This window comes from Levilactobacillus tongjiangensis (genome assembly GCF_003946345.1).
Taxonomy (GTDB): domain Bacteria; phylum Bacillota; class Bacilli; order Lactobacillales; family Lactobacillaceae; genus Levilactobacillus; species Levilactobacillus tongjiangensis.
In genome coordinates this window covers 57,672-106,165 of sequence record NZ_RHNY01000010.1, presented here as the reverse complement: position 1 = coordinate 106,165, position 48,494 = coordinate 57,672, and the positions used below count along the sequence as shown (strand labels likewise).

At 46.5% G+C, this 48,494-nt stretch carries 32 protein-coding genes and 1 pseudogene (1 of these 33 only partly in view); 6 read left to right on the top strand and 27 right to left on the bottom strand.

All coding sequences use genetic code 11. The features are described 5' to 3' along the window. The 11 genes from EKM75_RS07730 to EKM75_RS12750 all read right to left on the bottom strand — a co-directional run. The coding region (locus EKM75_RS07730; protein ID WP_225426678.1) for a KxYKxGKxW signal peptide domain-containing protein at positions 1 to 6,113 on the bottom strand (6,113 nt) is incomplete at its 3' end. A 1,015-nt stretch (positions 6,114 to 7,128) separates the two neighbouring features. After that, the gene (locus tag EKM75_RS07725) at positions 7,129 to 8,016 is read right to left on the bottom strand and encodes a zinc metalloprotease (protein WP_125693472.1); all 888 of its coding nucleotides are present in this window, start codon (positions 8,014 to 8,016) and stop codon (positions 7,129 to 7,131) included. Between the two features lie 72 nt (positions 8,017 to 8,088). Then, positions 8,089 to 9,621: a glycosyltransferase gene (locus EKM75_RS07720; protein WP_125693471.1), complete on the bottom strand. Its 1,533-nt coding sequence runs from the start codon at positions 9,619 to 9,621 to the stop codon at positions 8,089 to 8,091. A 27-nt stretch (positions 9,622 to 9,648) separates the two neighbouring features. Further along, positions 9,649 to 11,163, bottom strand: a complete 1,515-nt coding sequence (asp1, locus tag EKM75_RS07715; protein WP_125693467.1) for an accessory Sec system glycosyltransferase Asp1 — start codon at positions 11,161 to 11,163, stop codon at positions 9,649 to 9,651. 176 nt (positions 11,164 to 11,339) lie between these two features. Next, positions 11,340 to 12,239 (bottom strand): hypothetical protein, encoded by a 900-nt coding sequence (locus tag EKM75_RS07710; RefSeq protein ID WP_225426677.1) that lies wholly within the window; start codon positions 12,237 to 12,239, stop codon positions 11,340 to 11,342. Between the two features lie 89 nt (positions 12,240 to 12,328). Further along, the gene (locus EKM75_RS07705) at positions 12,329 to 13,864 is read right to left on the bottom strand and encodes a glycosyltransferase (protein WP_125693465.1); all 1,536 of its coding nucleotides are present in this window, start codon (positions 13,862 to 13,864) and stop codon (positions 12,329 to 12,331) included. A gap of 379 nt (positions 13,865 to 14,243) precedes the next feature. Next, positions 14,244 to 14,648, bottom strand: coding sequence for a glycosyltransferase (locus tag EKM75_RS07695; RefSeq protein WP_164508763.1), 405 nt, complete (start codon positions 14,646 to 14,648; stop codon positions 14,244 to 14,246). After that, positions 14,618 to 15,778 (bottom strand): glycosyltransferase family protein, encoded by a 1,161-nt coding sequence (locus EKM75_RS12760; protein WP_164508762.1) that lies wholly within the window; start codon positions 15,776 to 15,778, stop codon positions 14,618 to 14,620. Before EKM75_RS12760 ends, EKM75_RS07695 begins: the two co-directional genes overlap by 31 nt. 56 nt (positions 15,779 to 15,834) lie before the next feature. Beyond that, positions 15,835 to 17,334, bottom strand: coding sequence for a glycosyltransferase (locus EKM75_RS07690; protein WP_125693459.1), 1,500 nt, complete (start codon positions 17,332 to 17,334; stop codon positions 15,835 to 15,837). Between the two features lie 370 nt (positions 17,335 to 17,704). Beyond that, positions 17,705 to 19,444 (bottom strand): hypothetical protein, encoded by a 1,740-nt coding sequence (locus EKM75_RS13020; RefSeq protein ID WP_164508761.1) that lies wholly within the window; start codon positions 19,442 to 19,444, stop codon positions 17,705 to 17,707. Positions 19,445 to 19,477: 33 nt separating this feature from the next. Then, positions 19,478 to 25,579, bottom strand: coding sequence for an immunoglobulin domain-containing protein (locus EKM75_RS12750; RefSeq protein WP_225426680.1), 6,102 nt, complete (start codon positions 25,577 to 25,579; stop codon positions 19,478 to 19,480). Here EKM75_RS12750 and EKM75_RS12910 point away from each other — a divergent pair. After that, complete coding sequence (locus EKM75_RS12910; RefSeq protein ID WP_225426679.1) at positions 25,542 to 25,946, top strand: hypothetical protein; 405 nt, start codon at positions 25,542 to 25,544, stop codon at positions 25,944 to 25,946. The genes EKM75_RS12750 and EKM75_RS12910 overlap by 38 nt on opposite strands. An 11-nt stretch (positions 25,947 to 25,957) precedes the next feature. On the opposite strand, the pseudogene EKM75_RS13110 reads toward EKM75_RS12910, so the two are convergent. The 4 genes and pseudogenes from EKM75_RS13110 to EKM75_RS07665 form a co-directional block, all read right to left on the bottom strand. Beyond that, positions 25,958 to 26,089: pseudogene (locus EKM75_RS13110) on the bottom strand (KxYKxGKxW signal peptide domain-containing protein); the annotation flags it as partial. 664 nt (positions 26,090 to 26,753) lie between these two features. Further along, positions 26,754 to 27,650, bottom strand: a complete 897-nt coding sequence (locus EKM75_RS07675) for an RluA family pseudouridine synthase (protein WP_125693457.1) — start codon at positions 27,648 to 27,650, stop codon at positions 26,754 to 26,756. Beyond that, positions 27,647 to 28,537 carry an NAD kinase gene (locus EKM75_RS07670; RefSeq protein ID WP_382338520.1) on the bottom strand — a complete coding sequence of 297 codons (891 nt, stop codon included), beginning with the start codon at positions 28,535 to 28,537 and terminating at the stop codon, positions 27,647 to 27,649. The genes EKM75_RS07675 and EKM75_RS07670 overlap by 4 nt, the downstream gene beginning before the upstream one ends. Beyond that, on the bottom strand, positions 28,452 to 29,108 hold the full coding sequence (locus tag EKM75_RS07665) for a GTP pyrophosphokinase (RefSeq protein ID WP_125693455.1): 657 nt from the start codon (positions 29,106 to 29,108) through the stop codon (positions 28,452 to 28,454). Before EKM75_RS07665 ends, EKM75_RS07670 begins: the two co-directional genes overlap by 86 nt. Before the next feature lie 325 nt (positions 29,109 to 29,433). On the opposite strand from EKM75_RS07665, the gene EKM75_RS07660 reads away from it, so the two are divergent. Further along, positions 29,434 to 30,084, top strand: a complete 651-nt coding sequence (locus EKM75_RS07660; protein WP_125693453.1) for a DsbA family protein — start codon at positions 29,434 to 29,436, stop codon at positions 30,082 to 30,084. Positions 30,085 to 30,239: 155 nt separating this feature from the next. After that, complete coding sequence (locus EKM75_RS07655; protein WP_125693451.1) at positions 30,240 to 31,100, top strand: DegV family protein; 861 nt, start codon at positions 30,240 to 30,242, stop codon at positions 31,098 to 31,100. 77 nt (positions 31,101 to 31,177) lie between these two features. On the opposite strand, the gene pepF is transcribed toward EKM75_RS07655, so the two are convergent. The 6 genes from pepF to EKM75_RS07625 all read right to left on the bottom strand — a co-directional run bounded on the left by pepF (position 31,178) and on the right by EKM75_RS07625 (position 38,450). Further along, complete coding sequence (pepF, locus tag EKM75_RS07650) at positions 31,178 to 32,986, bottom strand: oligoendopeptidase F (RefSeq protein WP_125693449.1); 1,809 nt, start codon at positions 32,984 to 32,986, stop codon at positions 31,178 to 31,180. A 36-nt stretch (positions 32,987 to 33,022) separates the two neighbouring features. Next, positions 33,023 to 34,129 carry a competence protein CoiA gene (locus tag EKM75_RS07645; RefSeq protein WP_125693447.1) on the bottom strand — a complete coding sequence of 369 codons (1,107 nt, stop codon included), beginning with the start codon at positions 34,127 to 34,129 and terminating at the stop codon, positions 33,023 to 33,025. A gap of 802 nt (positions 34,130 to 34,931) precedes the next feature. Further along, positions 34,932 to 35,579 carry a tRNA (guanosine(46)-N7)-methyltransferase TrmB gene (gene trmB, locus EKM75_RS07640; protein WP_125693445.1) on the bottom strand — a complete coding sequence of 216 codons (648 nt, stop codon included), beginning with the start codon at positions 35,577 to 35,579 and terminating at the stop codon, positions 34,932 to 34,934. 60 nt (positions 35,580 to 35,639) lie between these two features. After that, complete coding sequence (locus tag EKM75_RS07635; RefSeq protein WP_125683883.1) at positions 35,640 to 36,431, bottom strand: phosphotransferase family protein; 792 nt, start codon at positions 36,429 to 36,431, stop codon at positions 35,640 to 35,642. 61 nt (positions 36,432 to 36,492) lie between these two features. Next, positions 36,493 to 37,719, bottom strand: a complete 1,227-nt coding sequence (locus tag EKM75_RS07630; protein ID WP_125693443.1) for an ABC transporter permease — start codon at positions 37,717 to 37,719, stop codon at positions 36,493 to 36,495. After that, complete coding sequence (locus tag EKM75_RS07625; RefSeq protein ID WP_125693441.1) at positions 37,716 to 38,450, bottom strand: ABC transporter ATP-binding protein; 735 nt, start codon at positions 38,448 to 38,450, stop codon at positions 37,716 to 37,718. The genes EKM75_RS07630 and EKM75_RS07625 overlap by 4 nt, the downstream gene beginning before the upstream one ends. A gap of 135 nt (positions 38,451 to 38,585) precedes the next feature. Here EKM75_RS07625 and EKM75_RS07620 point away from each other — a divergent pair, with 135 nt between their 5' ends. From EKM75_RS07620 to EKM75_RS07610, 3 genes are all read left to right on the top strand, one after another. Then, complete coding sequence (locus tag EKM75_RS07620) at positions 38,586 to 39,044, top strand: HIT family protein (RefSeq protein WP_382338515.1); 459 nt, start codon at positions 38,586 to 38,588, stop codon at positions 39,042 to 39,044. 3 nt (positions 39,045 to 39,047) lie between these two features. Further along, on the top strand, positions 39,048 to 39,368 hold the full coding sequence (locus tag EKM75_RS07615; RefSeq protein WP_125693439.1) for a hypothetical protein: 321 nt from the start codon (positions 39,048 to 39,050) through the stop codon (positions 39,366 to 39,368). A gap of 112 nt (positions 39,369 to 39,480) precedes the next feature. Further along, the gene (locus EKM75_RS07610) at positions 39,481 to 40,404 is read left to right on the top strand and encodes a peptidylprolyl isomerase PrsA (protein WP_125693437.1); all 924 of its coding nucleotides are present in this window, start codon (positions 39,481 to 39,483) and stop codon (positions 40,402 to 40,404) included. Between the two features lie 542 nt (positions 40,405 to 40,946). On the opposite strand, the gene EKM75_RS07605 is transcribed toward EKM75_RS07610, so the two are convergent. The 6 genes from EKM75_RS07605 to EKM75_RS07580 all read right to left on the bottom strand — a co-directional run. Further along, entirely contained in the window at positions 40,947 to 41,312 is a 366-nt protein-coding gene (locus EKM75_RS07605) for a hypothetical protein (RefSeq protein ID WP_125693436.1), read from the bottom strand. Positions 41,313 to 41,528: 216 nt separating this feature from the next. Next, entirely contained in the window at positions 41,529 to 42,515 is a 987-nt protein-coding gene (locus EKM75_RS07600; protein WP_125693434.1) for a 3'-5' exoribonuclease YhaM family protein, read from the bottom strand. 11 nt (positions 42,516 to 42,526) lie between these two features. After that, positions 42,527 to 45,151, bottom strand: a complete 2,625-nt coding sequence (locus EKM75_RS07595) for an ATP-binding protein (protein WP_125693432.1) — start codon at positions 45,149 to 45,151, stop codon at positions 42,527 to 42,529. Next, complete coding sequence (locus EKM75_RS07590; protein ID WP_125693430.1) at positions 45,141 to 46,352, bottom strand: metallophosphoesterase family protein; 1,212 nt, start codon at positions 46,350 to 46,352, stop codon at positions 45,141 to 45,143. Before EKM75_RS07590 ends, EKM75_RS07595 begins: the two co-directional genes overlap by 11 nt. Before the next feature lie 99 nt (positions 46,353 to 46,451). Beyond that, positions 46,452 to 46,796, bottom strand: coding sequence for a YlbF family regulator (locus tag EKM75_RS07585; RefSeq protein WP_125693428.1), 345 nt, complete (start codon positions 46,794 to 46,796; stop codon positions 46,452 to 46,454). A gap of 89 nt (positions 46,797 to 46,885) precedes the next feature. Continuing rightward, positions 46,886 to 48,494, bottom strand: the 3' portion of a protein-coding gene (locus tag EKM75_RS07580) for a PBP1A family penicillin-binding protein (protein WP_125693426.1). It continues 479 nt past the right edge of the window; the window shows 1,609 of its 2,088 coding nt (coding positions 480-2,088); its start codon lies beyond the right edge, outside the window; it ends in the stop codon at positions 46,886 to 46,888.

Below are 48,494 nucleotides of genomic sequence, written 5' to 3'. Positions count from 1 at the left end.
TCGGAGTCTGAGTCACTGTCGGAATCGGAATCACTGTCAGAGTCTGAGTCACTGTCGGAATCAGAATCACTGTCGGAGTCTGAGTCGCTGTCGCTATCTGAGTCACTGTCAGAGTCTGAGTCGCTGTCGCTATCTGAGTCACTGTCGGAATCTGAGTCGCTGTCGCTATCGGAATCACTGTCGGAGTCTGAGTCGCTGTCGCTATCTGAGTCGCTGTCAGAGTCTGAATCACTGTCGGAATCAGAATCACTGTCGGAGTCCGAATCACTGTCGCTATCGGAATCACTGTCGGAGTCTGAGTCACTGTCAGAGTCGGAATCGCTGTCGGAATCAGAATCGCTGTCGCTATCGGAGTCGCTGTCGCTGTCGGAGTCTGAATCGCTGTCGCTATCGGAATCACTGTCGGAGTCTGAGTCACTGTCAGAGTCGGAATCGCTGTCGGAATCAGAATCACTGTCGCTATCGGAATCGCTGTCAGAGTCTGAGTCGCTGTCGCTATCGGAATCACTGTCGGAATCGGAGTCGCTGTCGGAGTCTGAATCACTGTCGCTATCTGAGTCGCTGTCGCTATCGGAATCACTGTCGGAGTCTGAGTCACTGTCGGAATCGGAATCACTGTCAGAGTCTGAGTCACTGTCGGAATCAGAATCACTGTCGGAGTCTGAGTCGCTGTCGCTATCTGAGTCACTGTCAGAGTCTGAGTCGCTGTCGCTATCTGAGTCACTGTCGGAATCTGAGTCGCTGTCGCTATCGGAATCACTGTCGGAGTCTGAGTCGCTGTCGCTATCGGAGTCACTGTCGGAGTCTGAATCGCTGTCGCTATCGGAGTCGCTGTCGGAGTCCGAATCACTGTCGCTATCGGAGTCGCTGTCGGAATCAGAATCACTGTCGGAGTCTGAATCGCTGTCGCTATCGGAGTCGCTGTCGGAGTCCGAGTCACTGTCGCTATCGGAATCACTGTCGGAGTCCGAGTCACTGTCGCTATCGGAATCACTGTCGGAGTCTGAGTCGCTGTCGGAGTCTGAATCGCTGTCAGAGTCTGAGTCACTGTCGGAATCGGAGTCGCTGTCGCTATCGGAATCGCTGTCGCTATCGGAGTCGCTGTCGGAATCAGAATCACTGTCGGAGTCTGAATCGCTGTCGGAATCGGAGTCGCTGTCAGAGTCTGAATCGCTGTCGCTATCGGAGTCTGAGTCACTGTCGGAATCGGAATCGCTGTCAGAGTCTGAATCGCTGTCGGAATCAGAGTCGCTGTCGCTATCGGAATCACTGTCGGAGTCTGAGTCACTGTCAGAGTCTGAATCGCTGTCGCTATCAGAATCACTGTCGGAGTCCGAATCACTGTCGCTATCATCAGTTGCTACAATTGCCTGGTTTGCATAAGAATGTGCATCTGAGGCTGCACTAGATGCATGATCCTTAGATTCCTTGGCGGCTGAAGCAGCTGCGGAAGCTTGTTTTGCATAGCTAGAAGCGGCAGAGTTGTCAGCTTCAGCTTCAGCTGATGACGCCGCTGAGTATGCTGCGGACGCTGCATCTGCTGCGGATTGCGCTGCAGACGCTGCAGAAGTAGCAGTTGACGCTGCAGTTGAGGCTTGCGCTGCGTATGAACTAGCATTTGATCCGTTTTCAGCGTATTGCTGTGCCACGTTCCCATAAGAGTTGGCAACACTAGCATAGTCAGCTGCTTCGTTGGCCGCATCAGTTGCGAGACTTGCTGATGAAGAAGAACCATTCGTGTAGCTAGAATCAACCGTTAAGTGAGCTTGGCCTAACGTACTGATTGACGTCTTACCATCAACAGTGGCCGTTACAACTAACGTGTAGTAGCCCTGATGAGCTGCCGTAATTTCGTCAATGTTCAGGTTGGCATTCGTTTGACCATCAATTGCTGTGCCTTGACTACCTGCAGTTGCAGAGTAGTACCACTGGTAAGTCAAATTGCTACTAGTTTCATCAGTTTCCATTTCTGGTGACCAGGTGAATTTATCACCGGTATTAGCATTCTTATCTGCCAAACCGTTACCAACCGTAACTACTTTACTTGCGGTGTAGGTCGTTTGATCAGCGTTTGTGATGGTTACAGTAATTGTTACCTTTCCCGCTGACGATGCAGAGGTTGGTGTAACAACCCCATCAGAGTTAACCGTCGCAATTGATTCATCACTGCTGGACCACGTAATGTCACCAGTAGCGTTACCAGGGTTAGTCGTTGCCGTGTAATTACCAGAGGTATGCGTATCTGAACTGTTCAGGATGTAATCATCCCCATCAATGCTAATACCAGTAGCAGGAATGTCACTGTCATAAACATCGATCGCAGATAATTGGCTCCAGAAGGAACCGGTAATCGTACTTGTCCCCGTGTAGCTAGCGGATGATTGAAAGGCCAGTGATCCAGTGAAGTCATCTGCAATTGTTACGGACATAGTACTTGCAGCCGTGGCTGCACCTGAATACCATGGCGTAGTATCAGTCAGTGTGTAGCTAGCAACGACTTTACCGCTGGCGTCTTTAATATCGCCTGACTCGGTAGTTGAGTTGAACAGTCCGCTACCAACTGCGTTAACCTTCTGCCAAACCCCGTTAATCTGAACATACCAGGTTGCAGTATGGGTTGCGTTGATGGCTCCCAATCCAGTGGTAGCACTGTTACTAAGCGTAATCGTCTTCCCCGAAGTAGTGGAAGTCGTCTTCGTTGCTTGCTGGGTGAACCCACCAGAAATAATTACCCCCAGCAGAGACCATGCATCAGCAGATGGCTTTCCTTTGTAAGAACCCAAGTTGTTAGAATACATCACAGCATATTTAGCATTCTCCGTTGCAGCTGAAGCCGCTACCGTAGCAGTTGAAGCTAACTGTGCTGAGGCAACTAATTCTGCGTCAGCTGCCGTGGAGTATTCACTAGCCATAGCGAAGTTACCAGCGGCAACTGCTGAAGAAGCCATTGACATGTAGTTGTTAGCTTCGTTGTTAGCGGCATCAGCCGTAGCTGCAGCAAACTGGGCGTCTTGAGCGTAGCTTGCGGCGGCAGTGACATAGGAAGCTCCTAAACTGGTGTTTTGCGTCATAGCTGCGGCTAAGGAAGCTGCCGTTGAGCCAGCGGTTTGTGCAGACGCCGTAGCTGCTGAATCAATCGCAGCAGTTGAAGCAGCGGCCGTGCTCGTTGCAGATGACTGTGCTTCTACAATCGTCTTAGTAGCTAAACTAGCGGAACTAGCAGCCGCATTAGCGGAGTTTGTCGCCCATTCCAACAGTGTCAACGAGTTGTTGGCTTGTGCCTTGGCATTAACTAAATCACCATCCGCGGCAAATGAAGCTGCCTTCTTTGAAACTTCAACAGCAGAGCTTGCATACATGGAAGCTTCTGCGTTGGCAGCGATTGCTGCGGCATTGGCTGCAGAAGCCAGGTCTTGATAATTTGGTGCCGAGGCAAAGGCGTTCGCCGCATCGGCTGCATTTGAGTTCGCAATTTCTGCTTGAGCACCCGTTTTAATGGCTGCAGATGATGCCGTTGCTGCGTAACTGGATGCCAAGTATTTGTTAGCATTTTCTTGTGCAGTTGCTGCGTTGTATGCTTGATCCAAGTGACCAGCCGCCGTCGAGGCCGCTGAACTGGTCAACACACCGTAGGAACTAGCAGCATTTTGTGCCACGAGAGCTGCAGCCGCATAAGAAGAAGCATCTGTATAATTGTGAGCAGCTTCGTTAACAGCCGCCAGACTACTTGCTTCAGTAGCCGCGCTCGCAGCTGCAACTGCTAAGGCACTGTATGATGAAGCACCTGAGGTAGCCTGCTGAGCAAGTTGAGCGTAGGAGTAGATTGAGATATCATTGTTCAAACTGATGTCGATCGTACTTGCTAATAAATCATAACTAGAGTTGGCTGCGCTCGCCATGGATGAGGCTAAAGCGGCGGCCGTATTAGCAGCAGCAGCAGCACTCGATGCCTGGTTCGTGTAGTTGCCGTCAGCGTGTGAAACCACAACGGTAATGACGTTTGAAGGAGTTGAGAATGTTGCTCTATTTTTGACGGATCCTAGAGTCGACTTGGCAACCTTAGAACCGCTTACGACTAGTTGATAGTAGTATGTTCCCGCAGCCGTGTACGCTGGTGTATAGGTTGTAGTCGTTTTGTTTCCAGTAGTGGTGGAATCTACCGTCCAGTTCTTACCGTCGGTGGAAACGTACCAGGTGAACGTTGCGTTACCATCTAATTTGTAATCGTAAGTTCCGCCTAGTAGGCCACTTTCTTTGTATGACCCAAGTGTCATACTGTTAGATAAAGTAATTGAGCCATCTTGACCTGTACCAATCGTCACGGCATCATTCGTCGTCACAATTGCGTTTGTCGTCCCACCAATGGCACTTGTATCTGAATCTTCACCAGTCTGGGTGTTTTCAGTATTAGTGTTGTAAGCGGCAGCCAATGAGGCAGCACTAGAAGCACCTTGCAACGAAAGACTAGCGTCAGCAGCGGCTGAACTGGCAACCCGCGCTAATGAAGCAGCATCGGCAGCACTCGTCGCAACTACAGCAGCCGAAGCGGCTGAACTAGCCAACGAGGAGCTAGAGTTTGCTAACGTCGCGTGCGAAGCTGCACTACTTGCATACTGTTCTGACTGATTCCCGTGGTAACTCGATGCTGCAGTTGCCAATGAACTGGCTGCACTAGCCGAGCTAGCAGCTAACACTGCACTGGAATTAGCCTTCACAGCTGCATCATTTACAGCGATTGACGTGGCCATTTCGGCTGCCGATTGTGCATTCGAGTTAGCAGTACTTGCAGCTGAGTATGCATCTAAGCCTTGAGATGCCAAACTATTAGCGGCAACTAAAGCATTGCTAGCAGCCTCGTAGTCACCACTCAATGCAGCGCTGGTGGCCAAATTGTACTGTGCCTGAGCGTCACCTGCTATCGAAGCGGCCAAGGATGAAGCGTTGGCTGCATCCGCAGCGGCACTGTTGGCAGTGGCATAAGCAGCAACGGCCGCAGCATTACTGGTATCGTATTGCGTTGCATTGTATGCGCTGCTGGCTGCGGCTGATGCTGAAGCAGCAGCTTCACTAGCTGCAGTAGCTGCTGAGAACGTTGGCTCGTTAGCACTGCTTACTAAATCTTTCAATCCAGTAGCTGCGGCTGATTTAGCAACTGCTGCAGCACTGGAAGCAAGATCAGCGTAAGACACTGCGTTTTGCGCTGCAGAGCTAGCATACGAGAGAGCAGTGGTGTATTTTTCGATGTTAGTATCGGAATCACCCTTACCATCTGCGACAGCCTGCTTGAACGCAGAGGCCAAACTGTTGTAATACTGTGCCAAGTCAGCAGCAGTCGTCGTCTTAGCGGCGTAACTACTGGTTGCAGCGTAAGCATTTTCAGTGTCAGAGGTTGGCACTAAACCTGCATAGCTACTTGCGTTGCTGGCACTTTCCTGAGCAGCAGCTGCGGCGCTTGACGCTGTGCTAGCTGCTGTACTGTCTGCCCCACTTCCAGCATTGGCGCTGGAGCTAGCAGCTGAAACCATTGCGGTCTCAACCACTGGGGTCGTCGTAACAGCTTTTTTAGTAGTTGCTACCTTAGTAACCGTCTTAGTCACGTTCTCACTCAACGTCACATCGGTGTGAACAGACTGAGCTGCCGTAGCAGCAGCACTAGCTGCGTCGACCGTTGACGCACTCGTAGCTTCGGCACTAGTGACAACTGCACTGGTAGTATCACTTGTCTCATTGCTTAAAGATGAATTCGATGAACTACTAGGCGTAGACACACCAGTTGATTCGGCAACTGGAGCTACGGTAGTATCTGACGGATTTTCTGAATTTGCTACTGAATTGGCGGCACTGGATGAAACAGCTGAAGAAGCTGCCACACTGCTGGCTGCAGTACTGGTAGCTGGCTGACTTGCATCAGAACCTGATGAACTATTTGCACTTGAAGCGACCGCTGAGCTACTAGTGGCACTATCTGCTTTGCTGGTAGAATCAGCACTTGCAGAAAGAGTCCCAGCGCCCAATAACGAAAAAGAAGCCAATGCAGCGAAGACCCAGGTCTTCCCTACCTTGTACATCTTGTAACGTAACTTGGGATCGCCATTAAAAGCTTTGTTCCGCATGAATTTCACTTTTAATCGTCCTCCTTGAAGTTGACAATGATAGATATAATTGCAAGCGCTACGTTAAAAATTAATTTCGCACTCAATGTTAGGCCGCAATAACAATTGGCCTATACACGTTTCTAATATGAAGCGTACCGTCTATAAACAAACATTCCCTGTAAACGAACGCCTCAACACGGTAATCTTATCATAAATTTACTATACATACTATTCTAAAAAGGTATTTGTAATTGGTATATCTGAGAAAATGGCGAAAAAGTTTCTTTCGTTAAAATTATCACATAAATTCTGTTCTAGTCCGATTTCGTTGTGGGGCTTTAATAAAAGTAATAAATCAGGTGTTTGACTGCTATAATCAGTTTACAAGCGCCGGTATTAAAGGATTCGTAAGATGTATGTAGATGTTAATCACTAATACCATCTGGTCGTGCACGCCCGAGACGATTAACAATTCTGGAACTATTTTTTTGCTTTTTTGGTTCGTTAAATTAGAATTCAATTAAATTATCTGTCTGTTCGTAAAAATGGTACCGATTTCACTGGCCATATTAAGCTGCATAAATCAAGCACTTTGTCCCATTAGTTTGTTTACTACAAGATCAAATTAAAATGCCAATTTGAATTTACACTCCATAGTGCCGCATGTGTAACATCATATTGTTAGTCCGTTTAGCTATCAATTCGAGCTTTGACGCTTATCTTGCCTTCCGCTAAAGCTTTCAATAATTGCTGAACTTTTAGAAAGCTTTACATCAGCGAACATATTTAAGCCCACTACAGGGACTTTTTAAATTCAAGCTGACTCACAACGCTCATTGATTTGGGTATTTTTGGTTACTTAACTTTCATTTACTCGCTAAAAATCAGCTACGTTGTCACCAACTTCATCTGAAATCGGCGGTTTCTTAATTTAACAAACCATAGTTAACAAAAAAAGCTTCCTAGAAAGTGGTCTATCATACTTTGATCCAGCATGACGCCCTCTTCTAAGAAGCAATTTTGAGCTTATCTATCATTTAATTGTGGAAACAATCTTACCATTATCATAGTTCACATAACTCCCAGGCGTCTTTAACACCCAGCTGGCCAGGCGTTGGGGCTTCTCCCAGCTAAGACCCGCCAAGGCTAAAGCCGCGGCATCAACGTTCGTACTTCGAACGCCTGAATTATTCTGCTTCGGCGATTTCGGTTGTGCAACCGTCCATGTCGCCATCAGCTCAGTGGTTGAAATCCCATCGGTATTGGCATTCGTACCTAAAATCCCCCCACCCAGATGGGGAATCCCCAGTGCGTGGCCAATCTCATGAATAAGTGCCGCTTCTTTCCAATTATTTTGGTTTCGCTTAGACAAGCTACCAAGACTACGCCAGTTACCGGGATAGAATCGAATCCCCTGGCCATTATACGTCTGTCCGCCCAAAACAGCCTGGCTCTTCTGCCCATCGTGGATTACCTCATCACTCTGATACTGTTTTGACACAACTTCAACAATCTTTTTTCCGGCAATCTTATTCCAATACTTGGCAGCAGCCACGACCATCTGACTGGTCATGAAGCCAGATTGATTATATAGCTGGAGCACCCCGTCAGGCCCAACGATATTAGGTAACGGTTGCCCATTGAGCTGATAATCGTGATCAGTCGATGCAGTATCCAAACTTGTATTGCCTGAATATTGGCTGCCATGGGTAACCAACGTTAGCTGACTTAGCTCAGACTGTGAGTAGATGTGCTGTTGTATTTTTCCTTTGTTAAACGTCTTCGTTCGCTGATAATAATGGTTATTCGGTCCTTTGACGAGATTTTGATGATAACTTTTCCCTAAGTACGTCATTCCACCAAATAAGATAACCACCAAAATCACAGCAGCTAAAACTTTAAACCGACTCTTAGATTTCATTGTGTCCCTTCCTTACAAAAAGACCGCCAAAAACTTTACTCGTTCTTGGCGGTCTTAACAATGATGATTGGACTAAACTGCTGCCTTTTCATGAATCAAACTATCAAAGTAGTCGATTAATTCCTGCCACTTTTCAAAAACGGCATCTTCTGAATACCGCTTGGCGTTCTCATAGGCAGCATCACTGTACTGTTCTAAGAGTTCCTGATCACCTAACAACTTAATCAACCCCGCTGCCAATTGTTCTGGATGACCATCTTCGGTCAACATACCAGTTTGACCATCCTGAATAATATCGCTAGGGCCATACTTAACGTCGTTAGCAATCATTGGGACACCATGTGATTGAGCTTCTAATAACGTCAGAGAAAAACCTTCAGCCCGACTTGGAAGAACCCCAATTTCGGCGCGATCATAGACAGCTGCGATATTGTTCGTGTATCCCTTGAACAAGACCACATCTGTTAAACCAGCATCCATCACCTGTTGCTTAAACTTCTTTTCAATGTCACCGTTAGCATAACCCCACAGTTCAAGCCGAGCGTCAGGAAATTGCTTGTGAATTTCAGCAAAGGCTTCAATTGAATGGTTTTGTTGCTTTTCTGGTGCTAGCCGGGCAACGTGGACCACTAGCCCTTTTTGTCGACTGGCAAAGTCCTGATGTTTCTCAGCAATTTCATCATCCGTCACGTAACCAACGGGAATCGTAAATGCCGGAATATCCGTTCCAAAACGGTCTTCAACGTCCTTAGACTGCTCAGGCGTTGATGAAATGACGGCATCCCATTGTGCCCAGTTATTCAATGCATTTGTGTAATTGTTGTTCAAGGGTGAATTGATCATATCACTTGGGTCAGACACGTGATCATTGTGAAGGTGCAAAACCTTAAACGCTGGGGTATGCATGTGAAAGAGTGCCCAGTCACATTCAACAGTCCGGTCACAGATATAAACGTTGTGATCATCAAGTGCGTTCAATTCATCATAAAAGAACCGTGTCAGCTCATTCATCCCAGCGAAGACCCAATCACTTTTTTTATAGTTTAGTACTCGCCAAGATAAACTTTCTTTACCGGCACGATTGAGGTAATGATTCTTTTCAATGTGCACACGACCATCGGGGCCAGAATACAGTTCTTGTGAGATTTTTCCGTCCCAATCGAAGAACTGTTCAAGACACTTGAACCCACGAACGTCCCACCAAACCATTGAAACGGTCCGACCATTGATGTCAAAGTACTGCACGTTACTAATTTCCTCAGTGTTCCCTCGGAAGTAGATAATCATTAGCATTTTTCCTTGTGCGAAAACTTGTAATTGATTATCCTTACGCGTCGTTGTCGTGTTCGCAGGTAATGGGAAATCATTCAGCATGAACGGCCGACTCTCTACGTCGCTGCTGCCACAGAAGTATTCAAATAAATTCACGAAATTTTTACGATCAATCTTAGCGTCCTTTAAGACGTTCGTTAAATCCATGGCGAAAACTCGTGTCACAATTTTAGCTGAGATTTGGTGTTTTTCAAATAAATGAAGTCGATTTATTTCAGATTGTTCAATCCCAGATTTTGAGAATTGCATGTTGTCGTTTAAGAAATAGTACATTCCCGGATCATCCTTTCTTCATCAACCTTAGAGGCCTAGCTCTTTTTGCCAACGATTCCAGACTTTCCGTCGTGTCCAACGGGTATGTGCTGAAGTATAGGCGGCATTACTAAATTCGGCTAATTGCTTATCATCGTTGAACAGCTTGACAACATCCTCAGCCATAGCTAACGTTTGACCAGAATCAACAAGGAAACCATCCTTGCCGTCCTTGATATACTCAGCTGGACCATAGTTGAACTTGTAACTAATTACAGGAACCCCATGAATCATCGCTTCTTGCATTGCCAGTGGACCACCATCAGCCATCGACATGTTCGTCATAACTTGATACTGGTCGTAAAGCTTGTCCAACCCAGGAACGTAATCCATAAACGTCACACTGCCATCAAGCTTCAGCTCAGTGACTAACTTCTTCATTTCTTCAACATATTTAGGGTCACCATAACCAAATAAGGTCATTGTCGCATCGGTCACCCGATCCTTAACCAACGCAAACATCCGTAATTGTTGATCAATCTGCTTGTCCGGTGCAATCCGACCAACATAGATCAAACTGTGTGGCTTCCGGTCGGTAACAGCCACATTACCTGTCCCTTCTTTGGAGACTGGTAACGTCGATGTCCCTGAGATTGAGAAGATGTGCGCCTTAGGATAGCGTGTCTGCAAGTGCTCCGCCTGTTGCGGTGTGGCCGTGATAAACCCATCAAATTGATTAAAGTGTTCAAAGGCCGGCTGCAAGAACCCATCCATATCTGTAAAGACAGGATCATTAGGATTTACCCCATGATTAATTGGAATGTACAAGTATTTCTTTGATGCATCATTCAAGGCCAACATTGGTTGAACCCCAGTACCTGGACGGTCGACCATAAACGTTGTGTCAGCATCTTGCTTGCTCAGCTCATTTAGGAAGAAAACGAATAAGTCATCCACGTTCTGGAAGAACAAATCACCCTTATCCCGATAGTTCTTCAAAATCAAACGGGAAGAAAGCGGCTTCCCTTCTGTATCAGGCGCAAAGTATTCTTCTAATACAGTTGCCCCTGAAACATTGTAATACCGCTGAGAAATCAGCTGACCGTTCTGTCCAAAATATTGTGTCGCTGACTTAAACCCACGCCAGTCCCAAAGATCAGTGCCAACTCGGTTACCTTGCTGGTCGAAAAACTCCTGATAAAAGACACGACCAATCGTGCCAGGAATAAACCCGACGTTCTCCACCAACCGGTCACCGTTAAAAATTCCACTGAAGTTGGCACCAACATTGATTTCGTATTCAATTGGAATATTCATGTCTTCAGTTGTTAAGAATTTATCGGCGGATAAAGCAGTTGCTTCTTGGAAGTAATCAAACATATTCAAGACTTCACTATCGTCAACATCAAACTTCTTAATCGTCTGGTGTAATAACCGATCATAAATCTTGGTGACAATCTTAGCGGGTGTTTTATAGTGATTAAATAACTTAACCCGTTTCATCGCTGTATGTTCAACACTAGAGTTTTTTTGGAGAATATACTCGTTAACAAAATAATACACAGCCCGACACTCCCATCATTTTTGTGAAAGGAAGCCCTTTCACTTGAGCATTGACTAAAACATGATTTATTACTCGCACAAGTCCAGTATACCTAATTTGGTTTACAATTAAAACCGGTTATTTAAATAACTATACAGTGCGGAGATAATTACTTCATGTTTAGGGCTAAATTCACCTACTTAGGAATCGTTGAGGTGATTTTACCATTGTTATAAACCATATGGGCAGATGGCTTCGTGAAGACCCAATTGGCTAACTTACGCGGACGTGGCCACGCAATCCCAGCAATCTTGAGCACCGCACCATCCATTCTTGTAGTCGTAATGCCCTTAAGATTAGACTTTGGCGCATTAGAGAGCTGAACACCCCACGCCCCCATAAAATCGGCATTCTTTACGTTTGCGACTTGATCATTGGTTCCCATCAAACCGCCCCCCATATTAGGGACACCCAAAGCATGCCCCATTTCCTTAAGTAAAACGGCTTCCTTCCAGTTCTGTTCATTCTGTTTGGTCAGCCCAGTCACTGCCCAATTGTTGGGATAAAATATCATACCCATACCATTGTAACTCTGACCACCCACACCATACTTCGTTTTCTTTTGACTGTCATGAATTACTTCATCAGACTTATTTTGTGTATCAACCACTTCGACAATTGTTTGTCCAGCTAACGCGTTCCACATCGTAGCGGCATCACGAACCATCGCATCCGACATGAATTTAGACTTATTGTATAGCTGCAAGACACCATCATTACCCATAAAATTACTAATATTATCTTTTTTAATCTTGTAATGGTAAGTTTTTGAAACGCGGTCAAGACTAGTATTACCAGTGTACTTAGTCCCATGGGTAATTGTTGTTAACTTCTTTAGTACCGCCATAGAATAAATTTTCTGATTTACTAAACCATCGTTCGTGCTAACTGATTTAACCCGTTGATAATAATGTTTATCACCAAATTTAGAAATATAAATTTTATTCATACTTTTGACAGTAAAGAAAACCACCACGCCAACGACGAGTAAAAATAAAATTCGTACAATAATCTTAAAAAAATTATGCTTTTTCAAAATACAGGTGCCCCTTGTCTTTAGGTGTTGGCCCAATGACTATGTTGAATAGTCTCAAGACCACAGATAGGACCAAGCTGACTTGTCAGTTACTTCTTATCTACACCACTTGTAATTTCTTCATCTTTAATGAATGATTGCCACTTTTTGGTAATCTCAGTCGGAGAAAACTTTTTTAGCAATGGTTCACAGTTAGCCATCATTTCTAACTGCTTATCATGATCACCCAAATACTCACGAATTCTTTGCGTTAACATTTCTTGATTGTTAGCGGGCACCAAGTAGCCATTCTTGCCATCAGTAATCATATCACTAGGCCCATAATTCATGTCATAACTAATCACAGGAATACTAAAGCTCAATTCTTCCAATGTTGATAACGAAAAGCCCTCTTCACGACTTGTGAGTAATGCCAATGAAGCTTGCTTATACTCCTCAGTCAAATCCGTTTTAAACCCTCGTAGAAAAACATTTTTGGTTAACTGATGCTCTTGAATGTATTTTCGAAGTTCGTCAGCAACCTGGTTACCATGCCCATATAGATGTAACTCAATATCCGGAAATTCTGGTATCAAGCGTTCTACTGCCTGAATTTGATGCATTAAATTTTTTTCTGGTGAATAACGGGCAACTCCGATAATTCTGTGTGGGTTTCTCATTTTAAAATCAACTTTATGAGGAACTGCATAGCCCACTGGAATTGTAACTACCTGGGGTAGATTTGTAAATCTAGCCAAAAGGTCTTTTTTCTGCTTGTCAGTAGAGACAATCATTCGATCCCAGTGTTCAGGATGTTCGAGGGTAAATTCATACACATTATGCTTTAGAATACCTGTCACAATATCCTGCCCGGCCCGCACATGTGTGTTGTGCAAAACTGAAGCAACTCTGAGTTCCGGCTTTGTTCGATAGAATGCTGGTGCCAGCAGACTGTTCCGATCACAGAAGAATAAATCCCCTTCGCGATTTATTTCATTTAAAAAGAAAGTCTGTAATTCTGTTTCACTATCAAAAAGATAGTCACGGTTATTATAATCCTTTAATGTAATTTTAGTTAAAACTGAACGTCCCTCAATCGTACGACAACTCTTTATCAGACGCACGTGCTGATCTCTATCATAATAAAGTTCTGTAACAACTGTATCACCTTCACCAAGAAATGAAGTACGACTAAGGAATCCCCGACTATCGAAAACATCTCGCCGCATTTTAGCATGGTTACGATTGAAATAATTAATGTAATCAATACGCGTATATTCATCATTTAAAAAATGCGCATACATTACGAAGTAATCATTCTCGTCCATCACACGAATATCCCGTTCACCATTAGCTCCATCAATGTATTGTAAGCGATAATGGCACCGTTGCTCCCAATATCTGCGCCAGTCAAAGTCCCCATAGCCCTCGTCAAAATCTTTAGTTCCTTGGAAAAAATCGTACATAGAAAAAGTTGAACCTAACACCCCAAATTTATCAGAATACTCATACAGTCGTGAGCTATACCCCATATAAATAATCTTTGCAGGAATGCCTGCATTCTGGAATAATTGCAATCGTCTGAATTGAGCTTCTTCAATACCACTTATTGTGGCGCCCAACTGTATATTCACAAAATAATTCATTTGCCATCTCTCTTTCTAAACTCAGCCACAATCAGCGACGCGTATGTGTTTCTTCGTTGTCCCAAGAGTGCACTTTACTATCTTCGTATTCCCAGGGGTACTTTCCCTGGTCATCTTTTTCTGTTTGTTTCATCATTTCTTTGGTTAAGCGATCCAGCTTTTTCCGAGTAGATCGACGGTGTACTAACCGAACAATAATCACTAACAGTAATAACGCAACGTATATTGAACAACGAATAAAAAACTGAACACCTGTCCGTGCAAAAAGTGAGGCCAATACTATCATCTAAATTCCTCCCTAAATTATTTAAGTCCCTGAGTATATTCTCGACAATTCATATTTATCCATGAGTCTTGTTGGAAAATTTATTTTTGATATTTAAGATTGCGGATTAATTTCATTAACTAGCTTAACCCACTGTGCTTTCAATTTTGCTGCTGAAAATTTCTGAGCCAATGGCTGACAGTTCTTCATAAATTTGACCTGTAGGTCCTTGTCACTCAAATACTCTCGCATTTTTTGATACAGCATCTCTTCATCATCCGCTGGTATCAAGAACCCATTTTCGCCATCTACAATCATTTCTTTAGGCCCATAATTAACATCATATCCAATCACAGGAACTGCAGCACTCAATGCCTGTAAGGAAGAAATCGAAAATCCTTCTTCAATGCTTGTCTGGAGGGCTAAGCTTCCTTTGCGCAAATCTTCAGTTAAATCTAACTGGAAGCCTCGTAAGAATACGTTCTTTTCTAAATGGTGGTCCTTAATGTATTTGTCCAACTCCGCACCAACTCCGCACCAACTGTGGCACCATATCCTAACAAATGTAATTCGATATCCGGAAATTCTGGGACTAATCTTTCTACAGCCTTTACTTGATGATGTAATTGCTTTTGTCTAGAATAGCGTGCAATGCTAATGATTCGGTGAGGATTACGAGCTTCAAAGTCCTTAACAGTGAGCGGTAGTGGTTCAGTCCAACTGACTGGAATTGTGAAGACCGGAGGTAAACTATCATAACGATCTTTTAAATCAGCAGTTTGCTGGGCCGTTGACGTCACGAAAGCTGATGCTCTATCTAAGTGTGCTAACGTGTAGTCATAAACACCAAACTTTAATCGACCTAGCTTGACACTTTCCCCCGCCCTAATATGACCATTATGAAAAACCATAACCATCTTAACCGATTTTCTTGTGTATTGAATACTTTTCGCCATTTCACTTTGACGGTCAACAAATACTAAATCGTCATCATCAAATAAGTGATCGAAGAAAAAAGTTCGGAGTGCCTCTTCATTGGCAAAATAATAATCCTTGTTTCGATAGTTCCGTAGCACAATTTGGCTTAAAAACGACTTCCCTTTTTTGTGGCTTACAGTGTATTCTTTGATAATTCGAACGTTACCTTTTTGGTCAAAATAAATTTCCGAATTAGTTATATCTTTTTCTTCCAGAAATATTGTTCGACTTAAGAAGCCACGACAATCATAGGTGTCTCGTCGAATCTTTTGTCTATCCTTATCAAAATAATTAATATAATTAACTTGCGTATAATCATCATCCACAAAATTAGCATACATTAATAATGTACCATCTGGCTTATTGACACGGATATCTCTGGTTGAAGGAACGTACTGTAACTGATAATGGCAGGTATCTTGCCAATAAGATTGCCAATCATAATGAGCAACTTCCTTAAACTGAGTAGCATCTTGAAAGTAATCATACATCGAAAAGCTGCGTCCTTGTACCCCAAATTTCTTTGCATATTCCTGCATTCTTGGCTTATAGGTTAAATACACGATTTTTGCAGGCATCTTGGCTTCTTCAAACAATTTTAACCGATTAAATTCTGCCTGCTCTATCCCTGTGATAACGCCGCCAAGATCAGAATCAATAAAATAATTCATACAGATTATTCCTACCTTTCCAATCTCGATTAAGTTAACTTAATTTTTAGTTCTGATTAACTTATCAGCGACTTATTCAACTTCATCCATTTTTTCTGAACCTTTTCGGGTGCAAATTTTTGGATGGAAGGACGACAATTTTTCATAAACTTCTTTTGCAGTTTAGTATTCTTAAGATACGTTCTCATTTTTTTATAAAGCATCTCTTGATCATTGGCCGGAACCAGGAATCCATTCTTACCATCAACAATCATTTCACTAGGACCATAGTTAATATCGTATCCAATCACCGGAACACTATAGCTAAGTGCTTCAATCGTACTTAAAGAAAAGCCTTCCTCAATGCTCGTCTGTAAAAACAATGATCCCTTGGCATATTCTTCATTCAAGTTCTTTTTAAAGCCTCTCAACAAAATATTCTTCTCCAAGTTATGCTCTGAAATGTATGCCTTAAGTTGCCCTTCACTGCTTCCACTACCAAAGAGATTAAGTTCAATATCAGGAAACTCAGGAATTAATTTTTCTACCGCTTTAACTTGGTGCATTAGTTGTTTCTGGGGTGAATATCGAGCCATACAAATGATTCGATGAAGATTTCGCTTTTTAGTTTTTACATTATGATGAATGGCACAACCAACTGGAATTACCGTAACCGGTGGAAGATCGTCGAACCGCTTTAATAAATCTTTCTTCTGCTGTTCCGTTGAACAAATTATTCCAGCCAAATGTTGAGGATGTGTTAATACATAATCGTACACCCCTCGTTTCATCGTTCCGGTTACTACGTCTTGGCCTTTTCGGACATGCGTATTATGGAGTACAGCAATTATCTTCAGCTCTGAATTAGTCATATCAAAAGACTTGCCAAAGTTTTCACTACGATCTGAATAGAATATGTCGCCTTTTTGGTTGATTTCATTTAAGAAAAAAGTTTCTAATTCTTCATCAGTGGCAAAATAATATTGTTGTCCGTTATAATCAGTCAATGTAATATTACGCACATAGGTATTCTTTTCACTAGTCAAATTTTGCCGGATGATTTGAACTTTACCAGTGGGGTCGTAGTAAACAGATGAATTTACGAGACCATTTTCAGCTAAGAAATTAGAACAACTTAAAAATCCACGACTATCATAAAGATCGGTCTGAATTTTGTTGTGATCCTTATCGAAGCGATTGAGATAATTTAACTTAGTATAGGTATTATCCAAGAACCCAGCATAGATAATGACTTTCCCGTTTTCATCAAGCACCCGAATATCCGGATAATCAGAGCTATATTGCAAACTATATTTACAGGTGTCTTGCCAGTACGACGGCCAATCAAAGGGCGCCTGATTAGTTACGTTTATTGACTTTTGAAAATAGTCATACATTGTGAAGGCATTATCTTGAACTTTGAATTTTTTTAAAAAGATATGAATTTTCGGATTGTGGTGCATATATATTATCTTTGCTGGGATGTGGGCTTTTTTGAATAACTCAAGACGGTTAAATTCGGCTTGCTCAATCCCAGTAATTGTTTCTCCTAAATCGGCATCAACAAAATAATTCATGAAAGGCCCATCTCACTTTTCCATTCTTTATTGCCACACTTTTGATGATGTGGATATAATTGTCTTTCCGTTTTACGCAAAATAATTACAATTTCTAAATTAATTTTACCACAAATATACCCTGTTAACACCCTGTAGAGTGGGCTTTTAATCGTAAGCTATTCTGATAAAAGAAACATTCTAATAAAATTTACTGTAGAAACTAAGCGTTACAATTAATATGCCGCTCATAAAACAATTTTAAATCATAGGTTTCCATTACTAATCCAATATATGGTCGACAAAAAAGCCCTGGTATGCATTTACATACCAGGGCTTTTTAATTCAGTTCACACAGAATTCACTAAGAATTATGAATTCACTTCAGACTTTATTCGTCACGCTTTTTTCTCTTGAGACCAACGAGGACCAAGAAACCAGCGAGAAGAGCACCTAAAGCCGAAACAGCTTCAGTATCTTCAACTTCATTAGCGTGAGAGCCTGTTCCCATTGAAGCGGAATTAATCTTAGCACCGTCTCCGCCATTAACGCTTTGACCAGAACCAATCTTAGTCTCACCAGCTTTCACAATAGGACCATTATCAGTTCCACCAGCGTTCACATCAGAACCAGCATTGGTTCCACCAGCATTCACACCAGGACCAACATTGGTACCTAAAGCAACAATTGAACCAGCTCTACCAGATTCAGAACCACTTTGTGATCTAAAGTCAGAGCCACTCTGTGATTCGGATTCGGAAGCACTCAACGATTCTGGTTCACTTGCACCTTGTGATTCAGATTCACTGGTATTCAGAGAATCGCCTTCACTCGCACTCATTGATTCAGATTCACTAGCACTCAATGATTCTGATTCAGAAGCACTTTGTGATTCAGATTCACTAGCACTCAGTGATTCTGATTCAGAAGCACTCAATGATTCTGATTCAGAAGCACTTAACGATTCAGACTCACTAGCACTCAATGATTCTGATTCACTAGCACTTAGCGATTCGGATTCACTAGCACTCAGTGATTCAGATTCACTAGCACTCAGTGATTCAGATTCACTAGCACTTTGTGATTCAGATTCACTAGCACTCAGTGATTCGGACTCACTAGCACTCAATGATTCTGATTCAGAAGCACTTAACGCTTCGGATTCACTAGCACTCAGTGATTCAGATTCACTAGCACTCAGTGATTCGGACTCACTAGCACTCAATGATTCTGATTCAGAAGCACTTAACGATTCGGATTCACTAGCACTCAGTGATTCAGATTCACTAGCACTCAGTGATTCGGACTCACTAGCACTCAATGATTCTGATTCAGAAGCACTTAACGATTCGGATTCACTAGCACTCAGTGATTCAGATTCACTGGCACTTAGCGATTCAGACTCACTAGCACTTAAGGATTCGGATTCACTAGCACTCAGTGATTCAGACTCACTAGCACTCAATGATTCTGATTCAGAAGCACTTTGTGATTCAGATTCAGAAGCACTTAATGATTCAGATTCACTGGCACTTTGTGATTCGGATTCACTAGCACTTAAGGATTCTGATTCACTGGCACTCAGTGATTCAGATTCAGAAACACTTTGTGATTCGGACTCACTAGCACTCAATGATTCTGATTCACTAGCACTCAGTGATTCGGATTCACTAGCACTTTGTGATTCAGATTCAGAAGCACTTAATGATTCAGATTCACTGGCACTAAGTGATTCAGATTCAGAAGCACTTAATGATTCAGATTCACTAGCACTTAAGGATTCTGATTCACTAGCACTCAGTGATTCGGATTCACTAGCAGATTCTGATTCACTAGCACTCAGTGATTCGGATTCACTTGCACTTAAGGATTCGGATTCACTGGCGCTCAGTGATTCAGACTCACTGGCGCTCAGTGATTCAGACTCGCTGGCACTCAACGATTCAGACTCGCTGGCACTCAATGATTCTGATTCACTGGCACTCAGTGATTCGGATTCACTAGCACTTAATGATTCGGATTCACTAGCACTTTGTGATTCGGATTCACTCGCACTCAATGATTCAGACTCACTGGCACTTAAGGATTCGGATTCACTGGCACTCAGTGATTCAGACTCACTTGCACTCAATGATTCTGATTCACTAGCACTCAATGATTCTGATTAACTGGCACTCAGTGATTCGGATTCACTAGCACTCAACGATTCAGATTCACTGGCACTCAGTGATTCGGATTCAGAAGCACTTAAGGATTCTGATTCACTAGCACTCAGTGATTCGGACTCACTGGCACTTAAGGATTCTGATTCACTAGCACTTAACGATTCGGATTCACTTGCACTCAACGATTCAGATTCACTAGCACTCAGTGATTCGGACTCACTGGCACTTAAGGATTCTGATTCACTAGCACTCAGTGATTCGGATTCAGAAGCACTTAAGGATTCAGATTCACTGGCACTCAGTGATTCTGATTCACTAGCACTTAAGGATTCTGATTCACTAGCACTCAGTGATTCGGATTCACTAGCACTTAATGATTCGGATTCAGAAGCACTCAATGATTCGGACTCACTTGCGCTTAATGATTCAGATTCAGAAGCACTCAATGATTCGGATTCACTAGCAGATTCTGATTCAGAAGCACTTAACGATTCAGACTCACTAGCACTTAACGATTCTGATTCAGAAGCACTTAATGATTCGGACTCACTTGCACTTAATGATTCAGATTCAGAAGCACTCAATGATTCGGATTCACTAGCAGATTCTGATTCACTAGCACTTAACGATTCTGATTCGCTGGCACTCAGTGATTCAGACTCACTAGCACTTAATGATTCAGATTCACTAGCACTCAGTGATTCTGATTCACTAGCAGATTCAGATTCACTGGCACTTAAGGATTCAGACTCACTAGCACTTAATGATTCAGATTCACTGGCACTTAAGGATTCGGATTCGCTAGCACTTAAGGATTCAGATTCAGAAGCACTTAACGATTCTGATTCACTCGCACTCAGTGATTCAGACTCACTGGCACTCAGCGATTCGGATTCACTAGCACTCAGTGATTCAGATTCACTAGCAGATTCTGATTCAGAAGCACTTAACGATTCGGACTCACTAGCACTTAAGGATTCTGATTCACTAGCACTCAGTGATTCGGATTCAGAAGCACTTAACGATTCAGACTCACTCGCACTCAGTGATTCAGATTCACTCGCACTCAGTGATTCAGATTCACTAGCACTCAATGATTCAGACTCACTAGCACTTAATGATTCGGATTCACTGGCACTCAGTGATTCGGATTCACTCGCACTTAAGGATTCAGATTCACTCGCAGATTCGGATTCACTCGCACTCAGTGATTCAGACTCACTGGCACTTAAGGATTCGGATTCACTGGCACTTAAGGATTCTGATTCACTCGCACTCAACGATTCAGATTCACTAGCACTCAGTGATTCGGATTCACTCGCACTCAATGATTCAGACTCACTGGCACTTAAGGATTCGGATTCACTGGCACTCAGTGATTCGGATTCAGAAGCACTTAAGGATTCGGATTCACTAGCACTCAGTGATTCGGACTCACTTGCACTTAAGGATTCGGATTCACTAGCACTCAGTGATTCGGATTCAGAAGCACTTAAGGATTCAGATTCACTGGCACTCAGTGATTCGGATTCACTGGCACTTAAGGATTCGGATTCACTGGCACTTAAGGATTCGGATTCACTGGCACTTAAGGATTCGGATTCACTAGCACTCAGTGATTCGGATTCACTAGCACTTAAGGATTCGGATTCACTAGCACTTAAGGATTCGGATTCAGAAGCACTCAATGATTCGGACTCACTTGCGCTTAATGATTCAGATTCAGAAGCACTCAATGATTCTGATTCACTAGCAGATTCTGATTCAGAAGCACTTAACGATTCAGACTCACTAGCACTTAACGATTCAGACTCACTAGCACTTAACGATTCTGATTCAGAAGCACTTAATGATTCGGACTCACTTGCACTTAATGATTCAGATTCACTAGCACTTAATGATTCGGACTCACTGGCACTCAGTGATTCGGATTCACTAGCACTTAATGATTCAGATTCACTGGCACTTAATGATTCGGATTCAGATGCTGAAGCAGATTCAGAATCTGAATCCTCTACAGCAGCAACTGCCAAACTAGCATAGGAAGAAGCATCCCCTGCTGCGCTTGAAGCTTTGCTCTGTGCTTCTTTAGCATTAGAAGCAGCCGATGAAGCAGTTGCCGCATAACTTTGAGCATCATCGTTATCACCATTTGCTTCAGCTGATTCAGCCTGTGACTGAGCGGTTTGTGCAGCTGAAGATGCAGCCTCGGCTGCAGACGATGCTGACAAAGCAGCACTTGCAGCCGAACTTGCCAGTTCTGCATAAGAACTGGCAGCTGAATTCTTTGGTGCATAATTACTTGTCAAATTACCATAAGAACTAGCAACACTGGCATATTCTCCAGTAGCATTAGCAGCACTAGAAGCTTCTAATGCTGCTGACGAAGCAGCTGATGTTTCAGCTGCATTAACCGTCAAAGTAGCTGGTCCAATGTAGACCGTGTTATTTGTAGTCTTAACTTGTAGGTAGTAATCCCCGGCATCACTGGCACTAACACCGTTAAGATTTAAGGTTGCTCCAGTTTGACCAGCAAGTTTAGTCCCACTGCCATCAGCAGTGCTTCCTTTATACCATTGGTAAGTAACTCCACTGGCACTAGCAACATCACCTTCAGGCGTCCAAACTAGATTAGTTCCAGCATCAACTGTCTTGTCTTCAAGACCATTTCCGACTGTGATATCCTTCGAAGCCACGACTGTAGAACCATCAGCGTTCGTTAACGTTGCGGTAATGGTAACAACACCCGAACCAGTATCTGCGGCTGTAACCAAACCGGCCGCACTAACCTTGGCCAAATTCTCATTACTACTGGTCCAAGCAATTGTCCCAGTGGCATTGGCAGGATCAGTTGTTGCAGTGACCCCTTCAACCTCTTTATTCAGTAAGTAATCGCCACCAGAAAGTGTCATGGTATTAGCGTTAATGGCACTATCATAAACATCGACTTCGGCTAAATTACTTGAAATATAATTGCTACCATTGAGTGAACCATGCGCAGTACTAATATCCGAATTCAACTGGAACAATAACGTTCCTGTAAAGGTGGTAGGGATTGTTACTTTAAGTGTACTGGATTCACTGGTAATAATTGGCAACATACCAATCTGCACATCAGTATTATCTGTATCATCGAATTGTAAACCAAAGTTAGTCGTGGCATCATCCAAAGTGTACCATTTACCATTGACCTGAACTTGCCAGGTATGGTAACTGTTATTAGCGTAAATATTAATGATCCCAATAACTGCTGAACCACTTAAAGAAATCGTTGACCCAGGCGTCGTTGAAGTTACGGCGGCAGGTTGCGCCGTGTAACCTTGTGTTATTGGCAGGCCAAGAATCGAAATGGCATTCCCACTTGGATTCCAAGTCTGACCAAGAATTCCGCTTGTCTTTGCGTAACTCTTCATATTACCTGAAAATGCAGTAGCTCCTGATGCTGCAACGGTCGCAGAACTTGCAGCAGAACTAGCCATAGCCATGTATGAGGAAGCAGCCTTTAAGGCGCTATCGGCTTCGGCAGTATAAGAACTTGCTGAAACAGTGTCTCCCTGCTGTAAGGCCATCGTAGCAATCGTCATATCTGCTGTGGCAACCGAAGCGGCCGAAGCAGCTTGAGTTGCACCAAATTGGGCATCTGCCGCATACGATGATGCTGCTGCAACGTAGGAACTCCCCAACGCAGTGTTGTTCTTCATGGCTGACGCCACAGAATTAGCTACGCTAGCTGCTGAACTCCCCATTAATCCCAGTGAACCTGCAGATGTCAAATCAGCTGCAGCCGTTTGTGAAGCATAATTTGACTGTAATGCCATCAATGTAAATGCAGTATTCGTTGCTTGACTCTGAGCCGCACTCAATTGCTGATCAGCTAAGTTAGCATCAGTAGCAGCGTTAGTTGCTGCCTTAGTTGCCCCACTCAAATCGCCTGCAGCGGCGTAGGAAGCCGCATCAGTTGCCAAAGAACTTGCATCATCTGCATAGCTCTGAGCTGCGGAGGCAGCTACATCGGCTGCACTATTATAATCTGTTACAGAACTAGCGTAGCTTGGTGCTAACGACGTGACATGATTAGCATCATTTGCGTTTGACAACGCTCGGTTGGCTGCACTAGCAGCAATAGTCGCTGATGAAGCTGCAGAAGCAGCATAGCTTTGTGCCAACAGTGACTGCGCGACCTTATTCCCGTTGTTAGCGTCTTGACTCAATGCTGCAATGATGTTGGTGTCAGCAACTGCAGCTGCTGAGCTTGCTAGTACAGAGTATGAGCTAGCTAAAGCTTCACTGGCAGCAGCTGTCGCAGCAGCAGAACTCGCAGTAGAATAATTCTTGGCCGCCTCAAGAGATGTTGCTGATGAAGCCGCAGCAACTGCAGCAGATGCTGCCGTCGAGGCCTTAGTGGCGTAAGATTCAGAATTTGACGTCGCATCTTGTGCAACAACGGCATAAGAAGAAGTTGTGACATCAGTCTTATCAACCGTCGATAACTTCGTAGCACTGACGCCGACCGACTTAGCCGCGTCAGTTGCAACGGTAGCCGCACTGGTAGCTAAACTAGCTGACGCTGACGCCTGATCTGTGTAATTACCTTTAGGATCAGTGACAACAACGGTCGTAAAGTCTGACGTAGCACTAAAGTTTTCGTTAAAAATAAACGACGATATAGCTTTCCCAGAAACGGTAGATCGGAAGTAGTAAGTTCCAGCAGCCGAAAGCGCTTTGCTACTCGTAGCACTGGTACTCTTATTTGATACTTCATCCCAATCATTCCAGTTTTTACCATCAGTTGAGTATTCAAAAACATACGCGGCACTACCATTTAGTGCATATAACCCAGTCAGTGAAAACTTACTTGACAGGGAAAGTGCATCCCCAACATTGAGCTGGTTACTCGATGCACTCAGCGTTATCGAAGCATTAGAAGTCTGGCTATTACTGGAAACTGATGACCCATCATACATAGCTGCCATTGAAGCTGCCGAAGAAGTGGCTGTTTCACCCGCAATAGCATTCGCTGCAGCACCAGCAACATCCTGTGCATACATGGTAGCATCTTTAGGTGACGTAGCAGCAGCTAAATTAGCAGCTGCGGTGCTGGCAACTGCGGCTGCACTAGTTGCTGTAACCGCCGTGCTAGCTGCAACTGTCGCATAACTAACTGCCTGTGGTCCTGTGTAGGTTGCAGCCAGACTAGCTTCACTTGAAGCTAATGAGCCAGCACTGGCCGCAGCAGTTGCACTCTTGGCAGCTGAACTGGCAATGTCACTCAAGGCTGTCGAGTTGGCTACACTAGCAGCGGATTGTGCGGTTGAGTTGGCTGCACTAGCCGTAGTAGCTGTAGTAGCCATTTGACTTTGCAGATTCATTGCATCTGAGTAGGCCGAGTTAGCAGTGTCAAAATCGCCGGTAGTTGCAGCTGACTTTGCCGTAGCTAACGCTGCACTGGCTGAGCTTTGTAACGTTGCAGCCGTCTCTGTGGCTGCAGCTGCAACTGAAGCCGCACTACTTGCACTGGTGTAAATTCCAGTTAAGGTTGCATTCTTGTTATCGTATTGTGTAGCCGTGTAGACACTGTCAACCGCATCATTTGCATCGGAAGCTGCTACTGAGATACTTGGAATACCTGAATCGGTCACAGCATTAGCGCTGCTGACCAGCTCAAACATCCCTGTGGTAGCTGCCATTTTCGCTGCACTAGCCGCACTAGAAGCTGCACTCACATAAGTATTAGCCATAGTCGCATATGAAGCTGCTAAACTTGCCGCACTAGTGGAGTGTGCGTCCAAGTCATCTGGATCACCGGCACTATTCCCAACCGCCGTTGCGTACGATGCTGATAAGCTCGTGTAGTATGACGTAAAGGTGTATGCCTGAACGGCTTCATTATAAGCACTGCTGGCTGCACTAACGGCTGACGCTGCAGATAACTTGGCAATGTCAGTGTCATCCAGCCCAGAAACCTTAGCTGCATAACTCGCAGCTGCTGAGTTAAATGCAGCAGCCGAAGTAACTGCACCAGAGGCAGCAGTTAAATTGGCATCTTCCGCAGTACTTGACGCATTGCTAGCAGGTGCCGTAACTGCTGCTTCTCTTAACAATGATGATTTTCCCGTTGAAGCAACCTTGTTGACCGTGGTGACCACGTTATTTGTCAAAGTTGTGTTAACGCCCGCTGATGAAGCTAAAGAATCTAGCTTATCATTGGAAGCACTTGATGCTGAAGATGACGCACTGCTTGCAGATGATGAAGCACTACTAGTTGCAGAACTAGCAGCTGATGATGCTGACGAAGACGCCGCAGAAGATGATACACTACTGGCCGAACTCGTCTTTCCTGAATTACTGTTCTTAGTTGCGGAACTGTCCGCCCCAGAACTCGAAGCACTGTGTAAGCTGCTTGTTGATGCCCCCCCACTCGAGCTACTAGAAGAAGTTGCAGAGCTCTGCGCCTCTTCAGAAACTTGACTGGCGGTGTCAGCATGAGCAGTTAATTGACCTGCTCCCCCTAAAAGCGAAAAAGTGGCCAAGGTAGCAAAAACCCATTTTTTGCCTGCCTTGAACATTTTGTATCGTAATTTGGGATCGCCGTTAAAAGCCTGATGTTGCATGAATTTCACCCTTAACACCGTCCTTAAAAAAATTTATTTAAAACTTTAACAAGCACTACCCCGCAAAACAGATAAACTCATCTGTTATTTCTGAACCTAATTGATAATTCTCCTCATGATTCAGTCCCCGGATGAGGTTATACTACCACCGTTTCAATGCATATACTAGTTTAAACATAAAATTAACTTAAAATTTGGGTAATTTAATTTGACAACAAAAAGTAAGCGTTTTTATTCAATCCAACCTTTATCCGCTTTTAATTTTGAAAATACAAGTTTAATTATTATGATTTTTACTCTAGCAGAACTAACTCAGCACCTGTATATAGGACGTTTCAGCTGTAGTTTTAGCTATGCCTAAAAAATAGTAAAATTAAACAATTAAATCACAAAGAACAACATGGCATCAACTAACTTAAATTTCAGTGGTGCCAACGACCGTTATTTCGAACTTTTTTAATACTTTTATTAGCCATAATTGAAAATGTGTGCGATTAATTTTTGCTGTAAATCACTCGAGTTCATCAGTCAATTTTGCATCGCCTTGGCAGCAATTCATTGAATTCATTAGGTTCTCTCCTAGCTTAGTCGAATGATTTCACCCGTCCCCCAATAAATTTGTTCATAAAAAAGCACTCCCCGCGACCATCAAAGGGAGTGCTGCTTATGAAAGCTCATGTTCAATTAAATTACCCATGTCCGTTGGCAACGGCGCGTAGCAGGTAATCCATTCATCCAAAAACGGTTGATAGAACCGCAACCTAGCGCAGTGCAGAGCTTGGCGCTGAATCCACGGATTCGTCTGCCGACCGTATAGCCAATCTCCAACCAGTGGATGACCAATTGACGCGCAGTGCACGCGAATCTGATGTGTTCGGCCCGTATGCAGCTTAACTGCCAGCAAGCTGACCGACCGTGACTGCCGCCGAACCCACAGCTCCGTCGTCGCCTGGCGGCCATCTGATCGAACCATCCGCTTGATGAAGGAATCCGGTGCCCGACCAATGGGAGCTTCGATCACCTGATGTTCCGGCATAATGCCTCCCTCAGCCACAGCAACGTAACGCTTGTCTAGTTCGCCATTCTTTAACTGCTTATCCAGGATTGAGTGGGCAAAGTGATGTTTGGCAAATAAGACCGCCCCACTGGTATCCCGGTCCAGCCGGGTCACAATGTGTGTGACCGTGCTGTCCGCGTGTGTGGCCACCAGGTGCCCTTTGACCCGGTTTGCCAGTGTATCATCCGGATAGAGATGTGAGGGCACAGAGGCCATCTCAGCCGGCTTATTTACCACCAAAAAATGAGGATCTTCATATAATATCTCCAATGGCCCGTTTGACGTTGCGACATGCTCATTGGTTGGCTCAGGTGGTAACTGGAGTCCGACTCGCTGACCGGGCCGCGCCATGGCCACTACCCGAACCTCCTGGTCATCCAACGTGACGACACCACCGTGAAATTTAACCTGTTTCAAAAAAGTCCGGGTCACGCCATGGGCCATTAACACGGTCCTCACGTGTACCGGACTCTTACCATCGACGATCCATTCAAAATGCGTCATGGGCGTTCTCTCCCAATGAATGACGTTTCAACCCGTTGCCAGAAATGAGTGTGGCGGTACTCAGCAAAAGAAATCCGCTGCCGGGCAATCTGGTAGTTAATGGCTTTGATGGGTCGTCCTTCGATCGACAGTTGATCACACATCAAGACATTATCAGTCGACTTAGCGGGTTCAATTCGAATCCACTCGTCCGCTGGAATGATCAAGGGTGACCCCAACGTCCGGAAGACTCGGTTATTGATCGACGCAATCTCAGCCATTTGAATGGCATTAAACCTCGGATTGATCACCGCACCACCAACGGACTTATTATAGGCCGTCGAGCCCGTCGGCGTTGAGATACAGAGGCCATCGCCCCGGAAGCTTTCAAATAACTCTCCCTTTATGTAGACGTCTGCCACCATAGTTCCAGAGACTTTCTTAATTGTCGATTCGTTCAGCGCCAGTGTCTGATCAGAATGCGTCCCATCCGCGTACTCCACTTCAATCGTCAACAGTGGATAGCTAACGCTCTGACCATTGTCTTCCACCAGACTGTCGATGAGATCTTGAACCTCATAATCCCGCCAGTCCGTGTAGAAACCTAAATGCCCCGTATGAATCCCAACGAAGCGAATCTTATCCAGTCGATCACTGTAATGGTGAAATGCGGACAGCAAAGTTCCATCCCCACCAACCGTGACAACAATGTCTGGATTTAAACTATCAATTTCGATTCCCGCAGCTGTCAGCCCGGTCTTCAAGGCCGTGGCGACCCGCTGCGAGGCTGAACCGTTATTACCAAAAATGGAAACCTTCATGTCATTCTTCCTTGCTCTGATGAGAAATTGGTGATGTGTCACCGTCTTTTTTCGGGGTATACTGTTGTGCCTCTTGAATTTCTTCACGAATCTCGGACATCTCAGTATCCAACTTAAATGCTGCCTCGGCCGCCCGTTGCAGACGATCGCTCAGCTCCGTCGGAAAGGCCCCCTGATACTTGTAATTAAGTGAATGTTCAATGGTCGCCCAAAAGTTCATTGCTAACGTCCGCACCTGAATTTCAGCCAAAATTTTCTTCTCGCCGCTCACCAGTTGCACCGGGTACTCGATCACAATATGGTACGAACGATACCCGCTAGGCTTCTCATTGTGAATATAATCGCGTTCTTCAAGGATGGTCATGTCCGTTCGCCGCCGTAACAAATCGACGACCTGATAGATGTCTTCAACGAACTGGCACATGATCCGCAAGCCCGCAATGTCTTGCATATCCTGTTCCAACCGTTCCTCGGCAACGTGTCTGCGGGACATCTTTTCTTTGATGCTGGCAACCGGTTTTACCCGACCAGTCACGAACTCAATTGGTGGCCGTTCGTTGCCATTCTCAAATTGTTTGCGGATGCCGCGAAGCTTAACTTTCAGCTCACTAACGGCTTGCTGATACGGTAATAAGAATTGATCCCAATTTTGTACCATGTGACTATCCCCCAACCTGTAATACACGTCTTATCTTTCGATTTTACCATACTTCACCCGTGACTGAGAGTATTTAACCCATTTCCTTGTTAAAAGTTTCACGACATACTCCACCTAACCCCATGAATAACAATCATGAGGCGTTTAGCTTTACGTGGGTCGGAAAATGTTGCATGATTAGGTTGCATTTTAAACGAACGGTCTTCACCTCAAACAAACGTTCCAGTTGCTATTTTTTGAAATTTTGCTAATGTAGTGGTATTGTTACTTTTTGTTCGGCGACCCTGGTTGATTGCCAGCAAGGATAGGTATAGGAGGAAGCAATGTGTTAGAAGTCTATTTGTTCGTCAACCCGTTGGGGGCGCGCTGCATGCGTTCCGAACGCAATATCATGCGGTTGGCCGATCATCTTAATAGCAAGGTATCGTTCCAATTCGTGCCATTGCTCAATCAACAAATCGTTGGGCAATCCCTTTCGGGTCGGCCAACGTTAGCTGAAAGAAACGCCCGCTTCAATATTTACTACGAAGCCATCTTAGCTTATAAGGCAGCTCTCTTTCAGGGCAAGCGCAAGGGACGGAAATTCCTCTTAAATATGCAAAAGGCTGTGGTTGATGACCACGAACAATTCTCGCAAGAACTTGCATTATCCTTGGCGAAAGATTGTCGGTTAGATCTCGATATGTTCAAAGAAGATTGTCAGTCCGACTTGGCGAAACAAGCTTTCCAAACGGACCAAAAATTAGCCGCTGAAATGAAGATCGAACAATCTTCATCCGCCGTCATTTTCAACTGTGATGTTTCTGAATGTGGCCTCTTGTTAGACGATGTCACTTACGAATCACTGTGCGATGTCTGTGAAAGCCAAGGCGTTGCGACGAAGGAAATGTTAATGGCTGAACCTAATTACCCTAGTACAGAACAAGCGACTTCAACAATGCTGGGACTCAATCATCCGCACCTGCACGTTTTGTAAACTTTGTTGAATCGTTTTACGGCCGGCGCCTCCGTGTGCCGGCCTTTTTTCGCCTAAATTAACCAAGCCCCACCACGGGCCAAGCCAATATCAATCTGGCACGCAATATGGTATGATTGAGCCATCAATTTTTTGAGAACAAAAGGGGAAAACTTATGTCGACAGCCATTGTTACCGATACCGCTTCTTACCTAACGCCGAAACAGATTGAACAATTTCAGATCACGGTTCTGCCCATCACGGTGATTTTAGGCGACCAGCAATATCCCGAATCCAAGCTCAGCCTCCACACTTTCTACGATTACTTAAAATCCGAGCATGAACTCCCCACCACGGCACAAGTTTCCCTGGGGCAAATCGAGGAGGCCTACGACCGACTCGCTGCTGAGGGGTATGACGAAATCATTTCGATCCACCTTTCCAGCGGCATCACGTCGTTCATGAGCAATTTGCGCATGTTTTGTAAGACCTACACCAAGGCGAAGATCTATCCCGTCGACTCACTGGTCGCCAGTGCCGGTGAGGCCAACCTCTGCTTGCTGGCTGGTCAAATGGTGGCCAACGGCGATACCGCTGAGACCATTGTCCCTGAACTACTGGGCATGCGCGACACCATGCAGGTGTTCTTCGCCGTGGACAACTTGAGTCATCTGGCCCGGACTGGCCGGCTTACCAACCGTTCCGCAATGATCGGCAACCTGTTAAACATCAAGCCGCTATTGACCTTTAACGCCGAAGGTCAAATCATTGCAATTGGCAAGGAACGAACCATGAAAAGGGCCTTCCACTACATGGCTGACAAACTCAGCGCCACATTGACCGCTGTCGACTATCCCCTCTTAGTGACGGTAATCAACGCCAACAACGCTGAACTGGCCGACGAATGGGCCGCTGAACTTACCGAGACTTTCCCGGTCGTACGCGTGGTTCAGAGTCAGCTCGGACCCGCCATCAGTGTGCATACTGGTGAGAAAACCATGGGTCTCCTGTGGCAACGCGACTGGCAATCCTATTAATGATAAAACTAAAGACGTTCCTCAACAGCGATCGGTTTCGGTCGGTACTGAGGAACGTCTTTTTTAGTTGTCACGAATTATTTCTTTAACTCACGCGCTAATTTGCTGAATTCAGCCAACCGATCGTCAAACGTCGCAAAGGCCGTTTGCAGGTAATCCGGTTGCGCCATATCGACGCCAGCCTGACGCATGACATCCAGTGGTAAAGCCGAACTCCCCGCCTTCAGGTAGTTCAGATAAGCATCACGTTTAGCCACGTCACCGCTCAAGATTCGCTGTGCCAGCGTTGTTGCGGCCGCAAATCCCGTTGCGTACTGGTAAACGTAGTAATTGTAGTAGAAATGAGGAATTCGCGTCCACTCGTCCGCAATTTGTGGATCTGAGACCACGCCATCTCCATAGTAGTGCTGGTTCAACTTCCCATAAAACTCACTCATAAAGTCAGCGGTTAGGGATTGCCCCGCCGCGGCTTGTTGGTGAATATAGTCCTCAAACTCAGCAAATTGGGTCTGCCGGTAAACCGTCCCCTTGAAACCATCCAGATAATGGTTCAAGACATAAGCGCGGACTTGCGGATCAGTTTGCGTCTTCAACAAGTAATCCGTTAAGAGATTTTCGTTAGTCGTTGAAGCGATTTCTGCCACAAAAATCGAGTAGTCTCCGTACTGATACGGCTGATTCGTCCGCGTATAGTGGCTGTGCATGCTGTGACCCATCTCATGAACCAACGTGAACAGACTTTCCAAACTATCCTGCCAATTCAGCAGGATGTATGGTTTCGTATCGTACATCCCCCCGGAGTAAGCTCCAGTACGTTTCCCACGATTTTCCACCACGTCGATGGCCCGGTTATCAAACATCTTTTGCACGTTGGCCACGTAATCGGGGCCCAAGACAGCTAGCGCCTTAAGGGCTTCCTGCTGAGCTTCTTCGTACGTATAGCTCAGACTAGGTTCCCCGGTAATTGGTGTATAGAGGTCGTACATGTGCAGCTCGGGCAGCCCCAGAATTTCCTTCCGCAGATTCACGTACTTATGCAGAGAGTCCAGGTGGCCATTGACCGTTTTGACCAAGGTATCGTAAACCACCGCCGGAATGTCATTTCCACTCATGGCCGCCTCACGAGCACTCCCGTAGTGACGAACCTGAGCAGTGAAATTATGCGTTTTAACCTCACTAGCCAGTGTCGAGGCAAAGGTGTGCCGGAATTGTTGATAAACGCTATACAGTGCCTTAAAAGCCTGTTCACGGACCTTGGGCGTCGTTGACTGGAGCAAGACGCCATACAGGCCTTCGGAGAGCCGAACATCATTGCCCTGTTCATCCTGAACAATTGGAAAGACCAGGTCGGCATCGCTCAGTACACTGTAGGTCTTGGAAGAGGCATCAAAAATATCACTGGCGCCCGCCAACAGCTTTTCTTCAGCTACCGAAAGGGTGTGTTCCCGTTGCTTACCCAACACATCAAATAGGTGTTGGTACGCAGCTAATCGGGGTTCAGCATCAATCAGTTTTTGCAAAGCGTCTTGGGAAAGAGCTAGGACCTCCGGCTCAAACCAAGAGGTGGCCGCAGCGACCGTTGCCAGCAGGTTGCTAGCTTGACCAGAAAGATCTTGATAGGTGGCGTTGCTAGTATCCTGATCATTCTTTAAGGACGCGTAGACGTATAGCCGTTCCAATTGCCGGTTCAGGTCCAGAACCGCTGTCGTCACTCGGTATAAGTCAGCCCCACTCTCGGCCAATTGCCCCTTTAAAGCTGCAACCTGTTCTGACTGTTGCTTGATGGTTTGGATATCGGCTTTGAAGGCCGCGTCATCCGAGTAAATCGTCGTCAGGTCCCACGTTAACTCTGTTGGGACCTCCGTGCGTTGCGGAATTTGTTTCATCACTTCGTCCTCCTTTATCATTTACATACAGTTAGTTTACCACTTTGACCCCCGCCTTGACCCGTGGGCCGACCGCACTAGATACGCGGCTAGATCTGCCGTCCATTGTGGCTGGCCAACCACCTGCCACCCCTGGGAACGCCGCTCGAGCTTACCTAACCGCACCCAGTCCTGTAAGAGGGTCGTTTCGGCCCGTTGCAAGGCTGGGGCCACGTTGAACCGGACAGCCTGCAATTGACCACCAATCAGAATAAGCGCAGCGCGACTCAACCGGTGAACCTCTTGCTCGTCAAACTGTTTCGTCTGAAATAACCAAGCCGTCATGACCACCCGCCATAGCAAAAGCCCCTTGCCAAAACCAGGCGGCGTCACCGCCATTGTCGCCAGTTGCTCAGGAAATCCGGCCAGGTGGTGGCCAGACAAATAAACTGCCTCCTGAACATCCCGCAGACCAGCCGACTCACGTTGCAGGTCTGCCGTAAGTTGACGGCGAAACGCCAGCAAGTTGGGTCTAGGCGTCGCCAAATAAACCCCAGAGCGACTTTGCAGGTCGGTAACGTCTCGCAAGTAACTGGTTCCCCAACTGAATTGCCCCGTGGCTACCTGACAGAGATGGTGGTCCACCCGTAGCAAGCACGTCTCAACATCCCAAAATAACAGGCAAAGTCCCCAACCGGGTAACCAGCTCGCAAAGCGATCAAGTGTCCGCCAAGTCAATCGCTGCTTCGCATACCGTTTTCCTAAGAGCCACATTGGATACACGCCCAATTGCCGGTAACCCGCCGTCCGACTGGCCACCTCCGCTCGACTGATTGGACTACATTGGAATTCCAAAGCGATTGGTTGTTTTCGCACTAGCCAAACGTCAGCTCGTTGCTGAATCTTCGGTAAGATTCGTTCCAACTCCGGCTGCCCCCACGCCGCAAAGAATGTCATTAACTGGCGTTTGCCTTGAACGTGCTGTTGACTCTCAGCCTCATTTTGGAGTGGACATAGGGCCCCGGGTAAATGAGCAAAGTACGGCTGAACCCGCGACCCCCGTCGCAACCGTACCGGTAAGTGGCATCCCGGGCAGACGAACGGACGTCCCCGCTCCACGTTCTTAGCATCCACCAATTGGTCCTCCAACTCCGCAATCAACATTCCCGCCACCTCCTACTGTCTAACTACGCAGGATTCTGATGATTGAACGAAAAAAATTACGATTAAAAGATCTATTGGCTTGCAGTAATACTGCTAAATTCATGTACATTGGTCGCACTCCGGAGGTCAGGGATTCCGCCTGCTGTGGGGACGCTTCAGACTGGAAAAGCACCAGTCTTCCCGCTCGATTTGAAGCCACGAAGACCCCGTGTCTTCAAAGTCGCCCGTGCTGTAAGCTGGCTCACCAGCTAACACCACCTCCACAGCTGGCTACACCCTGGCCTCCTCCGGCTCTGATTGTCTTTTAACAGAATTGCTGCTGAAATTTTTGCTTCACCACCCTATTTGGACTCTTGAGATTCGGCTTTGTAGTCATTACCTCGCCAAAGATTATCATGTAAGCCATGCGACCGCCAAATATGGTTTCAAGCAGTCGATAACGTGAGAAAGCACACTGGCGGCCTATTTTATATGTCAATAACATTGTTGCGTCTAGAATCTTTTCACCCCTAGCTCGGCCACAGAAAAAGGAGCCAAGACATCTGTCTCAGCTCCAAACACTTCATTTCTATTCTACTGTTGTCTAACAATTGATACTATTTGAAGATAAATCGCCAATTTAGCCGCAGGTTGCCAGGGATGGTACCGCCCGTGTCGAAGTTATTGGCTGGCAGCCAATAACTTGGGTCGAGCTTGGAGACGAGGCACTTTCTCGGCTTCAAGTCGAGCCGAAAGCCCGCTCTTCGGCTGAAGGCGACCCCACGCGCGGTACCATCCCTGGCGGCCGGAGGCGGCCAAAAACCTATTTATCTTCAGGGAAGTGAGCAATCACCTGGTAGATAGGCCCTTTAGAAGAAAACTTTTGCTCATACTCCGTCTGAATATCTTCCACCCCATCGGTGGCAGCGTGTAAGTCCAACCAAACGCCGTCAAAGACCATGCCAAAGTTGTTCAAGCTACCCAGAGAGTATTCAAACAGGCCGCGGTTATCGGTCTTGAATTGGACACTACCCCCTGCTGGCAAGACGTCAGCGTAGTGCGCTAAGAAAACTGGTGAAGTCAATCGACGTTTAATGTGCCGTGTCTTAGGCCATGGATCAGAAAAGTTCAGGTAGAGCCCCGCCACTTCACCCTGAGCAAAGAATGTGTTAATGGCCTCACCGTCGGTATGCACCAATTGAATGTTGGTGAGTCCACTGGCCACAACCTTCTTTAGGGCCGCCGCAATCACGGACATTTGAATCTCAATCCCAATAAAGTTATTTTCTGGGTGCGCCTTGGCCATCTCCACGATGAATTGACCCTTTCCCGTTCCAATTTCTACGTACAAGGGTTGCTCTTTAGGAAAACGGCTCTGCCACTTACCCATCAGCGGTTCTGGTTCAACCACCATTTGATCGGTATGTTCGGCCATATAGTCTTTAGCCCACGGTTTATTACGTACACGCATAGTTTTTTCTCCTTTTAATCACAACAGCGGGCGCGAGGTCCTCCCCGCTCCCGCCGAAGTCTAATCAGTCACTGACTCACGAGTCAGTTTTTCAAGTAAAATTAAATGTTGATTCATAATTTGGAACCGTTGTTGATGATAACTCTCGGCAATCACCGTCAGGCAATGAACCCGGGCATACCAGTTGACGCGAGCCGTTAAGTCCGCCGTCAAGGTCTCGCCGTAATCCTGAAGCCAACGTTGCCATTCCTCGAGGGGAACGTATTCACACAACAAAGAACCTAGGTCATGGGCTGGATCAGCAAACGTCGCCGCGTCCCAGTCGACCAGGTATAACCGTTGCCGGTCCGACAACAGCCAATTTTTATGGTTTAAATCACCATGACTAACTTCGTATTGCGTCTTGGGCAGTTGTGGTTGCTCGTTTCGCAGGCTAGCAAACGCCGATTGAATCAGCGGATGCCGTCGCAGGTCCGCAGCAAGTGCGGGTTGTAAGCGAGTCAACAACTGGGCGGGCGTCGTTGATCGTCCGCCGACTTTTAATAACATATCATGGAGCAAGTGAGAATGATGCACGCGGTGTAAGAGTCGAGCGACCCGTTGCTCACGCATTTCACTGCGTCGTAACGTCCGACCGTTCAGCCACTCCTGAGCCGTCATCACATCCCCCGTCGCAAGCCGTTTTGTCCAGACGAGTCGGGGCGTGATTCCCTCCATGGAAAGTGCCGCAAGAAATGGTGACGCGTTTTGTTTCAAAAACACCTTTTGTGAGGCCTTGGTCCCCATATACGCTGTACCTGTGTTACCACCCAGCGGATATAAACTCCAACCGTCACTAATATCCAGTGCCATTCGTGCCACCCCTCCTCGATTTGTCAGCTACTCCTAATTCTATGGGGAAATCAGGGACACGTCAACCCCTATTTTTATCCGCCCGCGCCAAGCGTTGTGGTGTATAGAGTCGGGCTAAATACCAAACTTCGACGACTTCGACCAACAAGGCTAAGCCCGCCGTTTCCAATGATGGGTTGGCAATTGCCACGACGACCCACAGACACAGCGCTGCCACGCTGAGAATCAAGGTGACTAGCGTGACGAAACTCTTGAGTCGCAAGTCTGAGGCTACCGGATAGACGTGACTGAAGACAATGTCATCGTATTGGTGGAAGAACGGTAAGAGCTGAAACCCAATCAAGTAGATGAAGAGCGCTGCCAAGATAATCGGTAACCACTGTCCCCGCACGAAGTACAGCAACAGCATACCGATCACAGTCAGCCGAACCACTAATCCACTAAATTCAGTTCCCCGGACCATCCCCCGACTAAATAGGTACAGATACGTTTGCTTGTGTTGTGACTTGATGCGCGCAAACAACCAATCGAGGTACCGCCGCCGTTTGATGGTCCCGGACACCATGGGAACCTCCGTAAAGAGGTTAAAGAACCGATAGATGCCCAGCATCCGATTATCTTCTAGCTTAATTTGTTCTCGCCAACGAATCTGCTGGTTTTCCCAATGCTGATGAAACCACACGGCAACGGCAACGTCCAAGACTACTGCCAAAACAACTGCCGCGTAAGCCATAAACCACAGCCCACTTGCCAAAATAACAATAGCCAGTAACCATTTGATCCACCACTGGTTCATTCGGCGTTGCGCAGTCACTTGGTAAGCACTGGCCAGGTCAAGCCGTAGGAAAGCATCCTTCAAAATAATCTGGGCAACTGCCAGAACTAGGATTTGAGTGATTGTCCAATGCATCGACACACTCAGAAACGGTGACAAAATGAACAGCGTGATCACCTGCGTTGCCTGCGCTAAGCCTTGACTGTACCGCCGTGCGGAGACAAAGTACGCGTGCATCGCCCGTTCCTTTGGTAACAGGAAGACCCGGTCTGCATCCTCAATCAACGTCGCAAATCGACCGATCTGCACGACAATGACGAGAACTATCAGGGCAATGACCGGTGCCCACCACTGACCATATTTAAGTTGTTTTAAAACGTTGGAGTAACCGAGACCTAAGCCCCCTAGAAAGAAGAGCAAGGCAAAGACAAAGAAATCGTTGAACACCAGCCGCAAGTACTTCGCCATTTCCCGGAGATGACGTTGTAGCCGGGTCTGAAATAACCCCGTCATGCGCGATCAACCTTCGTCATGGAAAGATAAATATCATTCAGTGATTCCCCCGCTTCCGGAAGAGCGGCTTGGAGCTCACTGAGGGTGCCTTCGGTCTTGACCTGACCGTCATGAAGTAAGACAAACCGGTCACAGTACCGTTGAGCCGTATCCAACACGTGGGTCGACATCAAGATGCTGGCCCCAGTCTTCTTGCGTTGTTCAATCAGGTTCAACAGGTCATTCACGGCCAGCGGATCAAGCCCCAAGAAGGGTTCATCAATAATGTAGAGTTTGGCATTGGTCAGAAAAGCACAGACAATCATGACTTTTTGTTTCATCCCTTTAGAAAAGTTAGCTGGAAACCAATCTAGCTTATTATCCAGCCGGAAGGTCTTCAACAACTCATGCGCCGTTTCCCAAGCCACTTTTTGGTCCAAATCATAGGCCATCATGGTCATCTCTAAGTGTTCACGTAACGTTAATTCTTGGTATAACACGGGGGTTTCTGGAATGTAGGCAATCTGTTGCTTGTACGCCTGACTGTCCTGTTCAATGGTGACCCCGTTCAACGTAATTTTTCCTTTATGAGGCGTCAAAAGACCGATCACGTGATTAATGGTGGTCGATTTCCCCGCCCCGTTCAAGCCAATGAGGCCGACTAACTCTCCGTCGCGGACATCAAAACTAATATCTTTTAAGACGGGAATCTGTGAGTAGCCCCCCACAACATGGCTGACTTCAAGAGCCATTCAACATCCCTTCATTTCCTTTAATTTAACCAGGCTATTATACCATAGCTGACCCAGTGAACGAACGATTCTAGGTGAACTCCCCCGGGTTGGTGGTGTATAATGGGTGAAATCACTGCGAAAGAAGGAGTTTTCATGGATAAAATGACGCTAGAACCGCACTACGATGACGATTGTATTTTCTGCAAGATCTTAAAGGGGGACATCCCCAGCTACACCGTTTACGAGGACAACATCGTCAAGGCCTTTCTCGACATCTCACAAGGGACTCCCGGCCACACCCTGGTCATTCCCAAAACGCACGTGAAGGACATCTTCGCCTATGACGCCGACCTCGCAGCCGCCGTCTTCTCCCGGATTCCTAAGATTGCCCGGGCCGTTCAAGCCTCTGACCCAGCTATCACCGGGATGAACATCCTGAACAACAACGGCAAGGTGGCTTACCAATCCGTCTTCCACTCCCACATTCACCTGGTTCCCCGCTACACGGACCACGATGACTTCAAGATGATTTTCAAGGATAATTCCGACAACTACAGTCCAGCCGACTACGCTGCCATTCAAGATAAGATTAAAGTAAGTTTGGAGGACTAAACTATGGGAATTGGTCGTTTTCTAACCGGCGCCACTCTCGCTACCGGGGTTGGTTTAGCTGCTTACTTAACCTTAACGAAGCAAGATCCTCTGACTTGGGGCAAGGGCGTGCGCGCTCAGACTCAGCACACCGCCCAAAAGATTGACGACCTGCGCGGTGCCAAGAACCAGTTGACACACAACGTTGCCAAGCTTTCCCAAGCCGTCACCGACGCACAACCCACTCTAGATGAAATCCAAGCGGCTGTTGATAAGTTTGCGTTTAAAATCGCTCCTCGGGTTGCCGCCATTGAGGAGACCCTGGCCAAATGGGACGCTAAGTAATTCTGAACTTTTTGTAAAACTTTGTTGACCTTTTTCGGTTGACGTTAATTTGTGTTATGATGTCTGAGTATGGTGTTTACACCAATTTTGATGAATGGATGTGTTGAGCAATATGAAGAAATGGTTTATCGCCTTCGCCGGTCTGTTACTGACCGTAACGCTTGCCGGTTGTGGGAACAAAACCGTTGCCACTACTAATGGTGGTAAGATTACTGAAAGCCAGTACTACAGTAGTTTAAAGGGTACGTCTTCTGGTAAGCAAGTTCTGCAACAGATGATTTTGAACAAAGTCTTGGAAAAGCAATACGGTGACAAGGTCAAGAAGTCCGAAGTTACCAAGCAATTCAACAAGTACAAGGCGCAATACGGTTCATCATTTAGCAGTGTTCTTTCTCAAAGCGGTATGACGCAATCCGGTTTGAAGACGGAAATTCGTTCAAACTTACTTTTGAAGGAAGCTGTTAAGGATAACGTCACGATTTCTGATGCCCAACTCAAGAAGCAATTCAAGAGCTACGAACCAGAAGTCACGGTTGCCCACATCTTAGTTTCCAAGAAGTCTACCGCTGATTCAATCATCAAAGACTTAAAGGGTACTAAGAAGAGCGACTTGACTAGCGAATTCACGAAGTTAGCTAAGAAGGATTCTACTGATACTGCTACCAAGAACAAAGGTGGTAAGTTGAGTGCCTTCGATAGCACTGACACTTCACTGGACGCAACCTTCAAGAAGGCTGCCTTCAAGCTTCAAACTAACGAATACACCACGACGCCTGTTAAGACGCAATATGGTTACCACGTTATCTTGATGCTGAAGAACCCTGGTAAGGGTACCGTCAACCAACACAAGGCAGAACTTAAGTCACAAATCATTGATAGCGATATGAATGACAGTACTGTTCTGCACAACGTGGTTGCTAAGGTCTTGAAGAAGGGTAATGTTTCTATCAAGGATAATGACTTGAAGAACATCTTGTCTGACTACTTGGCATCATCATCAAGTTCTAAGACTTCCGCTTCATCTTCATCCAAGTAATTTCGATTAAACTTGAAGGTTCCAACCAAATTGGTTGGAACCTTCTTTTTTTACCTTGAGACTGGTTTAATGCGATAGTGCTGAGCTTGGTCACCTCCGGGCGTCAGGGCGGGACCTCTGCTTACATTGGATCATTGAACTATAATAGCCTCCTAAGTGGCAACTAGCTTAACCGATCACATTGACTGCATGGTTCCAGGTACCAGTCAAGAAGATTAATCCCAACCTCAACTCTTCACTCCCCACTTCACAGTGCAAACAAAAACGGTTCTATGATATTTGGTATTGATGGAGAAATCCATCGACACCATTTTTGCATTAAAAAGAAGCCCAATTCGAAAATGAATTGAACCTCACAAATTCCCCTCATCAACACCCGTTGACAAAGAGCCTCTTTTAATTAATCTGATTAATAATTAGGTGTTTTATGCCGTTAACCTATGACCCATCGCTTGACTGAACACCTTACCGAAGTAAAGATTTGCTGAATTTCAATCATTTAAGACTAACTGGCACTGCTCGTAACTTACGATTGCTCATTACTAATGCCATTCTTTTAATTTGAAATTGAGAATCCAAACAATTAACGCCAAAAGCAATATCAATGGGATCAAAGATCCTAGCGCCTGTGCCGTTAAAAGAATCAAAATAGACACAACAAATGAGATTATCACACACCAATTAGCTATTTTCTTAGATACTTGAAAGCCTAACCACAAGTTAATTAATATAAGCGCCATCAATACGACTTCTAACCACAGGAGTATATCAAACCAAATATATGACCGATCAACTGCTTGAACCGTATATAATTCTGCGTCTGCGTTTATATAGTACCATAGGCCTAAATAAATGGTTATTATTGAGGCTGATATTTTTAATACCATCGTGACCGCTTTCTTCATCATACACCCACTCTTCTATATTAATAACTTCTATCTTATCTTATAGATATAGGATGGCCTAAACGATTCCTTGAAGTTTTTGACTAATTTAGGGCGTCTTTGAAGGCACGTGGTCTTCGGGGCTTCAAATCGAGCGAGAAGCCCGCCTTTTGGCTGAAGCGTCCCCCACACAGTAAGCCCCACCCCTGGTCACCGGAACGTGACTATTCATGAACAAGCCTAAGGTTGCTGTGGCTCATCAGGTGACTTAGGGCTGTCAGTGGTCGGCCGATAGAACCGACGCCCGTCCATAGCGAAGACCCGTTCCGAGAATTCTCCCGGCTGAGTGTGTTCCACAACCGTGTCCAACATCATGATGGACGCATCAAGCTCATCCAACTGGTGTAAGACGTCCGCTTCACGCAACTCTGGACGAACCGGAGACCCATATTCCAACAGGCCGTGGTGACTGAGAATCATGTGCCGTAGCAACAGAACATCTTCAGCCTGAGGATCTAATTTAAGTGTGTCGCACGCCCGGACCAATTCCCCATCGATCAACACAATGTGCCCAATTAAATTTCCAGCCAGCGTATAGGTCGTGGACTTGGGCCCCGACAGTTCGATTGTCTTGCCTAAGTCGTGAAGAATCGCACCGGCGAATAACAGTGGTGCATTTAGGTCAGGATATTGGGCCGTCACTGAATGGGCCAACTTCAAAATAGAAATCGTATGGAAAGCTAATCCACCTTGAAAGGCGTGGTGGTTACTCTTGGCCGCCGGATACGTGTAGAACTGATCAGCGTACTCACTGACCAGCTTCCGGACGATTCGGTTCCACGTTGGCTGCGTGATTTCAAAAATCGTTTGTGTGATGTAATCTTCCATTTCAGCCCGACTCATTGGTGCCTGTTCAATGAAGGCGTTGGGATCACTCGGTTCACCTGGATTGGTTAAGCGTAAGTGAAAAATCTTGATTTGTGGATGCGTTTGATAATTTTCCCGTTTTCCTTGTAGGTGAACGACGCGGCCCGCGACATAATTTGTAATGTCTTCGGGCGAAGCATCCCAGTATTTACCAGAAATCTCACCGGATTGGTCCTCAAACACCAGTGCAATGTATTGTTTACCGTTCTTGGCCGTCCGCACGTCCGCCGCTTTCAAAAGTACAAAGACATCGACCGCTTCATCGACGCCATAATCCATTAATTTTTTTGTTGCCGCCATGAAAGTCCCTCCTATTCCGTCAACCGTAAAACCTTACCCGTGGTGTGCGTGGTCACACTTTCATCAGCCGTCAGGAGAATGACCTGCACGTCCATCGCGATGGTCGCCAACAAGCGATAGGCAGCCTGTCGGCGGGCCTCGTCAAAGTTCACAAAACCATCGTCGATAATCAGGGGCATCTGGACCTGTCGATTCATCACGACCGCAAAACCTAGGGTCACGGCAAGGTCTAGCTGTTCGGCCGTCCCTCGTGAAAGTTGCCCCACGTTGCGCCATTCACCAGTCGCACGCTGAACTCGTAAGGTGGTTGGTGTCAGTTCAATTTTAGTATACCGGTTTTCAGTTAATTTACCATAAAATTCACTAGCTTGCGCCACGATTTGTGGTAAGCGGTCACCGGAAGCCGCCGCCAACGCTGCCGAAATCCACTGACTCACCAATCGTTCCGTCAGCCAGGTAGCCGCCGTCTGGGTCATTTGTGTTTCCAAATCGGCAAGCTTCTGCCGCAACGTGGCTTGTGTTCCACTGGCCGTCAGGTGCGTCAACTGCCCCTGTAACGTTGCCAAGTGACTAGTCGTCTGGTCCAAGGTCGCCTGTGTAGTAGCTTGATTCTGTTGAGCCGTGGTCACTTGTTGCTGCAACGCTGCTCGACTGATCTGTTGCTTCAAAGCCGTCAAGTTGTCGGCCCCAATCTGAGTGACCAGTGTGTGTCGCTGTTGCTGGCGTTCCGTTTGCGTTCGGTCTGCTTGATACTGTTGATAGAAAGCCGCTACATCGGTTAAGTTCCGTGTCCGTAAAAATGCCTGTAGTTCTCGTTTTCCCCGCTCGACCGCCGCTTGGTCTGCTTGTAGCCGGGACGCTAAGGCTGCCACATCAGTTTCTTGATGGCTTAGTGCTTGCCGCGTAGCTTGCAACTGTGTCAGCTGAGATGCCACTGCTGCTAGGTCTTGGTCTGTTAAATCAGGCAGAATGGTCGTTGCCTCCTGTAAGAACTGCCGAACCGTTGCTTGTTGCGTCGCAGCTTGCTCGGCCGTTGTTTCCAGCAAACGCGTCAATCGCTCCCACTCGGCAATGGCAGACTGGGCCGCCGACCATTGTTCCAACGGAATCTGACTCATTCCGTGAGCATCACCAATCGTATCTAACTGAGTTGTCAACGCATCAACGGCCTGCCCACCTTCACGCAGCTGGGCCTGCAGATCACGAATATCTTCGGTCAGTTCATCCAATTGACGACTAGCTGGCGTGCTACTGTCAACCAAAAAAACACCATAATAGCCAACTGCAACACCCAGCAAGGCGCCAGCGAGCTTGAGAAATGTATTGGGGAGGAACATGGCGCCCACAAGGACGACCAGACCAGCTGCCAGCCATCCGACCTGCTTATCCGCTAATGGGTTATTGTGCTGCTGACGCGTCGGCTGAACCTGTCGAAATTGTTCGTTGCGCTGATTAAGTTGTTGCTGTAAACGGCGCCGTTTCTGATTCGCTGTGGTTAGCTCCCCCGCTAATTGCCGCACCTGCTGAGTAATCGCCAGTGAAAATGGTCGCGGCATTTGCCCGTTCACTGCATATTGTTGCTCCAAAATACCGGCACGTTGTTCCAAATCCCGCTGCGATGTGCCTAACCGTTGTGCCTCCTGTTGACTACCCTGAACTTGCGGTAGCCGTTGCGTAAGCGCATCGACTTTATCGGCGATGGGTAAATACTGATCAAACAGTGGTGGCAGTTGCTGATCACGTTGTAACTCCGCAAACCGTTGTTGATCATCCGCTAACGTCTGCTCACTGGCGGTCGCTGCACTTCGCAACTGCTCTAAGCGAGTTGCGTCGGTAGCAGTGAATCCATGGGAGACAGCTTCCGCAGCCGGAGCCAACGCCACCCATTGCTGATAGGTTGGCCACTGAGCTAACAGTTGGGTCAGCCTAGTCGTTGCCTGTCGTTGTTGTGTTAGCGTTGTCTGAAGAACTTGCTGTTGACGCTCACCGTCGACTTGTTGCTGACGCAGCTGCCAATACGTTTGGTAGGCCCCGTTGGCCTTCTCCAGCTTAGCCGATAATTCCTGATGTTCTCGCAATTGCTGATTTAATAAGGGATTACGCCCCTGAGGTTTATACCGGTCATCAGCGGCTTGGTCCAGGCGCTGCGCTTGCTGTAACCAGTACTCACTACCAACGGCGCCGACGTGCCGGAGCCGGTCGACCAGTTCCTGCTTGGAAGCTGTAAAGACTGTCCCCAACCGAGGCTCGTTAATCGCATAGACCCGGGTAAAGAGCTGACCATCGACTGGTGCCAGTAATTTGGTGAGTAGCTCCGCCGGTAAATCTAGATTCGTGGTGTCATCATGGAGCGTCACCGTTCCCCCTTTGGGACCGTCCGTCCGCGTCACGGTATAGGTCGTGTCGTCCTGTTGGAATGTAATTGCCCCACCAAATCGGCTGCCGTCCAGCGGTTCGTAGCGTAATTCAGGATGTTTTTTCGTGGGAAAACCAAAGAAAATGGCTGTGATGAACTGCGTCAACGTCGACTTGCCCGCTTCGTTAGGACCCACTAGGAAGTTCAGACCAGGTGATAGATCAAAAGTTCGATCGTGAAAGTGACCAAAACCATAAATCGTTAACCGCTTAAGATTCATCCTGACCCTCCTCTCCCATTAATTGCGCTAACCGGCGACGTGCGGCCGTTTCCAAACTAGCTGCCGTCTCAGGCCGGTCAAACCACGCCGCCAACGCCGGTTCCTGTGCTAGTTTACCGAATAATTCCTGTCGATTGGCCGCGGTAAACACCGTCTTGGCCCCCAACTCCCAATAACTCTGATCCAGGTTGGGCGCTGGAACTACCGTGGTACTTTCATCTAAACTAAACCGAACAATGTAACGCTGGGCCGCCTTCAGTTGGCGTTGGTGCGTCCGTTGAAAGAGCTGTAACCAGTCACCGGTTGCTAATCGTTGCTGCTCAGCTACCGAAAATGGTGAGCTGGTTGTCAACGTTATTGCAGTGAGCGTGGTCTGATCCGCTGGGTGCGCAGCTAACCAGTTCAGCAGCTCTTCGTTGAGTGCTGCCAGATCAGTTCCATCCAGAGCGAGCTCGGCCGTTTCCCAGATTACAGTTGCAGTTGGGAAAAATTCCGGCACTAAGTGGCCATCCTGACTGTGAACCAGGTAAGCCCCCTTCATGCCAGTCTCCGTCACAGCTCGACCCTGGGTGTTGCCCGCGTATAAGATTGGTGGCTGTTCATTTAAGCTTTGACGATGATGAATGTGGCCCAAGGCCCAGTAGTCGTAACGTTTGCGCAACAGTTCATCCACTGCGAATGGCGCGTAATGGTCCTGACTACCCGTAGCCACGGCCCCGTGCAACATCCCCACGTGCCAGTCCGTTGCGGCGTGCACGGGATACGCTGCTAACGGATCATCTGAAACCCAACGTTGGGGGTAGCTGAAACCACTCACGGCCACTGTTTCACCAGAAGCCAGTTGTAACGTAGTGGTCGTGACGCGTTCACCTAAAACCGTCACGTTGTTCGGATAAGTCACTGCTTGTTCCGTTAAGTAATCATGATTACCAAAGCTCACGATCACGGGAATTTGCGCGTCATCCAAGCGAGAAAATTGCGTGAATAGGAATGCTTGCGCGGCCACACTCTGCTCAGCCCGATCGAATAAATCACCCGCCAAGAGGACAAAGTCGACGTGCTCACTGAGGGCACGGTCAAATACCTTGGTGGCCGCCGTAAAGGTAGATTCTCGTACGGTCGTTGCCAATGAGGCTGGCAGCCCCGTAAGGCCGAGAAACGGGCTGTCTAAATGTAAATCTGCAGCGTGAATAAATTTCATCAAGTGAGCACTCCTTTCATTTTTTAGCGATTTAAATTGAAAAATCGCCGGCACGGACCTCCCAAGAATGAGGGGTTGTACCGACGATCAACAGACGTTTTAGCCCTGGTAGATGCTTTCGATGGGTTTCGTAATCGTCTGATTCAAGTTGGATAACAGGGTGTTAACATCCCGTTCCTTTTCCATCAAAGTCTTGATGGAATCGATTTTAGAAACCTTGTCAGCAACTTCGCGGGCATGGCTCATCTCGTCGTTGGTCAACTCTTGACCAGCCATTTGCTTTTGTTGCAAGTCCATTTGGATTTTTTGGAAGTCTTTAAACAGCTGGTACGTGTCGGCGTCAGCCTTCATGTCGTTGTATGCCGTTTCTAAACCCGTGAATTCTTCTGATTCTTGAAGTGCTTGGGCTAATTGTGCACCCAAGTCTTCCATCTTTTCAGCCATTGGTGTTTCCTCCTTGTTGGGCCTACGCCCAGTTGAATTGCCATTTATTATTGTACCATGGTTTGCGCTTTCACCCCAGAGGGATTTCACTATTGAACGACTGATTTCCACCAAGATTTGACAGTATTAGCTGCGCTGTTAAAGGACTTCCCAGCGTTGTTAATACCCTCCTGTACCTGATCCCAGATATCGCTGTCGCTAGAACTAGAATTGTCCTCGCCCTTGGCGATGGTAGAAGCATCCTTGGTGTCAAAGGCAGTTCCTTTGGTGTTTGGTAAGATGGCTTGCATTTCAGCCTGATAGAGTGGCCCCTCACCAGTACCACTGACGTTCTCCAGGTGATTCTTGTTGCTCGTGTTGTCAAACCCTTCCCAAGTCGTCACAACGACGTCAGGGGTGTATCCCACGATCCATTTATCACGGGTGGCATCGGAATCACCATCAGCCTCAGTACTCCCGGTCTTACCAGCAATCGTATATCCGTAAGGCTTGGCGCTAACCCCGGTTCCGTAGTTAAAGACGCCCATCATCATACTGGTCATCTGCTTAGCGGTCTTGCTCGACATGACCTTAGTCGTCTTCGCAGCAGAGTCAGAAGTATCCACCACTACATTTCCTGAAGCATCCACAATCTTACGAATATAGTGCGCCGACGACATGGTCCCGTTGTTAGCAAACGCCGTGTAAGCTTGAGCCAACTGCTGCGGAGAGACTCCGGTCTTCAGCCCACCCAGTGCCAAGGCCAGGTTCTTATCAGACTTGGTGACTGGAAGACCAAATTTTTTGACGGAATCGTAGCCCTTGTCGACGCCAATCTTATTTAGTAACCAAACGGCTGGTGCATTCTTACTTTGCGCCAGAGCTTGATACATCGGTACCTTGCCACTGTATTGGTTACCGTAGTTATGCGGCGAATAGTTATTGGTCCCGTACGACTTCTTCTTGTCAGTCAGTTCGGAATCATAGTAGTACCCATTTTCTAATGCCGGAGTATAAACCGCCAGTGGCTTGATGGTTGATCCCGGTTGTCGCCGCATTTGTGTCGCTCGGTTATAGCCCCGGAAAACGTGCTTTCCACGACCCCCTACCACGGCTTCAACACCACCGGTATTCGGGTCAATGGCGATACTAGCCGCCTGAACCTTGGTCCCATCGCTAGCATTGGCTGGGAAGTAAGAGGTGTTCTTAAATAATGTCTGCATCTGCTTCTGATTACCCTGATCCAAGGTGGTATAGATTTTATATCCCTTGTTCATAATTTCAGATTCAGTGAGGCCATATTTGCTGACAGCTTCGTTAATCACTGCATCAAAGAAATACGGGTACCGATAACTGTTCTTATAGTTGTAAGTATCATTCGTGGTCAGGGCCGTCGCCTGATAGCTCTTCGCCTGTGACTTTGAAATGGCTCCGGTATCCGCCATCAGGCCCAGAACGACGTTTCGTCGGGCCCGTGAGGCCTGCGGGTGGTCAACTGGATTGTAAGCCGATGGCGACGTGAGCATCCCCGCTAACACAGCAGACTCTGGTACCGTCAATGCCGCAGCGGACTTCCCGAAGTACCGTTTAGCGGCATCTTGAACACCCCAAACTCCGTTACCAAAGTAAGCGTTGTTAAGGTACATGGACAAGATATCTTGCTTAGAATAAACGTTCTCAACTTCGATTGACAGGAATAGTTCCTTGAATTTCCGCGTG

What these genes read in the sequence shown, in the direction of transcription:
- EKM75_RS07725 (WP_125693472.1), bottom strand. Translation starts at nt 8,016, where the DNA reads ATGAAATCTAAGAGTCGGTTTAAAGTTTTAGCTGCTGTGATTTTGGTG.
- EKM75_RS07720 (WP_125693471.1), bottom strand. Translation starts at nt 9,621, where the DNA reads ATGTACTATTTCTTAAACGACAACATGCAATTCTCAAAATCTGGGATT.
- EKM75_RS07705 (WP_125693465.1), bottom strand. Translation starts at nt 13,864, where the DNA reads ATGAATTATTTTGTGAATATACAGTTGGGCGCCACAATAAGTGGTATT.
- EKM75_RS12760 (WP_164508762.1), bottom strand. Translation starts at nt 15,778, where the DNA reads ATGAATTATTTTATTGATTCTGATCTTGGCGGCGTTATCACAGGGATA.
- EKM75_RS07690 (WP_125693459.1), bottom strand. Translation starts at nt 17,334, where the DNA reads ATGAATTATTTTGTTGATGCCGATTTAGGAGAAACAATTACTGGGATT.
- EKM75_RS07675 (WP_125693457.1), bottom strand. Translation starts at nt 27,650, where the DNA reads ATGACGCATTTTGAATGGATCGTCGATGGTAAGAGTCCGGTACACGTG.
- EKM75_RS07665 (WP_125693455.1), bottom strand. Translation starts at nt 29,108, where the DNA reads ATGGTACAAAATTGGGATCAATTCTTATTACCGTATCAGCAAGCCGTT.
- EKM75_RS07655 (WP_125693451.1), top strand. Translation starts at nt 30,240, where the DNA reads ATGTCGACAGCCATTGTTACCGATACCGCTTCTTACCTAACGCCGAAA.
- pepF (WP_125693449.1), bottom strand. Translation starts at nt 32,986, where the DNA reads ATGAAACAAATTCCGCAACGCACGGAGGTCCCAACAGAGTTAACGTGG.
- EKM75_RS07645 (WP_125693447.1), bottom strand. Translation starts at nt 34,129, where the DNA reads ATGTTGATTGCGGAGTTGGAGGACCAATTGGTGGATGCTAAGAACGTG.
- trmB (WP_125693445.1), bottom strand. Translation starts at nt 35,579, where the DNA reads ATGCGTGTACGTAATAAACCGTGGGCTAAAGACTATATGGCCGAACAT.
- EKM75_RS07635 (WP_125683883.1), bottom strand. Translation starts at nt 36,431, where the DNA reads ATGGCACTGGATATTAGTGACGGTTGGAGTTTATATCCGCTGGGTGGT.
- EKM75_RS07630 (WP_125693443.1), bottom strand. Translation starts at nt 37,719, where the DNA reads ATGACGGGGTTATTTCAGACCCGGCTACAACGTCATCTCCGGGAAATG.
- EKM75_RS07625 (WP_125693441.1), bottom strand. Translation starts at nt 38,450, where the DNA reads ATGGCTCTTGAAGTCAGCCATGTTGTGGGGGGCTACTCACAGATTCCC.
- EKM75_RS07620 (WP_382338515.1), top strand. Translation starts at nt 38,586, where the DNA reads ATGGATAAAATGACGCTAGAACCGCACTACGATGACGATTGTATTTTC.
- EKM75_RS07615 (WP_125693439.1), top strand. Translation starts at nt 39,048, where the DNA reads ATGGGAATTGGTCGTTTTCTAACCGGCGCCACTCTCGCTACCGGGGTT.
- EKM75_RS07610 (WP_125693437.1), top strand. Translation starts at nt 39,481, where the DNA reads ATGAAGAAATGGTTTATCGCCTTCGCCGGTCTGTTACTGACCGTAACG.
- EKM75_RS07605 (WP_125693436.1), bottom strand. Translation starts at nt 41,312, where the DNA reads ATGATGAAGAAAGCGGTCACGATGGTATTAAAAATATCAGCCTCAATA.
- EKM75_RS07600 (WP_125693434.1), bottom strand. Translation starts at nt 42,515, where the DNA reads ATGGCGGCAACAAAAAAATTAATGGATTATGGCGTCGATGAAGCGGTC.
- EKM75_RS07595 (WP_125693432.1), bottom strand. Translation starts at nt 45,151, where the DNA reads ATGAATCTTAAGCGGTTAACGATTTATGGTTTTGGTCACTTTCACGAT.
- EKM75_RS07590 (WP_125693430.1), bottom strand. Translation starts at nt 46,352, where the DNA reads ATGAAATTTATTCACGCTGCAGATTTACATTTAGACAGCCCGTTTCTC.
- EKM75_RS07585 (WP_125693428.1), bottom strand. Translation starts at nt 46,796, where the DNA reads ATGGCTGAAAAGATGGAAGACTTGGGTGCACAATTAGCCCAAGCACTT.